Raw genomic sequence first — 56,369 nt, 5'->3', positions numbered from 1 at the left:
GGTCGCCGCGCATGAGCGGCACAGGCATTCATGCGCGGGATGCGAAATGACGCGCATCCCTAGGCGAAACAAAGACTTTCTTAACGTTTCTCCGCTTGCGCCCTAACTCGGCGCTGACTAGACTGACCTGCTTATTTCCCCATCACACGCAAGGGCGGCGTGCAGCGCAATGTTCAAATGGTTCAGTGGGTTCTTCTCCAACGACATCTCCATCGATCTGGGCACGGCCAACACGCTGATCTATGTGCGTGGCGAGGGCATCGTGCTGAACGAACCCTCGGTTGTCGCCATTCGTCATGAGCACGGCTCGGGCGCGCCTCGGCGTGTCGAGGCCGTCGGCAGCACGGCCAAGCGCATGCTCGGCCGCACGCCCGGTTCGATTACCACCATCCGCCCGATGAAGGACGGCGTGATCGCCGACTTCACCATGACCGAGGCGATGCTGCAGCACTTCATCAAGCAGGTGCACAAGTCGCGCATGCTGCGCCCCAGCCCGCGCGTGCTGGTGTGCGTCCCGTGCGGTTCGACCCAGGTCGAGCGCCGCGCGATCAAGGAATCGGCCGAGGGCGCCGGCGCCCGCGACGTGTTCCTGATCGAGGAGCCGATGGCCGCCGCGATCGGCGCCGGCATCCCAGTGCACGAGGCCCGCGGCTCGATGGTGCTCGACATCGGCGGCGGTACCTCGGAAGTGGCGGTGATGTCGCTCAACGGCGTCGTCTACTCGCAGTCGGTGCGCATCGGCGGCGACCGCTTCGACGAGTCCATCATCAACTACGTGCGCCGCAACCACGGCACCCTGATCGGCGACTCCACCGCCGAGCGCATCAAGCTCGAGATCGGCTGCGCCTATCCGCAGACCGAGGTCAAGGAAATCGAGATCTCCGGCCGCAATCTCGCCGAGGGCGTGCCGCGCATGTTCACCATCAACTCCAACGAAGTGCTGGAAGCGCTGCACGAGCCGATCTCCGGCATCGTCGCCGCGGTCAAGGCGGCGCTGGAGCAGACCCCGCCCGAACTGTGCTCGGACGTCGCCGAGCGCGGCATCGTGCTGACCGGCGGTGGCGCGCTGCTGCGCGATCTGGATCGCCTGATCACCGAGGAGACCGGCCTGTACGTGCAGGTGGCCGACGATCCGCTGACCTGCGTCGCCCGCGGCGGCGGCAAGGCGCTGGAGATGATCGACCAGCACGGCAGCGACTTCTTCACCGGCGAGTAATGGCAGGTCAACGGCGGATGCGTCAGCATGCGCCTATCACGCCGACGGGAAGGGCATGACGCTGACACGTGACGGGGGCTCGCTGTTTTCCGCCAACATGGCGGGAACGTTGCGGCTGATCGTCTATCTCGCGCTGGCCTCCGTGTTGATGGTGCTCGATCACCGCGGTCACTGGATGGGCAAGGTGCGCTACGGCGCAGCCATCGTGATCGAGCCGATCTATCACCTGGCCGGCTTGCCGGCGTCGGGCTTCCGCGCCGCCCGCGTGGCCTTCGCCGACCGCAAAAAGCTGACCGAAGAGAACAAGCAGCTGCGCGTGGACCTGCTGCTGGCCAACGCGCGGCTCAATCACATGGCCGCCGTGTCACGCCAGAACAAGCGTCTGAAGAAACTGCTCGACACGCGTCGCCAGCTCGGCATGAACGTGCAGCTGGCGCGGGTGATCGACATCGATCTGGGCGCGTTCAGCCATCGCCTGACGCTGGATATCGGCGCGCATCAGGGCGTGAAGATCGGCCAGGTCGTGATCGATTCGCACGGCATCATGGGGCAGGTGATCCAGGCGCTGCCCAACACGTGCACCGTGATGCTGATCACCGATCCCGACCACGCCATTCCGGTTACCGACACGCGCACCGGCATGCGCACCGTCGCCTACGGTTCGCACGAGGCCGGGCAGCTGTCGCTGCCGACGATTCCGGTGTCCGCGGATGTGAAAGTGGGCGATACGCTGGTCAGTTCCGGTCTCGGCGGCCGCTTCCCGCCCGGCTTCCCGGTCGCGACCGTCACGCATGTCGAACCGCAACTGTCGGGCATGTTCCTGACCGCCCGCGCCGAACCCAGCGCGGACATGCAGCGCGCCGATGAAGTCCTGCTGCTGCGTGATCTTGCGCCGCCGGTCGGTCCGCCCGCGCCGGTCAGCGAGGAAGGTCCGCCCGCGGATCTGGCGCCGCAAACCGACGTCAAGGCCACGGCCTCGTCGCGGAGCACGCGATGAATCGTCAACGTGTCCGCGCGATCGTGTTCTGGAGCACGGTGGTGTTGTCCCTGCTGCTGATGCTGCTGCCCTTGCCGCAGGCGCTGATCGCGTTCAAGCCCTATTGGCCGGCGCTGATCCTGCTGTACTGGGCGCTGGAATCCAGCGACGTGGTCGGCCTGGGCGTGGCGTTCGCGATCGGTCTGGGTGCGGATGTGGTGAACGGATTCCTGCTCGGCGAACAGGCGTTGCGGCTGACCGTGCTGGTGTTCATCGTGCTGCGCTTCCGGGCGCGGCTGCGCTTCTTCCCGATGTGGCAGCAGGCGCTGGCCGTGCTCGCGCTGCTGATCAACGACCGCATCATCGAGCTGATCCTGCGCAGCTTTGCTGGGTATCCGCTGCCGCCGGTGAGTTTCGCCATCGCGCCGTTGATCGGTGCGCTGATCTGGCCGTTCGTGTTCCTGCTGCTCGACGACGTGCGTGCCCGGTTGCGCGCCCACGAGGCATGAGTACGCTGTCTGTCGTGTCTGAGCCTGGCGTGACGGAGCCTCGGTCATGGCGCTGAAGTCGACGCGCATCAAGAACGAACAGCTCGAAGCGCATCTGTTCCGCGTGCGGGCCCTGACCGGCTTTGTGCTGGTGGCCTTCGCGCTGCTGGTGCTGGCGGGGCGCTTCTTCTGGCTGCAGATCGTGCAGCACGACGAATACGCGACGCGCTCGACGCAGAACCGCGTGCACCTGCGCCGCCTGCCGCCGCCGCGCGGATTGATCTACGACCGCAATGGCGTGCTGCTGGCCGACAACGTGCCCGCGTTCCGGCTCGACGTGGTGCCCGAGCGCGTGGAGAACATGGACGAGATGCTCGATCAGCTGGGCATGATCATCCCGTTGAGCGACCAGGACATCAAGGACTTCCGCCGCAGCCTGAAGCAGCATCGCGCGTTCCAGAGCGTGCCGTTGAAGCTGCGCCTGAACGAAGACGAGATCGACCGCTTCGCCATCAACCGCTGGCGCTTTCCCGGCGTCGACGTGGTGCCGTACCTGAGCCGCAACTACCCGCAGGGCGCGTTGTTCGCGCACGTGGTCGGGCACGTCGGGCGCATCAGTGCGGAAGAACTCAAGCATGTCGATCCGGATCGCTACGACGGCACCACGCACATCGGCAAGACCGGCATCGAGCGTTACTACGAGAGCCAGTTGCACGGCGAGCCCGGCTACGAGGTGGTCGAGGTGAACGCCGATCAGCGCGTGCAGCGCGTGCTGCAGACCCATCCGCCGGTGCCGGGCGAGAGTCTCTATCTGAGCATCGATGCGCGTCTGCAGAAGGCGGCGTACCAGGCCTTCCAGGGACAGGCCGGTTCAGCCGTGGCGATCGATCCGCGCAACGGTCAGGTGCTGGCGATGGTCAGCGTGCCGAGCTTCGATCCGAATCTTTTCGTGGGCGGCATCAGCAGCACCGACTACACGCAGTTGCTCAAGGACCCCGAGAAGCCGCTGCTGGACCGCGCCATCCGCGGCGGCTATCCGCCGGGCTCGACGGTGAAGCCGTTCATCGGTCTGGGCGGTCTGGAGCTGGATTTCCGCAAGCCTTCCGACACGGTCATGTCGACCGGCGTGTTCTACATCCCGGGACAGGTGCGCGGTTATCGCGACGATCAGCGCAACGGTGCGGGACGCGTGGACTTGGTGCAGGCCATCGAGCAGTCGGTGAACACGTACTTCTACAAGCTCGTGTACGACATGGGCATCGACAAGCTCAGCACCTGGATGGCCCAGTTCGGATTCGGCAAGCCCACCGGCATCGATCTGCCCGGCGAGGCTGCGGGCGTGCTGCCCTCGCGCGAGTGGAAGCGCATCCACCGCAACCAGCCGTGGTTCATCGGCGAAACGGTCATTTCCGGCATCGGTCAGGGCTACTGGGTGGTCACGCCGGTGCAGCTCGCCAGCGCACTGGCGACGCTGGCCGACGGCGGCGTGCCGCATCGACCGCATCTGCTGATCGCGACGCGCAAGGGCATCGATGGCAAGCGCACGCCGGTCAAGCCGCCCGCGCCGGGCAAGCCGATCGCGCACGACCCGAAGGATTGGCAGGTGGTGCGGCAGGGCATGATCGCCGTGGTCAACGGCGACAAGGGCACGGCGCGCGGCCTGGGCGACGGCTTTCCCTACGTGATCGCCGGCAAGACGGGTACCGCCGAGCGTTATTCGCGCACGACCAACGCGTACGAGGATCGCACCAACCTCGAAGCGCTGGCGCGACGGCATCGCGCGTTGTTCGAGGGTTATACGCCGGCCAGCGATCCACGCATCGCCGTGGCGGTGGTGGTCGAGCACGGCGCCTGGGGCGGCAGCGTGGCGGCGCCGATCGCGCGCAAGATTTTCGATGCCTGGCTGGCCGAACAGCCACCCGGAAGCCTGCCGCCGCCTACCGTACCGAAGAAACCCGACGCGGCCAGCGGAGGTACGCCATGATGCAGCCACTCGTCATGCGGCTGCGCCGTTTCGCGGTGCGACTGTGGGAGCACAAGCGTCTGGACTGGCCGCTGATGAGCGCGCTGATGCTGCTGGCCGGTGTCGGCCTGATCACGCTCTACAGCGCCGGCGACGAAAGCATGCGCCTGGTCGTCAATCAGGCGTTGCGGTTCCTGCTGGGCGGCGCGTTGCTGCTGCTGATCTCGCGCATCTCGCCGCGCGATCTGCGTACCTGGACGCCTTGGCTGTATAGCTTTTCGGTGCTGCTGCTGGTCATCGTCGCCATCGTCGGCGAGGGCCGCGGCGCCTACCGCTGGTTGGACCTGGGCGTGGTGCGCTTCCAGCCGTCGGAACTGCTGAAGCTGACCACACCCATGATGGTGGCGTGGTACCTGCATCCGCGTCATCTGCCGCCGTCGTGGAAGCACATCCTCGGCGCGGCCGTGCTGATCGGCGTACCCGCCGGCCTGATCGCCGAGCAGCCCGATCTGGGCACGGCGCTGCTGGTCGGCGCGGCCGGCACCTTCGTGCTGTTCCTGTCCGGCATGGGCTGGCGACGCATCCTGTTCCTGCTGGGGCTGGTGCTGCTGGCGGCGCCGGCGGCGTGGCCATTCCTGCACGATTACCAGCGCCAGCGCGTGCTGACGATGCTGAACCCGGAATCCGACCCGCTCGGTGCTGGCTGGCACATCATCCAGTCGAAGATCGCCGTCGGTTCCGGCGGCTTCTTCGGCAAGGGCTGGCAGCATGGCACCCAGTCGCATCTGGAATTCCTGCCCGAGCACACCACTGACTTCGTGTTCGCGGTGTTCGGCGAGGAGTTCGGCCTGTTCGGCGTGCTGCTGCTGCTGGGACTCTACCTATTCATCGTCGGCCGCAGCCTGTGGATTGCCGCCCAGGCGCGCGAGACCTACGCGCGTCTGCTGGCCGGTTCCATCGGCCTGAGCTTCTTCGTCTACGTGGTCGTCAACGGCGGCATGATCACCGGCCTGCTGCCGGTCGTGGGCGTGCCGCTGCCGCTGATCAGCTACGGCGGCACCTCGGCGGTCTCGCTGCTGGCCGGCTTCGGCGTGCTGATGTCGATCCACGCGCATCGCAAGATGCTGAAGTAATCGCCGTTCCTCGGCGGCGCTTTCATGCCGATGGGTGTTCAGTCGGATATTGCAATGAACGCATGGGATAAAAGTTCATAGGACTCTGTGCCAGAGGCGGCAGGCAGACGGAGTCGAAACCGAGTGCAGGGTTTGGCTTGTTTGCCGAGATCGCGTTATCTAGCTCGCGATGGCAGGGTCTCAATCATGGATTCTTGACATATCCTCAGCATGAGGGTGGATAATGATTGAGTCTGCGCCACTCGTGTCAATACGATGTCAGTGAGAGTGAAATAGCGACCTGCGTAGACAGCGTTAGGACACCAAGACCTCAAAGGAGAATGAGATGATCCGTAGAATGTTGATCAATGGTCTAGCAGTCGTCGTGATCGTGGCAGGAACGGCACTCGGTGGAATGGCCCATGCTCGTGCCGAGCGCCCGGGTGTGACCCCATCTGCAATTGATGTTTGCAGGAGCCTGGGTGAGGCCACCTGCTGCGATGGTACGTGTGACGAGGGTTCCAATAACTGCGCTCTCCACGGCGGGATCTGTGGTTATTGATCGTTTCCATTGAACGCCTGTGAACCTTGCAGGTAGGCGGGAACCCCAAAGTGGGTTCCCGTCGGATTCGGGGCGGTCCTCGTTCAGGAACGCTTTTCTCCGAGCATGTGTTTAGAACAGTCAAGGACCGATAATGAAAAACGTATTTCCCAATATCGTGACCGGAGTGCTCGTGATTTGCGCCATTGTGGTCACGGTTGCGGTCGCTAAACAGACATTCTTCCATCCGTCTGCAAGTCACGCCGTCAAGAATATCGCCGACTGGAAGTCTCTCGTGGCCGGCAAGACGCCAGCCATGGGGCAGACTGGCGCCCCTGTTGTGGTCGTCGAATTTTCGGATTATCAGTGTCCATTCTGTCGTGCATTGGAACCGAATCTGCAAAAGGTCTACGACAAGCACCGTGACGATATGGTGGTGTATCGGTACGATTTTCCCTTGACCAAGATTCACGATCACGCCTATGAAGCAGCGCTGGCTTCACGGTGCGCGGGCGAGCAGGGTGCGTATCGTGCGTTCTCGAGTCAGCTCTTCAAGATCGATTTCAGCAAGGGTGTGGATTGGTCCTCGCTGGCACAGACTTCGGGCGTGAAGGATGTGCAACGTTTTGCGTCCTGTCTGGACAACAGGCAGACGGCTAAGATCGTGGATCAGGAGAAATCCAAAGCCGTCGATCTGGGTATCCAGGGAACGCCGACGCTGGTGATCAACGGTCGAGTGGTTGCTGGTATGGAGTCGGTCGAGCAACTCGAAAAGGCGGTGCTCGATGCGAAATCGAACAAGACATCAGCATGATGCGGCGCCATCGAGCCATGGAAATTTCGTCCAGCTGACTATGTGCATGTTTCGTCATCGGACACGGCGGGAAGGCGCCTGCACAGCAGGGCACCGCAGCCGCCCATCAAGGTCAGCAGGGTCAATGCGGCGGTGATGGACCAGGCCGAGAGCGCGGCGACTGTGCCGCCGACGATCAACAGCAGGATGCCGATGACCGAATTGCTGACCGCCACATAATCGGTGCGCGTGTCGTCGTCGGCCATGTCGACGACGTAGGTCTTGCGGCCGATGCGTACCGCCTGATGGGCCAGCGACAGCAGGAAATACATCAGCGGCATGAACCAGAACAGACCGAGCATGCCGGTATCCAGCGTCACCAGGACGGCCAGCGTCGCGCCGAGCGCGGCGGCGGAGAGACCGCCGATCAGCATGACGTGACGACTGGAACGGTCCGCCAGCTTGCCCCACAGCGGTCCGCCCAGCATCGCCGCCACGCCTTCGACGGCGATGAATACCGCCAGCAGTCGCGGCGTCTCGCCGCCATGCCGCTGCGCAAGCATCACGTAGTACGGCGCCGACAGCGCCGTGCACATCAGCAGCGCGCGGGCGACCACGAAGCGCCGCAGGCGGCGGTCGCGGAACAGCATGCGCAGGCGTGTGTCGGTATCCGTGGCGCCATGCTTCGCACCGGGTTCGCGCACCAAGGCGAACAGGCCCGCGCCGATGATCCACAGCAGTCCCGCGCCCGCAAGCACCGCCGCGTAGCCGTCGGAAGACAGAGTGCCCGGACCGAAGCCCACCACTACGGCGCCGATGCACAACGTGGCGATGCCGGCGGCGCTGGCCGACCAGCCGTTGGCGCGGCCGCGGCGCGACTTCGGCAGGGTGCGGCCGAGGACATCCTTGGAGGCGACCGACGACAGGCTGCGTGACAGCGCGAACACCGTCAGCAGCGCCAGCAGCGCGATGCCCGCGGCGTAGCCGCGCAGCCACAGCGCGACGGCCGCCATGCCGAACATGCTGGCCGCCTGCAGCAGGGCCCCCAGCGACCACACCCATTTGCGATGACGGAAGCGTTCGACGACACCGGCCAGGCCGATCTGCACCAGCATGCTGCCGGATTCGCGCAGCGGCACCAGCAAGGCGGTCATCCAGCCGGCGACGCCGAGGCTTCCGGCAAGCCAGGTCAGGGTCGTCTTCGGGTTGCTCAGCGCGTCGCCGAGTTTGGTCAGGAAGTGGCTGCCGACGAACAGAAAGAAGTTGCGCGGCTCGTCCTGCTTCAACACGGAGTCGTCGCGCTGCGCGCTACTCGGATCGGCGACCAGCGTGCGATACGCGCGCTCGAGATTCGACATGGCGATGCGTTCCTGTGCGCCGCCGTTGGCGGCCGACCCTGGATGATAGCGAACCGGCTGCTGCGCTTGCCGAGGACGTCAGCGCGCGGCGTTCCATCCGTCGACCGCCATGCGTCCCGCGGCGGGGTCGTCGGTGAAGAAGGCGTCGATGCCGAGGTCGAGAAAGCGGTGGATCTGCCGCGCCAGCCCTTCCTGCGAGGCATGGTTCGGAGCGTCGCCGTCCTGGAATTCACGCGCCAGGAAACGGTTTTCGGGGCGGAAGGTGTAGGGATGCACGCGCAGTCCGGCGTCATGCGCGTCCTGCACCAGCGAGGTCGGCGCGCCGAGGCGGTTGTCCGTCGTGCGCGGCAGGATGGCGTCGGCGTCGGGACCGATGGCGTCGGCGTACAGGGCGACGGCGCGCAGGCCGGCCGGCGTCGTCATGTCCGCGTAGGTCGCCGCGTCGCCGCTGGCCTGCATGTCGTAGGGCTGACGGTCCGGCGCGCCGAGCAGTTGCAGCAGGCGGATGTGCGATGCGGAGCGGTGCGGTCCGTCGCCGATCCGTTCGCGCAGGTAGATCAGGTTGCCGACTTCAAACGACTGGATCTCGATCGGCGCCTTGCGCGTGTAGTCGTGCGCGGCCAGTGTGGCGAGCAGACGGTCTTCCATCGGCAGGCCTAGTTCGCGGAAGTAGGTGCCGTGCTTGATCTCCGGCACCAGACCGATCGCGCGTCCGCGGCGGTCCGATTCGACGGCGGCCAGTTCGATGATCTCGTCCAGCGTGAGGATCGGATAGCGGCCGTCGTGCGCGGTGCCGCGCAGTTCGGGGAGACGCTCGCGGGCGTGCAGCGTCTTCAGCTCGGCCAGCGAGAAGTCCTCGGTGAACCAGCCATCGATGTCTTCGCCGTCGATGCGTTTGCGGGTCCGCCGGTCGGCGAATTCGGGATGCTCCGCGACGTCGGTGGTGCCGCCGATTTCATTCTCGTGGCGCGAAACCAGCACGCCGTCGCGGGTCATCACCAGATCGGGTTCGATGAAGTCTGCGCCATCGGCGATGGCGCGCAGATAGGACGCGCGGGTGTGTTCGGGGAAGTGCGCCGGCGCGCCGCGATGGCCGTAGACCTGCGCGCGCACAGCGGCGGAAGCGTGGTTCGAGTCGCGTGAGGACATGGGTGCGTGCGTCAGAGCGTCGGTGCAAGCATAGAACCGACGAGCGCCGCGATGGAAATGTCCGATGTGCCGCGCTGCGTCGTTACGCGTCGACGTCCGGTCGGCGCCACTCGTGGTGCAGCAGGCCATAGAGGTCGGTATCGGTCACCTGACCGCCGACGCACCAGCGTTCGCGCAGCCGCCCTTCGTGCACGAAGCCCTGGCGTTCGAGCACGCGGCGCGAGGCGGCGTTGGCCGGATCGATGTCCGCTTCGATGCGGCGCAGCTTCATGGCCTCGAAGGCGTGGCCGATGAAGGCGGTGAGCGCTTCGTGCATGAGTCCGCGGCCCCAGTGCTCGCGGTGCAGGGTATAGCCGATCTCGGCGCGGCGGGATTCGGCATGCAGGCTGAACAGCACGCAAGTGCCGATCACATGCTGCGTGGCGCGGTCTTCGAGCACCAGGGTCAGCGCGCTGGCGCTGGTGTGCCCGCTCTCGGCGCGTTCCAGCCAGGCACGCGCCTCGTCGAGATCGGTCCAGGGGGCGTGAGTGCCGTAACGGGCGATGTCGGGGTGCGCGTAGATCGACAGCAGATCGTCGAGATCCTCTACGTCCGGCGTGCGTACACACAGGCGCGGCGTATCCAGCCGCACCTGCGCGAACGTTTCGGGCGCCAGCGTGTCCGGCGACGGACTCATTTCGAGGCGCTGGCCTGACGGATCTGCGAAAGACGCTGCTCGAAGAAGTCGTACACGCCCTGATCGCTCATGTGACGCGCGTTGGCCAGTTCGCCGGCGCGGGTGGCGTACAGCACCTTGCCCTGCGGCGAGACGATGACCGCGGCGGGAATGCCCTTCTTGATCGGGTTGCCGAAGCGGTGGTCGATGTCGAGGTTGTGGTCGAAGTTGCCTACGTCCACCTTCACGATGTTGAAGTTGGCGTGCATCAGCGCGGCGTTCTTGCCGGTCTTGATCGACTTGGCCAGCGCGCGGCAGTCCGGACACCAGTTGGCGCCGAAGAACACCAGCACCGGCTTGTCGTTCTTCTTCGCGATCTGCAGCGCGTGCTGCACTTGGGCCTTGGCGTCGGCCTTGGGGTTGTAGGGCATCGCGGTGGCGGCCATCGCGCCGGTCGCGACCAGGGCCGCGAGCGCGACCAGGGACAGCAGGCGTTTCATCGGGTTCTCCAGCGGAAAGACGAAAAAGGGCCGGCGCGACGGCCGGCCCGGTTCGATCCTAGCGCGTCGGGCGCCTCGGTGCAGGTGCCGCAGGTCCCGGTTCAGTAGCGCGGGACGCTGTCGTCGATCTCCTGCGACCAGGCGTCGATGCCGCCGGTCACGTTGTGCACCTGGGTGAAACCATGTGCGGCGAAGTGCTCGGCGACGCCGCGGCTGGACACGCCGTGGTGGCACAGGAACGCCAGCGGCGTGTCCTTGGGCAGGTTGGCGAAGGCGGCTTCGCCCTCGTCCTGCAGCGAGCGCGCGCCCGGGAACGGCGCCAGCGCGCGCTGGTCGGCCGGACGCACGTCGACGACGGTGATGTCACCGGCGTCCAGACGCGCCTTCAGTTCGGCCACGCTCAGGTCGTGCACTTCGGCAGCGCCGGGGAAGCGCAGGCTCAGGCCCGCGCCCTGCATGGTCTCGACCCAGTCGATGACGATGCCGCGCGCGCGCTGCGCGCTGCCCGGATCGAGATGGATCTCGATGCCGTTGGCGACGCTGACGATGTCGTGATCGCCGGCCGGCGCCAGCTGGAAGCCGGCGCTGTGGTCGGCGCCGATGTTCAGGTGCAACGCCATGCCCTGGGCGTTGCCCATGCCTTCGCGGATGGCGTCGGCGGCCTTGTCGGTCACGGTAATCTCGGGCGGCGTGCGGTCCGGCACCTCGGCGCCGAACAGCTCGTGCAGCTGACCCGAGGCGTACATCTGGCGCACGATGTCGGAACCGCCGACCAGCTCACCCTCGACGTACAACTGCGGAATCGTCGGCCAGTCGCCGAACACCTTGATGCCTTCGCGAATCTCCGGGTCTTCCAGCACGTTGACGGTGTGGTATTCGTCCAGCACGTCGTTCAACGCGCTGATCGCGGCGGCGGAGAAACCGCACATCGGCTGATGACGGTCGCCCTTCATGAACAGCACCACACGGTGCGTGTCGAGCAGCGACTGGATGCGTTCGCGGGTGGCGGTATCGAGGGACATGGCGAATTCCGTGATCGATGATGCGGGGATCGGCCATGATACCGCGGAATGCGGTGTCCGCCGATGCGCCCGAAGGTCTCGACTGCCTTGAATCGGGGGCGTCCGCGCCGATTTCAACCCCGCTGTTGGCGCAGCAGCGTGCGCGCCAGCGGCAGCAGGCGCTGATTCCACACGGCGTACTGGGCGGCGGAAGGGTGCAGGCCGTCGCTGGCCAGCATGTCGTCGTCGTCGCCGCAGGCGCGCGACAGGCCGGTGATGTCGGCCCAGTGCGCGCCGGCGCGCAGGGTCTCGTCGCGGCCGACGGCGTTGTAGACGTCGATCTGCCGCGCGATGGCCGTCCGGTCGCGTTCCTGCTCGCGGGCGAAGCGGGTCACGCCCCAGTCCGGGATCGACACGACCATGACCTGACGCGGACGCTCGCCGGCCAGATGCACCGCGCGTTCCAGCAGCGCGGCGAATTCCTCGCGGTAACCGCCGACGTCGCGGCCGCGGTACTGGTTGTTCACGCCGATACACAGGCTGACCAGATCGTAGGGCGGTTTCAGGCACACCGCGCGCATGCCGGCGGCCAGTTCGTCGGTGGTCCAGCCGGTGACGGCGATGATCTGCGGGTCGTCCACGCGCAGGCCCTCGCGGCGCAGGGCGTGAACGATCTTCTGCGGCCAGCGGTCATGCGCGTTCACGCCTTCGCCGATGGTGTAGGAATCGCCGAGGGCGAGAAAGCGGCAGGCATCGGGAGCGGACGTCATGCACTCAGCCTACGCGATTCGCGTGCGCGATGCGCGTCGCTCCGGTTCAGGCGGAGCGGCGCGTGCAGTGCGATGCGGTTTCGCTCATGCGGTCCAGCACGCGCTCGATGCGCGCGAACACATCGCGCAGCGTGTCCGGTTCCGGCAGCAGGGTCAGGCGCAGGTGCCGGCTGGCCTCGACGTTGAAGCTCGAGCCGGGTGCCAGCAGCACGCCTTCCTCTTCAAGCAGGCGCAGGGCGAATTCGCTGTCGTCGAACGTCGGCAGCGTGTCGGCGCGCACGGCGGGAAAGGCGTACAGCGCCCCCCGCGGCGCCACCAGTTGCAGATGCCGGCTGGCCGCCACGCCGTTGAGCACGGCCTGACGCGCCGCATGCAGGCGGCCGCCCGGACGCAACAGCGGGCCGATGGTGTCGGGGCCTTCCAGCGCCGCGCGCACGGCCCACTGCGCCGGCACGTTGGCGCACAGGCGCAGGGCCGACAGCAACTGCAGCGCGTCGCGCAGTTGCGCCGTGCGTCGGCGGTCGCCGGACAGACTCATCCAGCCGATGCGGAAACCGCAGGCGCGGTGCACCTTGGACAGGCCGGAGAAGCTCAGGCACGGTACCTCGCCAGCCAGCGGCGCCAGTGGCTCGAAGCGCGCGTCGTCGTAGACGATCTCGTCGTAGATCTCGTCGCTGAGCAACAGCAGGTCGTGGCGCGCGGCCAGGGTGACGATGCGTTCGAGCAGCGCACGCGGGTAGACCGCGCCGGTCGGGTTGTTGGGGTTGATCAGCACGATGGCGCGGGTGCGCGGCGTGATCAGGCGCTCCATCTCCTCCGGATCGGGCAGATGGTCGTTGGCCGCCGCGCAGTGGTAGTACCGGGGACGGCCGCCGTTGAGCACGGTCGAGGCGCTCCACAGCGGATAATCCGGACTGGGCAGCAGCACTTCGTCGCCGGGGCCGAGCAGGGCGCGCAGGCTGATGTCGATCAGTTCGCTGACGCCGTTGCCGATGAATACGCGGTCGACATCGACGTCCGCCACGCCGCGCGCATGCTGACGCGCGACGATGGCTTCACGCGCTTCGTCGATGCCTTGTTCCTGGCAGTAGCCGTCGCTGTGCGTCAGGTGCGCGGGGATGGCGTCGACCAGATGCGCGGGTGCGCGGAAGCCGAAGCGTCCCGGGTTGCCGATGTTCAGATGCACGATGGGCGTGCCGGCCGCTTCCATGTCGCGTGCGCGGCGGGCCAGGGCGCCGCGGATTTCGTAGCGGACTTCGGCGAGGCGGGCGCTGGGTGCGATCGGCTTCACGGAGGGGCTTCACGAATGGATTTGCCCGCATGCTAACAGCGCTTCGCACGCAAGTGGGGCCGCGATGCGGCGCTGCGCAGGGCATAATCGTGGCATGAGTTCCGGTTCCGACATCGAAGCGCTGCGCCGCATTGGCTGGCGCGACGCCGATCCCGCTGCGCGCGTCGCCCGTGTGGTGGCGCAGCATCGCGCCGGCTACGAGGTGCACGACGGGCACGCGGTGATTCCCGCGCAGCCGGACGGGCGTTTCCTGAAGCGCCGCATCGACCCCGCGGAACGGCCGGCCGTCGGCGATTTCGTGGTGCTGGACGACGCCGAGCCGCCGACCATCGAGCGCATTCTTCCGCGCCGTTCGACGCTGACTCGCGCCGCCGCCGGCGAGCGCTACGCGCGTCAGATCATCGCCGCCAACATCGACTACGTGCTGGTGCTGACGGGTCTGGATGGCGACTTCAACCCGCGTCGCATCGAGCGCTACCTGTTGCTGATCGAAGGCTCCGGCGCGCAGCCGGTGGTGCTGCTGACCAAGGCGGATCGGACCGAGGATGCGGAGGCCAAGTGCGCCGCGCTGCGCGAGCGGCTGCCCGAATCCACGCCGGTGCACGCCATCAACGCACGCGATCCGGCCAGCGTCGAACATCTGGCCGGCTATCTGAAGCCGGGCGACACTGTGGTCCTGGTCGGTTCCTCCGGCGCCGGCAAGTCGACCCTGACCAACACGCTGATGGGCGAGACGCGCATGGCCACCGGCGCCGTGCGCGCCAGCGACAGCCGCGGCCGCCACACCACCACGCATCGCGCGCTGCTGCCGCTGGCGGGCGGCGCGTGCCTGATCGACACGCCGGGCATGCGCGAACTCAAGCTCACCGGCGAGGAATCGCTGGACCTATTCGCCGACATCGAGGAACTGGCGCTGCGCTGCCGTTTTGCCGACTGCGCGCACGAAAGCGAACCGGGCTGCGCGGTGCAGGCCGCCATCGCCGCCGGCGAGCTCGATGCCGAACGCTGGCGCAACTACGTCAAGCTCAAGGGCGAGCGCGAGGAACAGGCGGCAACGCTGGAGGCGCGACTCAAGCAGCAGGGACGGGCGAAGACGCCCGGTCGCCGCTCGGGCCAGCGCGGTCGCGGTCGGGACGAGGTCTGATCGTCGGGCGGCCATCTAGGCTTTCGCAACGGCGCATCGCTCCCCGTTTTCCCGCTCGCCTGATATCGGCAAGGCGTGCGGAACATCAGCGCACGCGTGCGTAGCGCTGGATCATCGGGTCGGCGATGCCGGGGAAGCGCTTGCGGGTGACCAGCGTGTCGCCGCGGCAGGTGTAGCGCATGTGCATCGCGCCGGAAGCAGGGGTCGGCATCGGGCGCGTGAGCCGGTGTCCGGACTGCGTGACGTAGTCGATGGCGCCTCGTGCCCGTTGTGATTGCGGCTGCAGGGTCAGCTGATCCTCTTGCGCGCGCCAGCGTCCGCGCGAGCGGACCGACATCAGGCCGTGGGTGGCCGCGCTTTCGCCACTGTCCATGGACGCCTTCGCGTCGAGCCGGACCCGCGATTCGTAACGGCCGTCGGCCAGCAGGTGCAGTTCGCCCTCGCGCATTCCCATGTCGAAACGCATGCCGTGCATGTGGCGAGCCATCCATGTGGCCGTGCCGTTGCCCTGCGCTTTCCAGGTGCCGACAAGGCAGGTGTCTGCAGCGCGTGTGCTGCAGGAAGCCAGCAGGCAGCTGGTCAGGATCCATGAAAGGGCGAGGTGTTTCATCGGCGTCTCTCCGTGCGCAGGTGTCTGTACCGGAAAACGTCGAACCGCGACGGATCGTGCCACCCCATCGCGGGAAAACAAGTGTGGGAGGGCGCATGCCGGTGGCGCGGTTTGTTCGTCGATTGCGTTTATCCGGTCGGGGGCGTGCTGAGCACGCACGAATTCGACGGTGATCCAACCGGATCAAGCGAGGAGACGAACATGAAGGATGTATCGACCATTCGGCGGGCGCTGGCCGGCATGACGTTGCTGGCGTGCGTGGGGGCAGGGCCGGCGTGGGCCGGGCAGGTCTGCCAGCTCACGGATGCGACGGGAGGCGGCAGCACCGCGGGCGGTACCTATGCGGTGGCGTGCGGACGCAACAACACGGCCGGCGGCAATGTGGCCACGGCTGCGGGCGACGAGAACACGGCGTCGGGTTCCTATTCGACGGCGCTGGGCAATCAGAATTCGACGTCGAGCGACTACGCCGTCGCCGTCGGCAAGGGCAACACGGCCTCGGGCAATTCCAGCATCGCTCTGGGTCGCGAGAACTACGCCACCGGGCTGCACAGCATGGCGATCGGATCGGGTGGTTCAGCTACCGGTGCGTCGAGCATGGCGGTGGGCAACTGGATCGATTTCAATGGCGACGGCTACCTCGATACCAACGAAACCACGCTCGCCAACAAGAACTATGCCACCGCCATCGGCGCCGCTTCGCATGCGACCGGCGTCAGCAGTACGGCGCTGGGTACCCTGAGCGTCTCCTCCGGCGCCAACAGCGTGGCCGTGGGCGGCTGGTACGACGCCAACGGCAACGGTCAGGTCGACGTGGGTGAGCAGACGATCGCCAGCGGTGATCATGCCGTGGCCATGGGACCCGTCGCGGTGGCGCAGGGATACAACAGCACGTCGATCGGTTTCGTCAGCGGCGCCACCGGCAGCAGCAGCACCGCGATCGGCGCGTTCAGCAGCGCGCAGGGCGACGTCAGTTTCGCCGGCGGCTTCGACAGCAGCGCCTACGGGAACGCCAGCACTGCGGTCGGCACCGGCGCGCATGCCGACGCCATCGAGACCAGCGCCTACGGTCACGCCGCCCTGGCCAGCGACACCGGCGATGTAGCGGTGGGCTCGCACAGCATCGCGCAGAATGCCGGCAGCGTCGCCATCGGCGGCTGGTTCGACGCCAACGGCAACGGTACCTATGACGCCGGCGAGGGCGTCCAGGCGACTCAGCTGGGCGCGACCGCGATCGGCATGCAGGCCGATGCCGAAGGCCAGCACAGCACCTCGATGGGCAGTCAGAGCCGGGCGACCGCGGGCATGAGCACGGCGCTCGGCCATCGCAGTGCCGCGACCGGCGCAGGGGCCGTGGCGGCAGGCGCGATCAGCAGCGCCAGCGGCGACTACAGCGCGGCGTTGGGTGCCAACAGCCGCGCTGAGTCCGACGGTAGCGTGGCGGTGGGTCACAACAGCCACGCGATCGGGGTCAATGCGGTGGCGCTGGGTTCAATGTCGGTCGCCGATCGCGACAACACGGTCTCGGTCGGCGCGGCCGGCAGCGAACGGCAGGTCACCAACGTGGCCGACGGCACCGCACCGACGGATGCCGTGAACGTGCGTCAGACGCAACAGATCGCCGACCATGGCGATGCCAACACGCTGGCTGCGGCCCAGGCCTATACCGATTCGCAGATCGCCACGCTGGCCACCGGCGGCGATCCGGCCGTGTTCGATCGCTTCCGCAGCCAGGTCGATGATCGTTTCCACCAGGTCGATCGGCGCATGGCACGCATCAGCGCAATGAGCGCGGCGTCCACGCAGATGGCGATCAACGCGGCCGGGGCCGGCCACCACGGTCGTCTGGCGGCGGGCGTCGGTTTCTCCGGCGGCAAGGCTGCCTTGTCCGTGGGCTACGGCACATCCGTGGGCAAGCGCGTGCATTTCAGTTTCGGCGCCACGGCTAGCGGCTCCGAGAGTTCCGCGGGCGTCGGCTTCGGCGTGGATCTGTAGACGTCTCGTGCAGACCGGTCCGTCGACCGCCGTTGCAGGACGGCGGACCGGCGGCGACGGCATGGCCACGAGCGATTCGTGGTGGCGGCATCCCGGTTGTAGACTTGCTGGCGGGGTTGGAGGTGTTCCCGTCGTCAAGGGGGAGGGCATGGCCGACATCACACAGTTGCTGGTGCGCGCGCGGGAGGGTGAGCCGCACTGTCTTTCCGATGTGTTCGCAGCGCTGTATCCGGAACTGCTGCGCATGGCCCGGGGGCGCATGCACGGATCGTCGGCCACGCTGACGCCGACGGTGCTGGTGCACGAAGCCTATCTGCGACTGACCGGAGGCAACACGTTGTCGCTCAACGACCGGCGTCATTTCTTCGCCTGCGCGGCGCGCGCGATGCGCAGCATCATGGTCGACGCGGCTCGCCGGCGCAATGCGCTCAAGCGCGGCGGTCCGCAGCGCGAGATCACGCTGACCGAGCGTCTGGCGCCGAGCACCGATGCGGACGTGGAAGTGCTGTCGCTGGACCAGGCACTGGAGCACATGCGGGTGCGCCGGCCGCGTCAGGTGGAGATCGTCGAACTGCACTATTTCGCGGGCTTCGGGTTCGCCGAGATCGGCGAACTGCTGGAATGCTCCGAACGCACCGCCAAGCGGGAATGGGAGCGGGCGCGGGCTTTCCTGCACGCGCGGTTGTCCGCGGAGTCCTGATCCGGATCAGGAGGGATCGCGATGGAACGCCCGGAAGACGAACTCTGGGAGCAGGCCGATGCCATGCTGGATCGATTACTCGATCTGTCCGAGGCGGAACGCGACGAGGCGCTGAAGGCCATGCATCTGGCCACGGATCTCGAGGCCTGCGTGCGTCGCCTGCTGCGCGCGCATGCCGCGGCCGGCGTGCTGGACCGTCCGAGCGCGGATGCGCATGCGTGGCAGCCGGTGTGTCTGGCCGGACGACGGGTCGGCGACTGGACGTTGGAGCGCGAGCTGGGACGCGGCGGTATGTCGGTGGTCTGGCTGGCGCGGCGCGGCGAAGACGCGACTCTGCAGCGTGCGGCGATCAAGCTTCTTCCAGTCGGTGCGCTGACGCACCCGGCGTTGGTGCGCTTCCGGCGCGAGCAGGCGATCCTGGCGCGGCTGAATCATCCGCATATCGCACATCTGTACGAGGCCGGCGCAGCGGACGACGGCACGCCCTATTTGGCGATGGAGCAGGTCGAGGGTGAGCGCATCGACCATTGGTGCGACCGCCGCGAATTCGACCTGCGCGCCCGCGTGCAGTTGATGCTGGATGTGTGCGCCGCCATCGCCTACGCGCACCGCAATCTGGTCGTGCATGCGGACCTGAAGCCCTCCAACGTGCTGGTCGATGCGGAGGGGCATGTGCGTGTGCTGGATTTCGGTATCGGTCGCCTGCTCGACGATCGCCTCTCCGAAGCGACGCGCACGGTCTGGCGTGCGGTTACGCCGGAGTATGCCGCGCCTGAGCAATTGGCCGGTGAGCCGGTCAACACGGCCGCCGACGTGTTCGGCCTGGGCGCGCTGCTGTATCGGCTGCTGACCGGTCAGGGGCCGCGCGAGCACGATTGCGGGGCCGAATGCCTGGCGCCGTCGCGCGCCGTGCGAAATGCGCAGGGCAGTCGCGATGCGCGGACACGATTGCTGCGCGGCGATCTCGACACGATCGTGCTCCGGGCGCTGTGCAGCGAACCCGAGCGGCGTTATGCCTCGATCGAGGCGTTGAGTGTCGACCTGCGTGCCTGGCTCGACGAGCGTCCGATCGCTGCGCGTGCGCCGAGCCGGCGCTATCGTGCGCGCAAGTTCATACGTCGTAATCGTCTGGCGGTTGTGGCGTCCCTGGCTGTGGCCGCTGCGCTGCTGATCGGTTTCGCGACCACGATCTGGCAGGCGCGCCGCGCGCATGTGCAGGCGGTCGCTGCCAAGCAGCAGGCGCAGCGCGCGGTGGCGGTGAAAGAGGTGCTCGTCACATTGCTGGAACGCACCGATCCGGGGCGTGTTGCCGGTGATCCGCCCGCCTCGGTGCTGCTGCGCATGGGATCGAGGAGCATTCGCGACGATCGCAGTCTGGCGCCGGCGACCCGGGCCGAGTTGTTGCGCGTCATCGGCTTCAGCCAACGCGCGCGCGGCAAGTACGAGGATGCGCAGGAGACCCTGGATGCCGCCCTGCGGCTGTACGCGCGTGGCGCCGTGCACGATCCGGTTGGTTATGCCGATACCCTGGATGTAAGGAGTTGGGTGGCGTACGAGAGGGACCACTCCCGACAGGCCCTCGAAATGCTCCGGCATGCCGATGCGCTGCTGGGCGGCATCCGCGGGCCGCTCACGCCCTTGCATGCACACATCCGCACGGGTCTGGCAGAACAGCTCGCGGAGTCCGGCCATCCCGCCGAGGCGAGTGTCATGGCACGGGACGTCGTGCAGCGGTTGCGCGTGCACTGGCGGCAGCACCGGCATGCCTACGGGTACGCACTGCGTGTGCTCGGCACGGCGGCCGACATCGACCACCGGCCTCTGGACGCCGTTCGCTGGCTGGAGCAGGCCCGGCGGGCCTATGAACCGGTCAAGGACGCACCGGATCTGGCCAACACCGACAACGAACTGGGGCTGGCCCGGTGGGATGCCGGACAGTTCGAGGGAGCCGAGCACGACTTCGAGGCGGCGGTACGCGCCTACACGGCGATCTTCGGCGCGACGAACCCGACCACGCTCACGGTGCGCAGCAATGCGGCGGAGGTGCTGGTGGAGCAAGGGCGCGCCCGGCAGGCTATCGGCGCGTTGCAGGACATTCTGCGCGAGACCAAGCGCGCGTACGGCGACAAGCCCGGCCATAACGTGGCCTTGACCGACTACTGGCTGGCTCTGGCCTACTACCGCAGTGGGCAGACGCGACAGGCGCTGGCTCCCGCGCGCGAGGCGCGGCGCATCGGCATGGATATCGGCAATGGCTTCCTGGGCCGGCACGACACGATGTCGCCATTCGTGGGGTTGCTCCAGTTCGAGTTGCTCCAGGGCGACGCGGACGCGGCCCTGCTGCAGCAGGGCGTGGTCGACTGCAACGCGCCGGACGCGCCCACGGCGCTGCGCCGCTGGATCTGCATTGCCCGGGCGTTGCGCGCCAGCGACCGGGGACGCTGCCGGGTCCCCGACATCGAGTCGATGCAGCGGCCGCCGGTCGATGACGTCGATCGACGCTGGTGGTTGGCCTACCAACTGCTGCGCGCGCGATGCGGCGCAGCGGACGTGCGCGCCGATGCGCGGCGCGCCGTGGTGTCGCTGGAGCACGGATCGAGTGCGCCGCTTCCGGCTTGGCTCAGGACGCGCCTGGTCGCGTTGAAACGGCATCGTTAGCCACGCTTCCGCTACAAGCCGCCCGACGCAGGTGCAGGACGCGAAAACGCGTCTCGCCTACGGGTATCCGCGCGAACACGCGGGACGGCATTCGTTGCCCGCCCTGGTCCATCGCCACGCATCCATGCAGTCATGCGTTGCCGCGTGGCAGGCAGGTGGCTAGCATGGGCGCTTCCGGTCCTCCATGGCCATGGCTCCCGCCGTCAGAGTCCACTCTTAATGTCCAGCATTTCCAAGGAACTCGCGCAGGCCGCGCTCGAGTATCACCGCAAGCCCACTCCCGGAAAGATCAAGGTCACGCCGACCACGTCGCTGATCAATCAGCGCGATCTGGCGCTGGCCTATTCGCCTGGCGTGGCGGCGGCCTGCGAGGCCATCGTCGACGATCCGGGCCAGGCCGCCGAGCTGACCGCGCGCTCCAATCTGGTGGCGGTGATCTCCAACGGCACCGCGGTGCTGGGGCTGGGCAACATCGGCCCGCTGGCCGGCAAGCCGGTGATGGAAGGCAAGGGCGTGCTGTTCCAGAAATTCGCCGGCATCGACGTGTTCGACATCGAGCTGGACGAGACCGACCCGGACAAGCTGGTCGACATCATCGCCTCGATGGAGCCGACCTTCGGCGGCATCAACCTGGAAGACATCAAGGCGCCCGAGTGCTTCATCGTCGAGAAGAAGCTGCGCGAGCGCATGAACATTCCGGTGTTCCACGACGACCAGCACGGCACCGCGATCATCGTCGGCGCGGCGGTCATCAATGCGCTGCACGTGACCGGCAAGAAGATCGAGGGCGTAACCCTGGCCACCGCCGGCGTCGGCGCGGCCGGTATCGCCTGTCTGGACATGCTGGTGTCGCTGGGTCTGAAGCCGGAGAACATCCTGGCGGTCGACCGCGACGGCGTGCTGTACACCGGTCGCGACAACATGGACCCGGACAAGCAGCGCTACGCCCGCGACACCGACAAGCGTTCGCTGGGCGAGATCGTCGAGGGCGCGGACATCTTCCTCGGCCTGTCCGCCGGCGGCGTGCTGAAGCCGGCGATGGTCGAGAGCATGGCCGACAAGCCGATCATCCTGGCGCTGGCCAACCCGTCACCCGAGATTCTTCCGGAAGACGCCCGCGCGATCCGGCCGGATTGCATCATCGCCACCGGCCGCTCGGACTATCCGAACCAGGTCAACAACGCGCTGTGCTTCCCGTACATCTTCCGCGGCGCGCTGGACGTCGGCGCCACGGTCATCAACGAAGCCATGAAGGTGGCCTGCGTGCACGCCATCGCCGAACTGGCGCGGCGCGAGGCGTCGGATGTCTCGGCGCGCGCCTACGGCGGCCAGGTGCCGCATTTCGGCCCGGACTACCTGATTCCGCAGCCGTTCGATCCGCGCCTGCTGGTGCAACTGCCGCCGGCGGTGGCGAAGGCGGCGATGGAATCCGGCGTGGCCGCGCGTCCGATCGAAGACATGGCGGCCTACTGCGACAAGCTGTCGAACGTGGTCTTCCGCACCGGTCTGACCATGAAGCCGGTGTTCGACCGCGCCAAGGCCGACCTCAAGCGCGTGGCCTTCGCCGAAGGCGAGGAAGACACCATCCTGCGCGCGACGCAGACCATCGTCGACGAAGGCCTGGCGTGGCCGATCCTGATCGGTCGTCCCGACGTCATCGAGCAGCGCATCGAGCGCGCCGGTCTGCGTCTGAAGGAAGGACGCGATTTCGAGCTGTGCAACATCCACTCCGATCCGCGCTTTGACGACTACTGGCAGCACTACCATCGCCTGATGGAGCGTCGCGGCGTCACCCCGGCGCACGCCAAGGCCGTAGTGCGTTCGCGCGGCATCGCCATCGCCTCGCTGATGGTCGAGCGCGGCGACGCCGATGCCATGATCGGCGGACTGGTCGGCCATTTTCATCGCAAACTGCGCTACATCACCGACATCATCGGCCTGGACGACGGCGCGCAGGGCGCGTCGGCGATGTCGGCGGTATCCACCGACAAGGGCGTGTTCTTCTTCCTCGACACCTACGTCGAGGAGAATCCCAGCGCCGAGCAGATCGCCGAATCCACGCTGATGGCGGCGATGCGCCTGAAGATGTTCGGCATCACGCCGCGCATCGCGCTGCTGTCGCATTCCAACTTCGGCAGCCGGCAGACCGCCGGCACCTGCAAGATGCGCGACGCGCTGGAGCTGATCCGCGCGCGCGCGCCGCGTATGGAGGTCGAAGGCGAGATGCAGGCGGACGTGGCGCTGGAGCCGGAGATCCGCAACCGCCTGTTCCCGAACTCGAACCTGACCGACAAGGCCAACATGTTCGTGTTCCCGAACCTGGATGCGGCCAACATCGCCTACAACATGACCCGGCACATGTCCGACGGCGTGACCATCGGCCCGATCCTGATGGGCGTGGCCAAGCCGGCGCACCTGCTGACGCCGCAGGCGACGGTGCGGCGCGTGGTCAACATGACGGCCATTGCTTGCGTCGAGGCGCAGATCCGCGCCGACATGGCCCGCGGCGAGGGCTGAAACAGCGCCGAACGTCGTTCAAACGGTCGTTACGTTGGCGCATTTGGTCGCGAGCGGTAAACTTGATGAGTTCGCCGTGCACATCGTGTGCGCGGCCGTCCCCGTATGACAGCAGCGGGCGCCCGATCCCCACGGACGCACCGCGGAGGAAATTCGATGGATCAGATGCAGGACATCCTCGACCAGGATCTCGACCCCACCGAGACCCGGGAATGGATCGATTCGCTCAACGCGGTCATCACCGCCGACGGCCCGCAGCGCGCGCATTTCCTGCTCGACCGCATGGTCGACGCCACCCGTCGCGCCGGTGGCTACCTGCCGTTCGACCCGACTACCGAATACGTCAACACCATTCCGCCGCACATGGAGGCCAAGAGCCCCGGTGACGCCGCGCTGGAATGGCGCATCCGCTCGCTGATCCGCTGGAACGCGATGGCGATGGTGGTGCGCGCCAACCGCAAGCCGGGCAGCCTGGGCGGGCACATCGCCAGCTTCGCCTCCTCGGCGACGCTGTACGACGTCGGTTTCAACCACTTCTGGCGCGCGCCGAGCGAGGATCACCCGGGCGACCTGGTGTTCTATCAGGGTCACTCCAGCCCGGGCATCTACGCGCGCTCGTTCATGGAAGGCCGCTTCAGCGCCGAGCAGATGGACCTGTTCCGCATGGAAGTGGTCGGCAAGGGTCAGGGCCTGTCCTCGTACCCGCATCCGTGGCTGATGCCGGACTACTGGCAGGTGCCGACGGTGTCGATGGGCCTGGGCCCGATCCAGGCCATCTACCAGGCGCAGTTCTGGAAGTACCTGGAACACCGCGGCCTGATGCCCAAGACCGACCGCAAGATCTGGTGCTTCATGGGCGACGGCGAGTGCGACGAGCCGGAATCCCTGGGCGCGATCTCGCTGGCTGGCCGCGAGAAGCTCGACAACCTGGTGTTCGTCATCAACTGCAACCTGCAGCGCCTGGACGGCCCGGTGCGCGGTAACGGCAAGATCATTCAGGAACTGGAGGGCGTGTTCCGCGGCGCCGGCTGGAACGTGCTGAAGCTGGTCTGGGGCAGCTACTGGGATCCGCTTCTGGCGCGCGACGACAAGGGCGTGCTGCGCAAGCTGATGATGGAAACGCTGGACGGCGAGTACCAGGCCTGCAAGGCCTTCGGCGGCGCCTACACGCGTGAGCACTTCTTCAACAAGTACCCCGAGACCAAGGCCATGGTCGCCAACCTCTCGGACGACGACATCTGGCGCCTGAATCGCGGCGGCCACGATCCGCACAAGGTCTACGCGGCCTACCACGCGGCCTCGCACACCGGGGGCATGCCGACCGTGATCCTGGCCAAGACGGTCAAGGGCTACGGCATGGGCGAAGCCGGCGAGTCGCAGAACCCGACGCACCAGCAGAAGAAGCTGGATCTCGACGCGGTGCGCCATTTCCGCGACCGCTTCAACATTCCGGTGCCGGACGACAAGCTGGAAGAAGTGCCGTACTACCACCCGGGCAAGGACTCGGAGGAAGTGCAGTACATGCTCGAGCGCCGCAAGGCGCTGGGCGGCGCGCTGCCGCAGCGCCGCGGCGCGTCCAGCAAGACCTTCAAGGCGCCGGACCTGGAGTTCTACAAGCAGATCACCAAGGGCAGCGGCGACCGCGAAATCTCCACCACCATGTCGCTGGTGCGCGGCATGAACCTGCTGCTGCGCGACAAGGAGATCGGCCAGCGCGTGGTGCCGATCGTCTCCGACGAGGCACGCACGTTCGGCATGGAAGGCATGTTCCGGCAGATCGGCATCTACGCGCCGTTCGGCCAGAAGTACCGTCCGCAGGACGCCGACCAGCTGCTGTACTACCGTGAGGACACCAAGGGCCAGGTGCTGCAGGAAGGCATCTCCGAGGCCGGCGGCATGAGCGCGTGGATGGCGGCGGCGACCAGCTATTCCATCAGCGACCAGCCGATGCTGCCGTTCTTCATCTACTACTCGATGTTCGGCTTCCAGCGCATCGGCGATCTGGCCTGGGCCGCGGGCGACATGCGTTCGCGCGGCTTCCTGATCGGCGGCACCGCCGGCCGCACCACGCTGAACGGCGAGGGTTTGCAGCATGAGGACGGCCATTCGCATCTGTTGGCTGGCACCATTCCCAACTGCAAGGCCTACGACCCGACTTTCTCCTACGAGGTGGCGATCATCCTGCAGGACGGCGTGCGTCGCATGCTGGCCGAGCAGGAGGACGTGTACTACTACCTCACGGTGATGAACGAGAACTACGCGCATCCGGACATGCCCGAGGGCTGCGAGGATGGCGTGCTCAAGGGCATGTACCTGCTGCAGGACGTCGGCAAGACCAAGAAAAACACCCCGCGCGTGCAGCTGCTGGGGTCGGGCACGATTCTGCGTGAGGCCATCGCCGCGGCCGAGCTGCTGAAGAACGATTTTGGCGTCGAGGCGGATATCTGGTCGTGCACCAGCTTCGTCGAGCTGCGCCGCGACGGTTTCGATGCCGAGCGCTGGAACCGCCTGCATCCGGAAGCCAAGCAGTCGCGCGAGGCCTACGTCACGCAGTGCCTGAAGGATCGCGAAGGCCCGGTCGTCGCCGCCACCGACTACGTGCGCGAATTCGCCGACCAGATCCGCGCCTTCATGCCGGACGGCAAGCGCTACACAGTGCTGGGTACCGACGGCTACGGTCGCAGCGACACCCGCGAGCACCTGCGCAGCTTCTTCGAGGTCGACCGCTACTGGATCGCCCACGCGGCCCTGGCCGCGCTGGCGCGCGACGGCGCGGTCAACGCCAAGGACGTGACGCGGGCCATCAAGCAGTACAAGCTCGACGTCGACAAGCCGAATCCGTTATCGGTGTAACAGTCCCGAAAAAAGGCAAAATCTATACTGACCCGGCAAGCCACTGGCGCGCCGGGTCTTTTTTTGTTTGCTTGCCGGCCGTGTGAGGCTTCGCCTACACGCGAGGGCGTGGTCGTCCGGCAGACACGCGCCGCGTGGATCGAGACACTGAACCCGTTCCGGCGCTCCTGGCTTGGATGAGCTGACCGTAGGTCCACCCACAGGATGTTTGGGAGAGCGGCGGAACACGGCAAAACGGCGAGCCGGCGGCACGGAAGCCCGCCGGCCCACCCATGCATGGAACAGTGCACGCCATGATGCAACGAGTCGTCTACACGATCGCCTGCCAGGACGGAGTCTGGTCCGTCCGCCATCACGACGAGTTCGTGGGCGCCTTCATGCAGTGCGAAAGCGCGGTGAAGTTCGCCAACATGATCGCGCAGCGCAATTTCGAGGCCGACGGCAAGCCGGCGGCGGTGCGTCTGCTGGATGGCGACGAGGCCGTCGACATCATCCTCCACGGCGAACAGGACCCGGCCGCGCACGCGCTGGCCTGGCTACGCCGTGTCAGCGCCCTGCGCAAGCGCAAGGACGGATTGTCCGGCGAGAACGCGCAGGGCGATCGCGGGCACATCAAGCGCAGCGCCTGAGTCCACGCGTTACTGCTTCTTCCCGGTCTTATTTGCGCCGTCTGTGGTGATCCGTTCCCCATGGACGATGATGCGCCGCCGCATGCAACTAGGCGATGCGGCGGCGTGTCTTCGGGGTGCGCGGATGGTCGGTCAGTAGCGCCAGCTGCGCAGGTCGGCGTCCTTCGGAGCGTGCGTGTCGACGTAACGCGTGATGTCCTGGATCAGCTCGCCACCCTTCGGTCCCCAGCAATGCGGCGCCATCGGCTGGTAGGTGACGCTGCCGCCGAACGCCGGATCGCGCGCTGTCTTCAGGAAATCCTCCATCATGTGCACACCCATGTTCAGATAGAACGTGTCCGCGGCGCCGACGTAGATGTGCAGCTTGTCGGCCAGCAGCGGGCCGAGCGTCGACCACTGCGACTGCAGGATGTGGCGCAGGTCGTAGTGCTGCTTCCAGTACGCGGCGACCTGGTGATCGATCACGCCGGTGCGCTTGTTCCAGATGCGCTGCGGGTAGCCGTCCTTGCCGACCGGGCCGAAGGTGGCCTCCCAGATGTCCCACTGGCCGCCCGAGCGCGAATGGTCGCCGACTGCCAGCTCGAAATGGTTCTCGTCCTTCATCATCGACATGATGTTGCCGTCCGGCTTGCGCGAGGCCGGGCGCTCCACGCGCATGAAGCCGTCGTCGATGTAGTAGGCGTTGGGGTCCTTGTAGATGTTGACGATCTGGAAGTAGCGGAAGTCCAGCGGGTCCGGACACAGCGCGAAGCTGCCGCCGTAGAAGCGCGGGTGGAAGACCTGCATCGCCGCGGCGATCCAGCCGCCGGTCGAGCCGCCAGTGAGGATGCGCGCCCAGGGCTGCTCGATGGTGCGGAAGCGCTGCGCGATGGCCGGCAGCAGTTCCTTCTGGATGGCATCGCCGTAGGGGCCGTTGTTGGCCGAATTCACGCCGTACGAATCGTCGTAGTAGGGCGAGGGATGCTGCAGCGTGACGACGATGTAGCGCGGCGTGCCATCCGCCAACCAGTAGTCGTGGAAACCGTACTTCGGATAGTCGAAACCCATCGGCGCACGCAGCGAGAAGTGGCCCTGGTCGTAGATCACCGGGTAGCGCACGTTCGGGTGACTGGCGTAGCCGCGCGGCAGCAGCACGGTCGCGCCGAGATAGATCGGGTGCCCCCACCACTTGCTCAGAATCGCGCTCTTGATGCGGAAGCGCTTCACGTATTCGGTATCGGCGGGCACCTTGATCGGCGGGATGACCTGGTCGGCGACCAGACGGATCGGCGTGCTGGAGCGCGGATCGAAATGCACCTTCACCGGCTCGCCATAGAGGTTGCCCGGCGAGCGCCGCCAGTCCTGTCCTTCCCATTGGTCCATGTGCAGCCATACCGTGTGGCCGTCGGCGCGCGGGAAGCGTGTGTAGACGTTGACGAAAGCCTGCATCCAGTAGTCGCCGGCCGGCAGCTTGGCGAGGCTAGCGACGGGCGCACCGAAGTCGCTGGCGTCGATCACGGCGGTCTGGCCGGGTTTGAGGTTGTTCACGTCGTGCCCGAACAGCGGCGTGCCGGTGATCTCGACCTGACGGATCGGCGGCTGCTTGTCGTTGCGGCTGATCGCCACGTAGACGCGACCGGTGATCGGCGCGGCGTGCGCCTTGGCGGTGAACTGGATTTCGACGCGCGGGCCGTGCGCGGACGGTGTCTGCGCATATGCGGGCGCGGCCAGCACCCATGCAGGAAGCAACAGGAGAAGGAATCGAAGATTCATGGGAGTCTCGCCGGGGTGGAGGAGCCGGCACGCCTCGCAGACGGCCGGATCGGTCGATAGTGCACACGCAGACGGCGATCCGGCAAGAACCCGCCGTCATCGGATGGCCGGCGCGGCTCAGCGCGCCGCGTCGGCGACGTTTTCCTCGTCCGGCGTCTCCAGCGTCTGCCGCTTGCGCAGTACCGGGAACATCCACATCCACAGGCCGACCACGACCAGGGTGCCGAGGCCGCCGATCAGCGCCGAACCGACCGCGCCGAGCCAGGCTGCCAGCATGCCCGACTCGAATTCGCCGAGCTGGTTGGAGGTGTTGATGAAGATCGAGTTGACCGCGCTGACGCGGCCGCGCATCGCATCCGGCGTGTCCAGCTGCACCAGCGCGCCGCGGATCACCATGCTGACCATGTCGAACGCGCCCAGCGCGGCCAGCGCCAGCAGCGACAGCCACAGCATCTGCGACAGGGCGAACACCAATGTGGCCACGCCGAAGCCGGCCACCGAGGCGAACATGATCATGCCGACGCGGCGCTGCAGCGCGTGCCGCGCCAGCCACACCGACATCAGCAGTGCGCCGACCGCCGGCGCCGCGCGCAGCAGGCCCAGGCCCCACGGGCCGGTGTGCAGGATGTCGCGCGCGAAGATCGGCAGCAGTGCCGTCGCGCCGCCCAGCAGCACCGCGAACAGGTCCAGCGAGATCACGCCGAGGATGGCCGGCCGCGCGCGGATGAAACCGACGCCCGCGAACACGGTCTTCAGCGTCGCCGGCTCGCGGCGCGGCGGACGATGGTCGTAGCGCAGGCGCGCCAGCAGCACGATCGAGATCAGGTACAGCAGGGCGGCCGTGGCGTACACGGCATCCGGTCCGGCGACGTAGAGAAAGCCGCCGGCGGCCGGTCCGGCGATCATCGCCACCTGCATGGCCGAGGCGTTCATCGCCATCGCTCGCGGCAGCACGGGCGCGGGCACCAGGCCGGGCACCATGGCCTGCCGGGTCGGGAATTCCACCGCCCGCGCCAGGCCGATGACGAACAGCAGCGTCAGGATGCCGGTCTCGTTGAGCCAGCCCTGCCAGCTGCCCAGCGCCAGCGCGGCGATCGCGATCCATTCCAGGCTCTGGCACGTCACCACGATGCGCCGGCGGTTGAACTGGTCGGCGATGTGTCCGGCCGGCAGCGCCAGCAGCAGCGAGGGCACGAACTGCACCAGGCCGACCAGGCCCAGGTCGAAAGCGTTGCCGGTGAGGGCGTAGATCTGCCAGCCGACGGCCACCGACAGCATCTGGAAGCCGAAACCGGAGGCGATGCGCGCGATCCAGAAATGCACGAAGGCGGGATACGCGCGAAGCGGCGCGGCGTTCGCGGGGGCGTCGTGGGTCATGTGTTGGGCTTGGGTACAGAGAGCGGGGCGGTGGTCGTGATAGGCTGGACCGCTCGGTATATTAATTCAAAAGCTGTTTCGACATACAGGAGCCGATCCATGCTGAAGACTCCCGCCTGGGCCGCACCGTCCGCCACCGAACCGCTGGCGCCGTTCGCCATCCAGCGCCGCGAACCCGGCGCGCATGAGGTGCTCATCGACATCCGTTACTGCGGCGTCTGTCATTCCGATATCCATCAGGCGCGCGACGACTGGGGCGGCAGCATCTTTCCGATGGTGCCGGGCCACGAGATCGTCGGCACCGTGGCCAAAGTCGGTGACCAGGTCGAACGCTGGAAGGTCGGCGACGTGGTCGGCGTGGGCTGCTTCGTCGATTCCTGTCGTCACTGCGAAGCCTGCCTGGAAGGCGAGGAACAGTTCTGCAGCGAAGGCATGAGCGTCACCTACAACGGTTACGAGCGCACCGACGGCAAGCTGGACAAGAGCCGGCCAACCTGGGGCGGCTACTCGACCCGCATCACCGTGGACGAGAACTACGTGCTGCGCGTGCCCGAAGGCATTCCGCTGGACCGCGCCGCGCCGCTGCTGTGCGCCGGCATCACCACCTATTCGCCGCTGCGCCGCTACGACGTCGGCAAGGGCGACAAGGTGGCCGTGGTCGGCCTGGGCGGACTCGGCCACATGGGCGTGAAGCTGGCCAAGGCGATGGGTGCGCACGTCACCGTGCTGAGCCATTCGCCGAGCAAGCGCGACAGCGCGCTGGCGCTGGGCGCGGACGATTTCCTGTCGACGCGCGACGACAGCATGTTCAAGGAGCATGCCGGCCGTTTCGACTTCATCCTCGACACGGTGTCGGCGGCGCACGACTACAACGCTTATCTGGGGCTGCTGCGGCGCGACGGTACGATGGTGCTGGTCGGCCTGCCGGAGCCGCAGGCGCTCAGCGCCGGTTCGCTGATCCGCGGACGCAAGCGCCTGACCGGCTCGTTGATCGGCGGCATCCGCGAGACCCAGGAAATGCTGGATTTCTGCGCCGAGCACGGTGTGGCGGCGGACGTCGAGGTGATCGACATCGCGCAGATCAACGAAGCCTATGAGCGTATGATGCGAGGCGATGTACGCTATCGCTTCGTGATCGACAACGACAGCCTGCGTACCGAGGACGTCGCCTGAACTTGCGATTGCGGCGGCGGTCAAATGATGGCATCGGGTGGATGGGTTTCGAGGGCACGTTCATGAAAGCGCGACTTCTGATTTCAGCGGCGATTCTGGTTTCCCTTGCGGCCTGCGCGAATGTGCCGAGGGTGAAGAACGATCCCGCGCGCGTGGCTCGGTTCGAGGCCGCGGCCGGTGCTCCGGTGTCGACCTTCCAGTTCAACTCGCTCAACGGGTTCTACGCGTGGGATCCAATCAGCGACCATCAGGTCGTGACCTACGTGACGCCGAAGCGGGCCTACCTGCTCGAACTGCCGCCTTGCCCGGATCTGCAATACGCGCCGGCCATCTCCATCACTTCGCGGATGGAGCAGGTCAGCACGAACTTCGACTCGGTCATTCCGCTCGGGAATCTCGGTGGCGTTCCCTGCCAGATTCGCAGCATCCGCCCGTTGAATCTCGACATGCTCAAGGACGCCGAGGAGCATCGCGGCGATGTCGAAGTCCGCGCGCGCCCGGCGGCGCCGTCCGCGACGGGTGGGAAAAGCGCCTGAGTCGCTGAAGAACGGCCAGTCAGTCGATACACTGGTGCGCGACTGACGGCATGGCCGTCGATGTGGAGCGCATGCGATGAAGTACGGGACAAGCCGCCGCATGGCGGCGCTGGTGGTCATGCTGGCGGCGCTGGGCGCCTGTTCGAGGGGGCCGACGCCCGAACAGCAGGCGGCGGCGCGCAAGGCGGCGATGGAGGCAAGCGCGCAGGATGCGCTGACCACGTACCGGAAGATGGTGGACATGAAGAGCTACAGCCTGGCCGTGCCGCTGGGCGAGGAGATCGTGTCCAAGTATCCCGGCACCAAGGCCGCGGCCGAGGTGAAACCGCAGCTCGACGATCTGCGCGCCAAGGCCAAGGCCAAGGCGACCAAGGAACGTCTGCAGCGTCTGTGGGTGTATCAGGTCGCGCCGATGGCCGGCGGTACCCAGAGCACGGCAGCCATCAGCGTCAGCCGTCCGGCGGCGCTGGATCTGCGCCTGATCCTGCGTCGGCACAGCGACTGGGGGCTGAGCGTGTTCCTGTACGCCGACGGCAGCCAGGGTTTCGTCTGCAAGGGCGACTGCACGGTGCCGGTGACGTTCGACGACACCACGGTCAAGCTCAAGGCCTACGTGCCGCAGGGCGGCCGTCCCGCGCTGATGTTCCGTGACGAGAAGGCTTTCATCGCGAAGATGGAAAAAGCCTCCATCGTGCACATCAAGGTCGACATGAAGGGCACCGGCGAGCGCGACCTCGAATTCGAGGTCGGCGGTTTCGATCCGTCGAGTTGGAAGCCGTTGCCGAAGAAGAAATGATCGGTCCGGTCGCGACGGCGAGGGCAGGCCATGTCCTCGCTGTGCCGCGGCGGTTCAGTGCAGCACGAACCGCTCGGTCAGCCTGGTCAGCGGCGTCTGTAGCGAGGCGTTGAGCCTGGGCGGAAGATTCAACGGCTTCAGCAGCATCTTCACCGTCATCTCGGCGGGCAGGTGCTTGCGTACCAATCCGTAGACACGCTCGCTGGCGGCCTTGAAGGCGGCCGGGTCGTCATTCACTTCCGGGCGGCGGTAGGCGAACACGTGGCGCAGGGCGATGTCGCCATCCTCGTTGCGGATTTCCATCAGACGCCGATACAGCGCGCGCATCACCCGCCAGCGGCCGTTGCGCTCGCGCGCCTCGTACTCGCGGAAGTACTTGTAGAAGTGGCTGTAGTGACGCACTTCGTCGCTCTTGATGTACTCGGTAAGCTGCTTGAGCACCGGCTCCTCGGTCTGCGTGTGGATGGCGCGATACAAACTCGCGGTGCCGGTTTCCACCACGCAGCGGGCGGCCAGTTCCAGGCCGCGTCGCGATTCCAGTTCCTCGCTGGTGCACACCGCGCCGTATTCGGCGAAGAAGTCGGCGAAGGCGCTGTCCCAGTCGAAGTCCGGCCAGGCGTGGCGTACGTATGTGGCGAGCGCGCGGCCGTGCTGCAGTTCCTCGTGTTCCCAGTGATCGCGCAGCCAGGTCTGCACGGCTTCGTCGCCTTGATAGTGTTCGACGAGGTTCTTGGTGTAGAGGTCCGAGCCGCTCTCGATGAACGAGGAGGCACAGATCAGGTAGATCAGGTCTTCGTCGGCGCGCGCCTTTTCGGCGTCGAAGCGCGTGAAGTCGATGTCCTCGAGTTTCCAGGGCAGCGAATAGGCGTCTTGCATCGGGCAGATCTCCATGCGCGCACTTCCCGCGCCCGAGTGTTCACCGGGGACGGTGTGACATTCTTGTTACATCTAGCATAGCCACGCATGGCCGCTGAAGACCAGAGCCGGTATCGCGGTCAGCGCACGACCGTGACCGGCACGCGTGCCCGCGCCAGGATGTCGTCCGAGACCGAGCCGATCAGCCAGCGTGCCAGCACGCCACGACCGGTGTGGCCGACGATGATGTGATCGATACCGTGGGCGGCGACCTGCGCCAGCAGCACGTCGCCGGGACTGCCGTAGACCACTTCAGTGTCGATGCGGCCGCCGAGATCGGCGGCGCGGGATTTCAGCGCGTCCAGCAGTTCGTGCGCTTTGCGCGCGCCCTGGTCGGTCATCATCATCGCGCAGGTGTCGGAACCGCCGTCGGTCATCTGCAGGGCGGCGACGACGCGGATGCGACCGCCGTCGTGACGCGCCTGCTCCGCGACAAAGTCGAAAGCGCGGTCCGCCGAGACGGAACCGTCGTAACCCACGAGGTAGTGCTTGCTCATGACGCCTCCAATACTTGTCATGACAGGTATTATGCGTTCATGGGCGCCCGAACGCACGCTGCGAGCGCCGCAAAATGCCGGCTGAACACGATCATACGGGCTTTTGCCGCGATTCATCGAGGCCCGCAGAGACTGGTTCGCGTTCCACGTTGAACCAACGCAAGGAGGTACACGATGAATATTCGACGTTCGATGCTGATGGGTGCGGTGCTGGTGGGTTGCGCGGCGCTGACCGTGCCGGCGATGGCCGCCAAGCCGACGCTGGACTGCAAGCTGAGCTATTCGATGACCGGCTGGTCGATCATCTACAAGCATGCCGAAGGCAAGGGTGTGGTCACCTGCGCCAACGGCACCAGCATGCCGGTGAAGATCGCCGTCAAGGGCGGCGGTCTGACGGCCGGCAAGTGGCACATCGACAACGGCAAGGGCAAGTTCACCGACGTGCACACGATCAACGACGTGCTCGGCCGCTACGCCCAGGCCCAGGCGCATGCCGGCGTGGTCAAGTCCGGCTCGGCGCAGGTGTTGACCAAGGGCACCGTGTCGCTGGCGCTGGCCGGCACCGGCGAGGGCGTGGATCTGGGCGTCGACGTCGGCGCTTTCACGATCTCGCGTCGCTGATGTCCGTTCGGCGGGGTGCGTGTGCGCACGCTCGCCGGGACGTTGCAAAGAAGCCGGCAGGCCGCAGGGTCTGCCGGCTTTTTCGTGGGCATCCGGAGGCGTGCGCCGCGAGCAGGTAGACTGACAGGCCCTTGGTCGTCCGTCCCCGCGATTCCATGAATCATCGTTCCCTGTTTCTTCTGCGCATCGTCGTCTGGCTGGTGCTTCTGCTGACGGCCTGGGGCGTACTGCAGTACGCGATGCATGCCTGGCGGCTGATGCACCTGATGGGTCAAGCACCGGCCGAGCAGGCGTCGCGGATGCGCTGGATGCTGGCGTGGGATGCGGTGTACGTGCTGGCCGCGGGGCTGACTCTGAGCGCGGCGGCCGGTGTGCTGCTGTGGCGTGCCCGCGCGCGACCGGTGCTGCGTTGGCTGGCCTTCGTGCTGGCGGCGTACTCGCTGGCCAGCGGGGTGCATCTGTTCGCGCAGTGGCAGAGCTTCCAACATGCGAGCGTTGACCTGCTGGCGCAGTCGCCGTACCCGGATCTGGCGCGTGCGCTGATCGACAAGGTCAACCGCACCACGCTGATCAGCCTGGGTCTGAAGGCGATCTCGGTGCCGGTGCTGGCCTGGCTGGGTTGGCGATTGGGCGCGACGGACGTGGTGCAGCGCTTCGCTTCCGCCAAGCGCGCCTGAGGCGCGACCTCAGCGCTGCGCGTTGCGCCGCGGTGGCGGGGTCGGCGTGCCGTGCTGGCGCGCGTATTCGTACAGCGCGACCGAAGCGGCGACGGCGACGTTGAGACTGTCCACCGCGCCCCACTGTGGAATGCGCACGAAGCGCGCGCCACTCTGCGCCCGCGCCTCGTCGCTCAGGCCGTGCAGCTCGTGACCGAGCACGAAGGCGCAACGCGGCGGCAGTTCAATCTCGTGCAGCACTTCGTCGGCGAACGGTTCCAGCGCGACCAGCGTGAAGTCGTCCGCTTCCAGCGCAGCGGCGCAATCCGCGAAGCGAGCGTGGAACTTCGCCGGCACGTGCCTGAAGCCGCCCTTGGCCGGTGCGGGGTCGAACGGCCCCACGTCGACCAAGTGCACCGCGTGCGCGCCGAAGGCCTCGGCGCTGCGGAAAATCTTGGGCACGTTGAAGTCGGCCTTCAGCCGGTCCAACACCAGCGCCACCGCATGCGGCCCCGGCGTGGCCTGCAGGTTCTGGCGGCGGTGCTTCTCGTAGCGCCATAGCGCGTTGGCGTCGCCGGACTGTCCCTTGGCGGCGACGGTGCCGGGAGCGATGACGCGATCGGGGTCGACGGGTGCGCGGGGTTTGCCCATGGTCGTGCGGTCGTGGAAATGAACCGTCAATGTACCGGAAGCGCGCCTTGCGACCGAATGCGCGGCGGATTCGCCGGGGCGCAAACGCCGCGATGGTAACCTGACGCTTTATTTCACTGCGCAAGAGGGTGAAGTGATGCAGGACTTCTTCAATCGCTTCGGTCTGCCGGATCATCTGGCCGCCGACATCAAGACCTACGGTTTCAAGCTGGTGGTCGCGCTGCTGGTGCTGGTGATCGGCATCTGGATCGCCGGCCGGCTGGCTAACATGGGTCGGCGCGCGATGAATCACGCCAAGGTCGACATCACCCTGGTGTCGTTCCTGCGCAACGTGCTGTTCGGGTTGCTGCTGGTGATGGTGATCATCGCCGCGCTGAGCACGGCCGGCATTCCCTCGGCCTCCTTTGTCGCGGTGCTGGGCGCCGCCGGCTTGGCGGTCGGTCTGGCGCTGCAGGGTTCGCTGTCGAACCTGGCGTGGGGTGTGCTGCTGATCATGTTCCGGCCGTTCAAGGTCGGCGACTTCGTGCAGGTGGGTTCGTACATGGGCACGGTCGATCGCATCGACCTGATGCAGACCTGGCTGATCGCGCCGGACGGTCGCGACGTGGTGATTCCCAACGCCAAGGTCGGCGGCGATGCCGTGATCAACTTCAACGCTCGCGGCACGCGCCGGTTCGAGGTCGCGGTCGGCATCGGTTACGAAGCCGATATCGGCAAGGCGATGGACGCGGTGCGCGATCTGCTGAAGGCCGACAAGCGCGTGCTGGACGATCCCGCGCCGGGCGTGTGGACCACCGAACTGGGCGACAGCAGCGTGAACCTGGTGATCCGTGGCTGGACCGTGGCCGCCGATTTCTGGGCCACGCAGACCGATTTCGTGCGCGCCGTGAAGGAGCGCTTCGATGCCGAAGGCATCTCGATCCCGTTCCCGCAGCGTGACCTCAACGTACGCAAACTGGATGCCGACAAGCTCTGAAGTCGTCGATTTTCGTCGTTCGGGAGCGCCTTTTTTGCCCGGAATCGACGTGCGAGGTGAAACAAGCGCGCCGATTCGTCATATCATGGCTGTTCCCCCCACGTTCGCCGGCGTTATCACCGGTTTAGCTCAACCCCGCCAGGAGGACCCATGGCCCAAGTCCAGGAAATTCGCGTACCGGATATCGGTGATTTCGATGGCGTGCCCGTCATTGAAGTGCTGGTGAAGCCGGGTGATTCGGTGCAGAAGGACCAGGGGCTGGTCACGCTGGAATCGGACAAGGCCACCATGGAGGTGCCGTCGCCCGGCGCCGGCGTCATCAAGGAGGTCAAGGTCAGCGAGGGTGACGAAGTCGCCGAAGGCAGCGTGATCGCGACCTACGAGCCGGCCGACGACAGCGCTTCGAGCGGCGGTGAAGAGAAGGCTGAGGCGCCCGCGCCTGCACCTTCGCCCGCACCGGCTCCGACGCCTGCGCCGGCCAAGGCCGAAGCGCCCGCGCCGGCGCCTGCCGCCGAAAGCGCCCGCGACGCGGCCCCGGCCGACGCCGGCGAGACCCGCACGCCGCCGGTACCGTTCGACGCCAGCGTGGTGATGCCGGGCGATGCGCCCTACGCCAGTCCGGCGGTGCGCGCCTTCGCGCGAGAGCTGGGCGTGGATCTGGGGCAGGTGAAGGGCAGCGGGCGCAAGGGCCGCATCCAGCGCGAGGATGTGCAGGCGTGGGTCAAGCATGCGCTGGCTTCCGGCGCGCGCCCGAGCAGCGGCGCCGGTGGCGGCAACGGGCTGGACCTGCTGCCGTGGCCCAAGGTCGATTTCGCCAAGTTCGGTGAGATCGAGGAAAAGAAGCTCTCGCGCATCAAGAAGATTTCCGGCGCCAACCTGGCGCGCAACTGGGCCATGATTCCGCATGTAACCCAGCACGATCAGGCCGACATCACCGAGATGGAAGCCTTCCGCAAGCGCCTGGCCAAGGAGAACGACAGCCTCAAGGTCACGCCGCTGGTGTTCATGATCAAGGCGGTGGTCGCGGCGCTGAAGGAATTCCCGCAGTTCAACGCCTCGCTGGACGCTTCCGGCGAGACGCTGATCCTGAAGAAGTACTTCCACATCGGCATCGCCGTGGACACGCCGGACGGCCTGGTCGTGCCGGTGATCCGCGACTGCGACCAGAAGGGTCTGCTGGACCTGGCGCGCGAGCTGGGCGAGATTTCCAAGAAGGCGCGCGACAAGAAGCTGGGTCCGGCCGAGATGTCCGGCGGCTGCTTCTCGATCTCGTCGCTGGGCGGCATCGGTGGTACCGCGTTCACGCCGATCGTGAATGCGCCGGAAGTGGCCATCCTCGGCGTGTCGCGTTCGTCGATGCAGCCGGTGTGGGACGGCGAGGCCTTCCAGCCGCGCCTGATGCTGCCGCTGTCGCTGTCCTACGACCATCGCGTCATCGACGGCGCCGACGCCGCGCGTTTCGCCGCGTTCCTGGCCCGCACGCTGGGCGACATCCGTCGCATGCTGCTGTGATGTGATCGAGATGCTCGCCTGGCTCGGCCAACCCAAATCGATGATTCCCGATGCGCCCAAGGCGGTGCAGCACGGCGTAGATCAGCTTGGCGACTGGCTGAATCAGAAGCACGAAATTGCCGGCATTCATTTCACGGCCGGCAAATTGCTGATCGCGTTGTTGCTGCTCTTGCTGTTCATCGTGGGCTCCTGGGTGATCCGGTTTGTCCTGCGTCGTTACGGAAGCCGTCACCAGAACGTCAATCAGTCCTCGATCTACACCATCGAGCGGGTCGTGCACTACCTGCTGATGGTGATCGGCATCCTGGTGGCGCTGACCGCGGCCGGCGTGCCGATGGCGAAGATGACCGTGTTCGCCGGCGCGCTGGGCGTGGGCCTCGGCTTCGGTCTGCAGGCGATCTTCAACAACTTCGTCTCCGGCCTGATCCTGCTGTTCGAGCGCACGTTGAAGGTCGGCGACTTCGTCGAGCTGGCCTCGGGCGTGCACGGCCACGTGCGCGATATCCACATCCGCGCCACCCGCATCACCACCAACGACGACATCGACATCCTGGTGCCGAACTCGGAGTTCGTGAACGGCCGCGTGGTCAACTGGACGCTGCGCGAGGTCTCGCGGCGCATCAAGGTGGGCTTCGGCGTCGCCTACGGCACCGACAAGGAATTGGTGAAGAAAGCCGCACTGGAGGCCGCCGCGGACGTGCCGTTCACGTTGACCAACGAGGGTCCGCGCGCGCCGCAGGTCTGGCTGACCGGCTTCGGCGATTCCTCGCTGGACTTCAAGCTGGTGGTCTGGCTCAACGCCGAGGCCACGCGTCGGCCGGGCGCGGTGACGGCGGCCTACTACTGGGCGCTGCACACGGCGCTGGAAAAATACGAGATCGAGATTCCCTTCCCGCAGCGCGACCTGCACGTGCGCACCTGGCGTCGTCCGCCCGAGGACGAGGACGCCGAGCGCGCGCGCGAAGACCGCGATGCGAACGAACCCGGACATCGCCACGGCAACGACGCCGTGCGCGATGTCGAACGCGATATCGCCGAGGCGTCGCCCGCCCCGTCGAGCGCAGACGATCCCCACGCCGCCCGCGGCGGCAACGCGAAAAAGTAAGGATTCCAGGCATGGCAAAGACCATCGAGATCAAGGTTCCCGACATCGGCGACTTCGACCAGGTGCCCGTCATCGAGGTGCTGGTGGCGCCCGGCGACCGGGTGGAGAAGGAGCAGGGCCTGATCACGCTGGAATCGGACAAGGCGACGATGGAAGTGCCTGCGTCGGCGGCCGGCAAGGTGGTCGAGCTGAAAGTGAAGGAAGGCGACGAGGTTGCCGAGGGTTCGGTGATCCTGACCCTGGAGGTCGAGGAAGGCGCATCGTCCGATGCGCAGGACGCTCCGCCTGCATCGAGTTCCGCACCTTCGCCCGCACCCGCACCCGCACCGGCGAAGACCGCCGACAAGCCGGCGTCGACGCCGGTCGCTTCGGCCGCTTCCGAGACCGGTCGCAAGGCCGACATCACCTGCCAGGTGCTGGTGCTCGGTTCCGGCCCCGGCGGCTACACTGCCGCGTTCCGCGCGGCCGATCTGGATCAGGACACGGTGCTGGTCGAGCGGTACGGTTCGCTGGGCGGCGTCTGTCTGAATGTCGGTTGCATACCCTCCAAGGCGCTGCTGCACGCGGCCGCCGTGATCGAGGAAGCCGAGGCCATCGCCGCGCACGGCATCAGCTTCGGCAAGCCGAAGATCGACCTCGACAAGCTGCGCGACTTCAAGGACAAGGTGGTCGGCAAGCTGACCGGCGGCCTGTCCGGCATGGCCAAGCAGCGCAAGGTGCGCACGGTGCAGGGCACCGGCACCTTCGTGTCGCCGCACGAACTGGAAGTCGAGGGCGCCGATGGCAAGAAACTGATCCGCTTCGAGAAGGCGATCATCGCCGCCGGCAGCCAGTCGGTGAAGCTGCCGATGTTCCCGTGGGACGACGAGCGCATTCTGGATTCCACGCGCGCGCTGGAGCTGGCCGACGTGCCGAAGAAGCTGCTGGTCGTCGGCGGCGGCATCATCGGTCTGGAAATGGCCACCGTGTATGCCGCGCTGGGCAGCGAGGTGACCGTGGTCGAACTGATGGACCAGCTGATGCCGGGCGCGGACAAAGATCTGGTCAAGCCGCTGCAGCAGCGCATCTCCAAGCGCTACAAGGGCATTCACCTGAAGACCAAGGTGGTCGAGGCCAAGGCGCAGAAGAACGGCATCAAGGTGACGTTCGAGGGCGACGATCAGCCGGAAGGCAGCATCTTCGACCGCGTGCTGGTATCGATCGGTCGCAGCCCGAACGGCAACAAGATCGGCGCCGACAAGGCCGGCGTCGAGGTGACCGAGCGCGGTTTCATTGCCGTCGATCGGCAGATGCGCACCAACGTGGCGCACATCTTCGCCATCGGCGATCTGGTCGGCCAGCCGATGCTGGCGCACAAGGCCACGCACGAGGGCAAGGTCGCGGCCGAAGTCTGCGCCGGCATGAAGAGCCAGTTCGACGCGCGCGTGATCCCGTCCGTGGCCTACACCGACCCGGAGATCGCCTGGGTCGGCGTGACCGAGCGCGAAGCCAAGGAAAAGGGCTTGAAGGTCGGCGTCGGCAAGTTCCCTTGGGCGGCGTCGGGCCGCGCCATCGGCATCGACCGTACCGAAGGCTTCACCAAGCTGATCTTCGACGAGGACACCCACCGCATCATCGGTGCCGGCATCGTCGGCCCGCACGCGGGCGATCTGATCAGCGAGCTGGCGTTGGCCATCGAGATGGGCTGCGAGGCGGCCGACATCGGTCTGACGGTGCACCCGCATCCGACGCTGAGCGAGTCGGTGGGCATGGCGGCCGAGGTCTACGAAGGCACCATCACCGACCTGTATATCCCGAAGAAGAAGAAATGACGTCGGCGCGCCGCACCCGCGGCGCGCGTCTCACGAGCCGGTCTTTTCGATGCTGCCGATGCTGTTGCGGCCATTGCGCTTGGCGTCAAGCAGCAACTGATCGGCCCGTTTGAAGGCCTGCATGATGGTCTCTTCGGGGTCGATGGCGACCACGCCGAAACTTGCCGTGAGGTGACGGTCGGTGCCGGGCACGGCGATATCGTGCAGCAGGCGGCGCAGGCGCTCGGCCATGCTTAGGGCGTGGCCCAGGTTGGTGCCCGGCAACAGCAGCATGAATTCGTCGCCGCCGAAGCGGCCGAACACGTCCGACTGGCGCAACTGCATTTTCACCGTCATTGCCAGCCGCACCAGCGCCTGGTCGCCCACGGCATGGCCGAAGCTGTCGTTGATGTCCTTGAAGCGATCGATGTCCAGCAGGATCAGCGAGGCCGGCAGTCCGTAGCGGCGCGTGTCGGTCAGGGTGTGCTCGCTGCGCTCGAAGAAGTGGTGCTTGCTGGCCACCTTGGTCAGGCTGTCGTTGAAGGCCATTTCGCTCAGTTGCTTGTTGCTGGCCACGAGCACCGGCACGGCCAGGCCGAAATAGGCGCTGGCGGCAATGACGCAGATGGCGAACTGGTACACCAGCGCCTGCTCGACCAGGTGCAGCGCCGCCATCCATATCGCCATTGCGGTGCTGAACATGGCCAGGCTCAGCGCACTGCGGAACGGACTCTCGGTGTAGACGATCCACATCTGCGGCACGATCAGGAAGAACACGCCGAAGGCGATTTCCTGACGCTTGAAATGGGCCGCGAGCAGCATCACCAGGCTGAGCAGGAACACGCTCAGCAGCAGTTTGCTGAGGTACGTGCCGACGGGATGCGCATGGCCTTGGAAGTCGAGTCCGCCCAGCCAGGAGGTGATCTCGGGATAGCCGCGGCTGAGCAGTCCCAGAAACAATGGTGCCAGCACCATCGTGCCGGCCATGTCGCCGATCCACCAGGGCAGCCACAATCCCGTTGCGCCCTGATCGTCGAGAATGCCTGCGACCTGGAGCGACTGCACGCCGCTCAGCGCCGCGCACAGCGACGACAGGCATACCACGACCAGAAAAGCGGTGATGATCGCCGGCAGCGAGGCCATCGTTCTGCGGCGCACGATGCGGCGCAGGATTCCCGCGCCCAGACCGTACGACAGGCAGTGCACGGCGCCGAACACCAGGCCGGTCAGCAGCAGGTCGTGGATCGAGGCATGCGACTGGTACATGCGGTCGACCCAGAATGTGACCGTCACGGCGCAGATCATCAGCACCGGGATCGCGCGCCAGCCGATGACCAGCAGCGCGGCGAAAGTCAGGCCGGCCGGCGGAAACCAGAGACTGGCGTGCGGGGCGTACTGCATCAGCGCCGACAATCGCCACAGCGCCAGCCAGGCCAGCGCCAGCAACGGATAGCGCAGCCACGCATGACTTTCGGACGCCTGCAGACGCTGCATCAGGCGGTGCCAGGCGTTCAACGGATACGGGCCGTGTCTGCGCGCATTCATGTGTCCGTTCGATCCGCTAGATCAGCATCCAGTAATAAGCCGAGCCGTCGTCGCTGCCGCCGAATACGGCGTGGCCGTCGGCGGCGATGGCCATCGGCCAATTCATCAGCGACGTAGTGTACTGCCAGGCCAGTCTGCCGCTGCCGGCTGCGAATAGATAGAAATTGCCCTTGCTTTCCGACGTGCCACCGTCGGGTTGCCCGTCGGTCGCGGTCACCCACTGCGCCTTGCGGTCCATGTTGATGCCGGGGTTGGGGTCGTGCGCGAGCGTGTGCTGCCACAGCGGTGTCGGAGTGTAGGACGGCGTATCGCCGGGCTCGCGCTGCGAGCGTACGGCATACAGGCAGCCGCGATCCTTGGCGGTGTCCTGCAGGTTCGCACCGCAGACCACGCGGACCTCGCCGTCCTCGGTCTCGGCCACGGCGATGCCGTAGGCCACGTCCAAGGCGATGCCTGCCGGCGCATAGATCCAGGCCGGTGTGCCGTCGGACAACGAGACGTCGGCCGTGAAGGCCATCGCCTGACCGTCGTGACGCGAGGCGACCCAGCAGCTGCCGTTCGGCAGCATGGCGACGTGCATGATGCCGGCGTCGGTCCGGCTGGTGGCATGCGCCTGCAGCTGCCGGTCATCGATATCGAACACATGCACGGCGCCGCCGGCATCGCTGCCGTCGGTGTCCCGGCTCCAGCGGAAGCAGGACTCGGCATCGTCGCTGTCGCTGTTGATCGAGGTGCCAACCACGATGCGCCGGCCGTCGGCGCTGATGGCGCAGGTGCGGCAGTATTCGCCGGCGAAGGATGGCTGGGCGAGCCTTGCGTAGCCGTCTCCGCGCAGGTCGTAGACGTACAGGCTGTCACCGGCGACGGCGACCAGCCGTTCGCCCGCATCGGACAGAGCGACCTGATTGACGCGCGAAGGCAGCGATTCGTCCAGCAGCCGCGTGCCGTTCTCCATGGCGTAGGCGCGCAGGAAGCCGGCGCTGCTCGCGGTCTGGCTCTGGGTGCCGCCGGCCGCGCCATAGCGCCCGTCCACGCTGACGGCGACCCAGAACACGCCCTGGTAGGTCGTGCTGGGAAGCGGATCGCTCCAGCGTTGCTGGCTGATGCGGTTGAAGCAGAACACGGCGAACTGCCCTGTGCCGTATTCCTGCGACGTACCCAAGAGGCAGATGCCCCCGTCTGCGCTGATGTCCGTGGAGTTGATCTGATTGCCGGGTTGCGGCGTGACCTTCCAACGGGGCGTTCCCTGCTGACTCACGTTTTCGGTCCCCTACATCGAATCGTGATGACTACAGCATAGGACAGATAGGCTCGCGTGGGGTTCAGAAATCGCAGGGGGCTGTGCGGGTGTCCGCACCCCGGCCCTGCGCCGGGGTGCGGAGGACGCCGAATCAGGCCGTGCGGCGCACGATACCGTAGTAGACCAGCTGGCTGATGCCGGTGCAGACGGCGATCACGGCGATGGCGCCGGGCGTGATGGAGGTCCAGCCGAACGCGGCGATGAGGGCGAAGGCGACGCCGATGGCGACCAGGAACAGGCCCCAGCGCAGCGAGCTGTAGCGGCGCTGTTCGCGGTCGGTCGCGATCATCGATTCCATGAGTTCGCCGGATACGCCCTCTTTGACGATGCGATAGCGCACGATGGCGTCGAAACCGGCCTTGATGGCGTAGGTGAGGCAGAGGAAGAACGTGATGGGAATCAGAAAGGTCATGCGGAACTCCGTGGGCAGGGCGGCGAGGCGCCGTTCCTGAAGCAGAGATACGTCGATGCGACGAACGGTTGCAGCGATTCGCTTGCAACCGTTTCGCCTGCGGGCGTATCCATGCATGCATGAGGGACAGGTCCACATGATGAGCGACCGCGAACTGGTCCAGGCCGTGACCGGGGGTCGCGCCGGGGCGTTCGAGCGACTGGTGCGCCTGCATCAGGGGTTGTGCTGGCATATCGTCCAGCGCATCGTGCGCGATCCCGACGAGACACGCGATCTGTGCCAGGAAACGTTTCTGCGCGTGCATCAATGCCTGCATCAGTACCGTTTCGAGAGCGCGTTGAAGACCTGGATCGGGCGCATCGCCTACAGCATCGCGCTGCGCCACATGGAGCGCCGGCGCAAGGCGCTTTCGAGCAACATCGGCGGCGAGGAAGGACAGGCCCTGCTGGACGGCATGAACAGCGGACATGACGTCGCGCAGGCCGCCGAGCAAGATGAAATGACGGCCTGGCTGCTCGAACAGATGGACACCCTGGCGCCGGTCCAGCGCACCGCGCTGACGCTCTATCATCTGGAAGAGATGACGATTCCGGAGATCGCGCGCATCGTGGGCGCGCCCGAGGGCACCGTCAAAAGTCACCTGTATCGCGCGCGCCAGCAGCTGCGCGCACGCATGGCCGAGTACATCGGAGAACCTGCATGAACACGCGCAAGCCAACGCACGAACCCGTGGATGCATCGGTCTGGGATGCCCAGGAGCGCGTCTGGCGCGCGGTGCGCGAGGGCCGCGCCGCGGATGGCGAGGATGTCGCTGATGTGGCCCTGTTCACCGCGCTGGCCGATCTGCCGCGCCCGACGCCGGACGCGGATTTTGCCGCGGACGTGGCCGCGTTGGCCGCGCGCCAGCAGGCGCGGCATGCGCAGGTGCGACGGTTCCGTCGGCGCGTGCTGGGCGGTTTGGCGCTGGGCTACGGTGTGGCGCTGGGCATCGGCGTAGGGCTGAGCGGGTTCGGCGCCTGGGCGCCGCTGTCGCGTCTGTTCCAGCACGGTTGGGTGCTGACGGCGGCGGTCTGTGTGGCCGCGTTCGCGGTGTTCGATCGTCTGGCGCGGCACACGCTGGGGCGTCCGCACGCCTGAAGCCGGTGCGCGGATTACTCGGCGCTGATCGGAAACCGCAGGGTCGCCACGAAGCCGCTGTCCGCGCCGTTCGTCAGCAGCAGTTGACCGTCGTGCAGTTCCGCGGCGCGGCGCGCGATGCTCAGGCCCAGCCCCATGCCGCCGCCGCCGCGCGCGGGATCGCCGCGCAGGAACGGTTGGCCGAGGCGCTCCAGCAGCGCCGCCGGCGCGCCGCGGCCGTGGTCGGTCACGCGTAGGTCCAGCAGCGCGCCATGGCGTTCGAGCGTCAGCGCGAACGGCGCCGCGCCGTGCCTTTCGGCGTTGTCCATCAGGTTGCCCAACGCACGTCGCAGCAGACTCGGGCGCACCCGCACGCTGAGGGCTTCCGGCGCCTGCAGTGTCCACTCCTCCGGCGCATCGCGCAGCGCCAGCAGCTGGCCGGCGAGCACGCTGAGGTCGATGACGCGCAGCGCTTCGTCCCGGCCGTCGCGCACGAAGGCCAGACATTGCTCCAGCGCGGTGTCGAGTTCGTCCAGGTCGTCGACCATCGCGTCGCGCCGCTGCGCATCCGCGCCGTCGCCCAGTTCCAGCGCCACGCGCAGTCGAGCCAGCGGCGTGCGCAGGTCGTGCGAGATGCCGGCCAGCATCAGCTCGCGTTCGCGCGAAGCCTCGCGCTGGCGCGCACCCGCGGCGCCGATGGCTGCGGCGAGGTCGCGCACTTCGCGCGGACTGCCGCGCAACTGCTCGGTCATCGGCGCGCCGCCGAGCAGCTTCGCCGCATGCGTGGACAGCCGCTCCAGCGGACGCGTCAGCAGGCGCGCGGCCAGCGCCGCCGCGATCAGCGCGAGCAGGCCGGACACCAGCATCACCAGCGCGGTCGAGCGCAGCGCGGCGGGGCGGTAGTTGATGGCGCGCAGTACGATCCAGCGCTGCGGGTCGTAGGCGCTGCGCACCCAGATCTCGGTGTCCGGCGCTTGCGTCACCACGACGCGCGACGGATCGCCGAGATCGCGCGCGGCGGCGCGTCCGATGGTGCGAAGCAGCGGCGCGACGCGCATGGTCGGCGCCGGTGGTGAGGCGTCGGAGAAACGCACGCCTTGCTGTCGCAACTTGCGCAGCAGCGCCTGCGAGGCGGCGTCGGAACGGTTGGCCAGATCGTCCGCGCTCATCGCCGTGGTCGCCACCAGGTGGCCGTAGGGCTGGCCGATGGCGCTCTGGCCGATGCGTCCGGACAGCAGTGCCGCCAGCGCCAGCGCGATGAAGATCGCCAGCGCCACCAGGCCGAGCACCAGCGAAAACGTGGTCGGCGCGCGTTTCATGCGTCGTCCTCGTCCGGCACGAACACGTAGCCTTCGCCCCACACGGTCTGCAGCCATCGCGGCTGGCGCGGGTCGTCTTCCAGACAGCGGCGCAGGCGCGACACCATCACGTCGATGCTGCGGTCGAAGGCGTCGTGCTCGCGGCCGCGCGCCAGGGCGATCAGGCGTTCGCGGGTCAGCGTCTCGAATGGATGCGCCACCAGCGCCGCGAGCACCGCGAATTCGCCGCTGGTCAGTCGCACCGGTTCGCCGTTCTCCAGCAACTGGCGCGTGGACGGCTCGAATACGAACCGGCCGAAGCGTACCGCGACCTGTTCGACCTGCGGTGCGCCGCTCGGCGTGCGCGGCCGGCGGCGCAGCACGGCGCGGATGCGCGCGGCCAGTTCGCGCGGATTGCACGGCTTGGCCAGATAGTCGTCGGCGCCGATTTCGAGACCGACGATACGGTCGATATCGTCGCCCTTGGCGGTGAGCATGATGATCGGCGTCTGCACGTTTTCCGCGCGCAGGCCGCGGCACAGTTCGAGACCGTCGGCGTCCGGCAGCATCAGGTCGAGCACGATCAGGTCGACGTGATGCTCGCCGAGGGCCTTGCGCATGCCGGCCGCGTGCGCCGCGCCGCGCACGCGGAAGCCCTGCTGGTCGAGATAGCGTTCGAGCAGGTCGCGCAGGCGCAGGTCGTCGTCGACGATCAGGATGTGGGGCGATTCCATGCCGCGACTATCTCCCGCCCGCGCAGGCGTAGCAAGGCGCGGCGGGCGGCATGTGTAAGCACATGTTTCTGTCGCGGCCGCGAGCAACAAACGCTCACATCCGGCGGCATTCGGACACACCTCGGCGCATGCCCGCGCCGAATACTGCGGACGTGCCGCAAGCCGACGCTCGCGTGCATGCAGGTTCCTTCACTCATCCGCAGGAGTTCCGATCATGTTCCAGATCACGCAACCTCTTCGCATCGCTTCGTTGGCCGCGCTGTGCATCGCCGCGTTCGGCCTGGCACAGCCGGCCTCCGCGCAGCGCTTCGGACGCGTGCACGTCGGCGCGACCGGCGGTAACGCTGCCGGCGGCATCACCCATGTGCGCGGCACCGCCGTATCGGGCGCTCGCGGCACGGCCGTGCGCGGCGGCTACACCGCGACCGGCGCCGACGGCAGCGTGCAACACCGTGGCGGCCGCTACGTGTCCGGCGCCAACGGCGGCAGTTACCGGGGCAGCAACAGCTACGTGCGTAACGCCGACGGATCGGCCGCGTCCTCGCACAACGCCTACGGCTCCACGGCCTCCGGCGGCACGTTCAGCAGCAACGGCAGCTATGCGCGTGGCGCCGACGGCAGCGTCAGCGGCCAGTCGCAGACCAACGCCAGCGGCGTGCGCGGCAGCTACCACGCGGACACCAGCACGGCCAACGGCGTGACCACGCGCAATACCGACGTGACCAACGCCAGTACCGGCAACAGCTACAGCGGCCAGACCACCTACACCCAGGGACAGGGCGTCACCTACACCGGCACCTGCACGGATGCCAGCGGTAACGCGATCGCATGCCGTTGAGTTGCCCGGCGGCGCGGTTCGGACGCCGCCGCGCGTCCGGACCGCCGCAACGGTGACGGCGACGGTGACGCGACACCACGTTCCCTTTCTCACACGGAGTCATGACATGCGAATCTCTTTCACTTTGATGCTGGCCGTCTTCGCGTGCGCCAGCGCGACCGCGGTGTCCGCCCAAGGCATGCAGCGCGATCCCGCCCGTCGTTTCGCGCAGACCGACGCCAACCACGACGGCCGCGTCAGCCTGCAGGAATTCCAGGCGTCGCGCGCTAGGCGCTTCGATCAGCTCGACCGCAACCACGACGGCTTCATCACCGACGCCGACCTGCCGCGCTTCGTGCGCAACAACAGCCGCTGGTCGCAGATGGCCAAGGCGATGGAGCAGATGGCCGACGTCAACCATGACGGACGCGTCAGTCGCGACGAGTTCATGGCGGCCGGGCAGGAGCTGTTCGTCACGGTCGACGTCAACCACGACGGTTTCGTCGATCAGGCCGAGATGCAGCAGGCGCGCGAACGCGTGCAGGCGCTGGCGAAGCACTAGGAGGTCCTCATGAACGTTCTCGCACGTTCGCCGACGCTGGCGCTGCTGATGCTGGCCCTGGTGCTGGCCGAGTGGTTGTGGCGTCGCCGCCGGCCGCAGTTCGGCTACGACGGCAAGGGTGCCTGGGCCTCGGTCGCGGTCGGCCTCGGGCATGTGTTCAGCACGGCGCTCAGCGCCGGCGTGCTGGGCGGCCTGTTCCTGGGCGCGTGGCGGCTGGCGCCGGTGCACTGGTCGATGCAGGATTGGCGCGTGTGGGTGATCGGTTTCTTCGCCGTGGAGTTGGCGTATTACTGGATGCACCGTTGCAGCCATACCGTGCGCTGGATCTGGGCCAACCACGCCGTGCATCACACGCCGGAGCAGATGACGCTGCTGTCGGCGATCCGGCTGGGCTGGACCAACCTGCTGTCGATGGCCTGGGTGTTCTACCTGCCGCTGGTGCTGGCCGGCTTCGATCCGCGCATGGTGTTCGTGCTGCTGGCGTTCAATCTGCAGTACCAGTTCTTCCTGCACACCGAGGTCGTGCGCACGCTCGGGCCGCTGGAGTGGATCTTCAACACGCCCGCGCACCATCGCGTGCATCATGCGTCCAATCCGTACTACCTGGATTGCAACTACGGCGGCGTGCTGATCGTCTACGACCGCCTGTTCGGCACGCTGCGCAAGGAGCGCGCGGACCAGCCGCTGCGCTACGGGCTGGCCCATCCGCTGGGCACGCAGAATCCGTTCGGACTGGCCTTCGGCGAATGGGGACGGCTGCTGGCCGACCTGCGTCGCGCGTCGGGTCCGCGCGAGGTCTGGCGGATGATCGCCGGGCGGCCGTGACGACCGTCATCGCTGTCGCTCATGCGCTGGGCGGGCGTTCCGCAGAGGGATGCCCGTCCGCTGTCTGCGATCACGCGCACATCGTCATGGCGCGTCGCCGAACAGGTCGTTCTGCACCAGATGGCTGTCGGCGTCGACGAAACCGGACAGGCCCACGCCGACCAGACGGTAGCGGGTCGTGTCCGGCAGTTCCACGCGACCGCGCAGCGCGCAGGCGATATCGGCCAGTTCGCGTTCGCTCTGCGGCGGCTGCTGTGGGGTCAGGCTGCGGGTGAGGGTGCGGAAGTCGGCGGTCTTCAGCTTCAGCACGATGGTGCGCGCCACGCGCGGGCGCTCCTCGTCGCTCTTGCGCTCGTACGCGGCCCAGGTCTTGCCGGCGAGACGGCGGATGTCGGCTTCCAGCGCCTCCAGCGACAGGTCTTCGGCGAAGGTGTCTTCCGAGGAAATCTGCTGCAGCTCGCGTTCGTTGCTGACCGCCCGTTCGTCGATGCCGCGGGCCAGTTCGTACAGGCGTCCGCCCCAGCGCCCGAAGCGCTGTTCCAGCGCCGCGCGCGGGTGCGTGCGCAGGTCGCCGACGGTGCGGATGCCGAGCTTGGCCAGGCGCTGCTGCATGACCTTGCCGACGCCGGGAATCTTGCCCACGTCGAGCGGCGTCAAAAACGCCTCGACCTGACTCGGCCGGATCACGAACTGGCCGTTGGGCTTATTCCAGTCCGAGGCGATCTTGGCCAGGAACTTGTTCGGCGCGATGCCGGCGGAGGCGGTGAGTTCGGTTTCCTCGAAAATCGTGGCGCGGATCGCCTCGGCGGTCGCGGTGGCCGAGGGCAGGCCGGACTTGGCGTCGGTGACGTCGAGGTAGGCTTCGTCCAGCGACAGCGGTTCGATCAGGTCGGTATGACGCGCGAAGATCGCGTGAATCTGCCGCGACACGGCCTTGTAGCGGGTGAAGTCCGGGGCCACGAAGATCGCCTGCGGGCACAGCCGCTCCGCGCGCAGCGCCGGCATCGCCGAGCGCACGCCGAACGGACGCGCCTCGTAACTGGCCGCGCACACCACCGAACGCGCGCCACGCCAGGCCACCACCACGGGCTTGCCGCGCAGGCGCGGGTCGTCGCGCTGCTCGACCGACGCGTAGAACGCGTCCATGTCGACGTGGATGATCTTGCGCGGCGAGGGCATGAGCGAGGCGAGGTTCGGGGACGTTCGATTGTACGCAGCGCATGGTACGTGGCGGCAAGCTTTGCCGCGAGGACACGGGGCGAGCCGAACGAGGGGCGTGCGAAACCTCCGGTATGCGCGCATCCGATTCGGGTCAGATGGGTCGGCAGGACGCTTTCATGCATGTGCGCGCAGTTCGCGCCGCCATGGGCGTGCAGGAAGCCGGTTCATCGCGCGACAGCACGCTTGCAGCGGTTCCGCACCCGACAGCAGCGTCGATGCGGGTGCCCTTTCCGACGCAGCGCCGGTCGCTCCTGCTATAACGTCCGGGTTCCGCAACGCTGGAGTGCGTACCGATGAAGAGCACATGGATACCGGTCGTCTGCTGGTTGGCCGCACTGGTGGTCTCGATGTCCGCGATGGCCGATGGCGGCGGTGGCGATACGTCGCTGGAAGCGGCGTGTCCGGCGTTCGCCGCGTGGGAACAGGCGCACCACAAGCCGCCGGAAAAGGCGCATGTCGCGGACACGGCGACGCCGACGGACCCGATTCTTCGCAAGCGTCTGCTGGCGATGTTCAAGGCCGATCAGGATGCACGCAACGCCTGGATTGCTGCCGGTCTGGCGATGGACGGCCCGTTGGCCAAGCGCATGCAGCAGGTCGATGCGGACCATCTGGTGCAGTTGCGCAAAATGCTTGCCGCACACGGATTTCCGACGCCCGCGATGGTCGGCAAAGATGGCGTGCAGGCCGCGTTCATCCTGGTGCAGCACGCCACGCGCGATCCGGCGCTGCAGGCGAGCGTGCTCCCGCAGCTGGCGAAGCTGCGCGCCGCGGGCGATGTGTCGGGTCAGGACTTCGCCCTGCTGACCGACCGGGTGCTGCGCGAGCAGGGCAAGCCGCAGCGCTACGGCACGCAATTCATCAGCGACAAGCGTACGCACGGCGTGATGATGCTGCAGCCGACCGAGGATCTGGCGCACGTCGATGCGCGCCGCGCCGAGGTCGGGCTACCGCCGCTGGCGGCGTATGTGTGCATCCTCTCGGCGAGCTATCACAAGCCGGTGTCGATGCAGGTGGTCAAGGACGCCCCCGCCGCGCTGCCGCACAAGTCCTGAGCGCGGATCAGCCCCGTCGTTCGCGTTCGCGGTGGCGGTGCTCGCCTTCGGCCAGCACCTTGGCCTGGTTCATCGACTTCAGCCACAGCGGATGCTGTTCGGCATCCTGCTCGGCCGCCTCGGGGATGTGGCTGAAGGGAATGCGCATCGGCGCGGCGTCGTGTTCGAGCGCAGTCTGCATGCTGCCGAAGTAGACCTTGTTGAGGCCGTACTTGGCGTTGATGCGGTCGACCACGGCGTCCAGCTTGCGCATCGATTCCAGCGGCGCGAACAGCGAGCCGCTGCTCTGCGTGCGCGCGACCAGCTTGTGCAGGGTCACGCTGACCGACAGCGGCATCGCGCGCGGCGGGCCGGGCAGGGCGCGACGATGGCGGCGCGGACCGTCGAGCATGCGGTTCATCAGATGCAGCAGGGCGCGGGTGTCGTCGGTGGGGTCGAAGCCCAGGTCCGCGCCCCAGCGTTCGTCGTGGCCGACGAAGCGGATGTGCACCGCCAGCGCGCCGCTCAGCAGATCGTCGCGGCGCAGCCGCATGGCGGCCTTGGCCAGCAGCTTGGCCAGCACCGCGCGCGCGCCTTCGGCCGAGCGCAGTTCCGGGTTCAGCACGTGCGAGTGACCGATCGAGCTGCGCGTGGTCTTGGTCGGCGGCAGCCACTGGCCGTGCAGCAGCCCCCACATGCGTTCGCCCTCGATGCCGCCCCAGGCGTGGCGCAGCAGGTGCGGCGGCGCGGCGGTCAGATCGGCGACGCTGTGGATGCCGTGTTCGAGCAGACGGCGATGCATGGACGGGCCGATGCCGCACAGGTCGCGCAGTTCCAGGGCGTGCAGGGCATGCGGCAGGTCGCTCTGCTCGATCACGGTCAGGCCGTCGGGTTTGCGCATGTCCGAGGCAGTCTTGGCCAGCCACGGATTGGGCGCGATGCCGATCGAGCAGCGGATCGCGCCGCCGGGCGCGATGGCGGCGATCTCGGCCTTGACCTGCTGCGCGATCTGCTCGGCGACGTCGCGCTGGCGCTGCCGGCCGACCAGTTCGCAGGCGACCTCGTCGATGGAGCTGGGCACGCCGACGGGAATGGCGCGGTCGATGGCTTGCATCAGCCGGTGGTGCCAGTGCACGTAGCGCTCGGGCCGCGCCTGCACGACGACGATGTCCGGACACAGGCGGCGCGCCTCGCGCACCTGCGTGCCGGTCTTCACGCCGAAGGCCTTGGCCTCGTAGCTGGCGGCGATGCAGCAGGTGGTTTCGGCGGCCACCGGCGCCACCGCCACCGGACGGCCGCGCAGCGCTTCGTCGTCGTGTTGCTCGACCGAGGCGAAGTAGCTGTTGAAGTCGACGAAGAGGCTGCGCAGAGTCATGGGCGGGCAGGGTGCCGCGCGCATGTCTCACGGGCGGCGACGAAGGGTCAGGGAATAATCTCGTGGGTGTCGTACAGGCGCACCAGCGGTTCCATGTCGAGCAGGAAGCGGTCCTCCTCGTCCAGGTACACGGCGCGCTCCGGATCGCCGCCGACCCAGGCCTGCATGGACTCGTGCGAATCCCACAGCGTGATGACCTGGAATTCGCTCTTGTCCCCCTGCTCGCGCTGGAGGATGTAGGAGTGCAACAGGCCTTTCGCACCTTCGAGGCGCGGTACGGCCTGTTCCTGCAGGTGGGCGAGATACTCGTCGGCCAGATCGCGCGACGTGATCCCGCGCCAGATTCGGGCGATCATGGAACTCTCCCGGCGGCGGTTCGAAGATGCAGCCTATCATCCGCGGGCGGCGCCACGGGTTAACTTCCCGTTTCCGCGCGCGGTGGGTCGCGCGGCGCGGTGTTCGCAATCAGTGAATTGATTTCAAAGGATTTTATCTGCATGCATGTGGTGGTCTTCGGTGCCAGCGGGTCCATCGGCCGATTCCTGCTTCCGCGGCTGCGCGAAGCGGGCGATGCGTTCGTGGCGGTCAGCCGTCGGCCTCGCGACGATGCATCGGGCGAATGGGTGCAGGGCGCGCTGCCGGACGACGTGCCGGCCTTGCCCGCCGTCGATGCGGTGGTGTGCGTGGGCCCGCTGGATCATTTCGTCGCCTGGCTGGAGCAGGCGTCCCTGATCGGAACGCCGCGCATCGTGGCGATGTCGTCGATGAGCGCCGAAAGCAAGCGCGAAGCGCCGCTGACCGCCGAGCGCGCGCTGGCTGCGCGGCTACGCGACGCCGAGGCGAGGCTGGCCGCGACCTGCGAACGACGCGGCCTGCACTGGGCGATCCTGCGCGCCACGCTGATCTACGGCGACGGTCGCGACCGCAGCCTGACGCCGCTGGCAAAACGCGCGATGCGTTGGCGGGTGTTTCCGCTGCCTGCCGGGCGCGGCCTGCGTCAGCCGGTGCACGCGCAGGATCTGGCCGCCGCCGTGTTCGCGGCCCTGCATATGGAGCACGCACCGGACCGCGTGCTGGAAGCCGGTGGTGGCGAGCGCCTCAGCGCCCGGCAGATGTTCGCGCGCGTGCGCGCCGGTCTGCCGCGCTGGACGCTGCCGCTGCCGGTGCCACGCTTGGCGTTGCGGCTGGCTGCGTTGCTCAGTCCGCGCGTGCGCGGCGCGATCGCGCGGCTGGACGAGAATCTGATTGCCGACAATCGCGAACTGGAGCGCCAGCTCGGCGTGAAGCCGCGCGATTTTCGCCCGTAAGACGCGACGCCGGTTCGAGGGTCGCGCACGACCCGCGCCGACATCGGGTTGCGTGTCGATCCAGCAAGCGCGTGACGTGCGTTCGCGACCGAACGGCGCTCAGCGCGAGAAGCCGGCCAACGGGATCAGCGCCAGCACGGCGATGACGCCCACGCACAGGCAGGCGTTGCCGAGCGTGATGCGGTGGCCGTCGCCGCGCGGCACCAGTCGCCACAGCAGCGCCACGCCCAGCAGCATGTCGAGCAGCACGGCGACGCGGATCCAGCCCGAGGCCAGTAGTTGGTGGCCGGGTCCGACCGCCTGCTTGCCGCCCAGCGAGATCAGGCCGAGGGTCACCGCGCTGGCGGCCAGCGCCCACAGCAGGCAGGCCAGATACACGCGGTTGAACGGCACCGGGCAGCGCGTGTTCCAGCGCAGCAGACCCCAGCAGATCAGGGCCAGCAGCAGCGCGACCACGCTGTCGGCGAGGATCAGGTAGACCAGCGAGGAGCTGATCGCCAGTAGTGAACTCATGGCGTTGACCGGTGCGGAAAGCCGCTATTGTGCCGCAGCCGGCGTCAGTACCGCAGGCCGACGCGGCGCATCAGCTTGCCCAGCAGCCAGGCGGGGCCGATCAGCAGGTAGGTCAGGTCGGTCAGGAACGACGGCTTGTGGCCCTCGATCTTGTGGCCGACGAACTGGCCGATCCACGCCAGCACGAACAGGATGCCGGCCAGCCACGCCAGTCGGACCGTGCCCAGTTGTAGGTAGACGAAGTGCGCGATCAGCCCGAATACCGCGAACACCACCGCCATGCCCAGGCCGATGGCGCGCGAGGTGCGGTAGTAGAACAGGAACGACAGGAACATGATGCCGACCGCCCACAGCCCCTGACGGCCCAGCATCGGCGGCACCGGAATCAACCACAGCGCGGCGATCACGCACCACAGGATCACCGGCACGCAGACCCAGTGAATGGCGCGGTTGGTGGCGTTCTGGTGGTCCTGACTGTAGGCGTCGAACCACTGCTGTGCGTCGCGCATGGTGTGTATCGCCTGAGTGAAGCGGCACGCGCCGCGTGTCTGCCTGGATGAATGGTCCGGTTCGTATGGTGCATTCAGGCCGTCCGGCCCGCAAGCAAAGAACGCTGATCTTTCAGCTCAAAGCAGCCCGGAGAGCGGCTGCCCACTCGATGCGCTCCTCGTTCGTGTAGGGCGCCTTCGGTCCCGCATACAAGTCGTCACTTGCGTAGCGAGGAAATACATGAAGATGGTAGTGCCACACATCTTGATTGCCGGCAGGCCCGTTGTGTTGGCGAGTGGAGATGCCCTCACACCCGAAGGCATGCCGCATGGCATCCGCCAGGCGACGCGTGGCACGGAAGAAGTCGTTGCCGAGGTTGTCCGGGATGTCCCATACGTTCTCGTAATGGCGCCGGGGCACCACGAGGCAGTTGCCTTTGATTCCGGCGTAGTGGTGCGTCGGGACCAAAGCGAACACGTTGGCATCCACCAAGACAACGGCGGACGCTGGAGCAGGCGATGGAAGCGTCTCGGCGATGCCGCAGA

The 56,369-nt window shown here is 67.1% G+C and carries 53 protein-coding genes; 29 read left to right on the top strand and 24 right to left on the bottom strand.

Annotation, left to right across the window (positions count from 1 at the left end; genetic code table 11):
* Positions 1–169 precede the first annotated feature (169 nt).
* The 6 genes from LF63_RS13740 to LF63_RS13715 all read left to right on the top strand — a co-directional run bounded on the left by LF63_RS13740 (position 170) and on the right by LF63_RS13715 (position 7,110).
* On the top strand, positions 170–1,216 hold the full coding sequence (locus LF63_RS13740) for a rod shape-determining protein (RefSeq protein ID WP_043102693.1): 1,047 nt from the start codon (positions 170–172) through the stop codon (positions 1,214–1,216).
* A gap of 55 nt (positions 1,217–1,271) precedes the next feature.
* Positions 1,272–2,213 carry a rod shape-determining protein MreC gene (gene mreC / locus LF63_RS13735; RefSeq protein ID WP_043102691.1) on the top strand — a complete coding sequence of 314 codons (942 nt, stop codon included), beginning with the start codon at positions 1,272–1,274 and terminating at the stop codon, positions 2,211–2,213.
* Complete coding sequence (gene mreD / locus LF63_RS13730; RefSeq protein WP_043102688.1) at positions 2,210–2,701, top strand: rod shape-determining protein MreD; 492 nt, start codon at positions 2,210–2,212, stop codon at positions 2,699–2,701. Before mreC ends, mreD begins: the two co-directional genes overlap by 4 nt.
* A 46-nt stretch (positions 2,702–2,747) precedes the next feature.
* Entirely contained in the window at positions 2,748–4,664 is a 1,917-nt protein-coding gene (gene mrdA / locus LF63_RS13725) for a penicillin-binding protein 2 (protein ID WP_052395123.1), read from the top strand.
* Positions 4,661–5,776 carry a rod shape-determining protein RodA gene (rodA, locus tag LF63_RS13720; RefSeq protein ID WP_043102685.1) on the top strand — a complete coding sequence of 372 codons (1,116 nt, stop codon included), beginning with the start codon at positions 4,661–4,663 and terminating at the stop codon, positions 5,774–5,776. The genes mrdA and rodA overlap by 4 nt, the downstream gene beginning before the upstream one ends.
* Before the next feature lie 674 nt (positions 5,777–6,450).
* On the top strand, positions 6,451–7,110 hold the full coding sequence (locus LF63_RS13715) for a DsbA family protein (RefSeq protein WP_043102683.1): 660 nt from the start codon (positions 6,451–6,453) through the stop codon (positions 7,108–7,110).
* 38 nt (positions 7,111–7,148) lie between these two features.
* Here LF63_RS13715 and LF63_RS13710 read toward each other — a convergent pair whose 3' ends face one another.
* The 7 genes from LF63_RS13710 to LF63_RS13680 all read right to left on the bottom strand — a co-directional run bounded on the left by LF63_RS13710 (position 7,149) and on the right by LF63_RS13680 (position 13,813).
* Entirely contained in the window at positions 7,149–8,447 is a 1,299-nt protein-coding gene (locus LF63_RS13710) for an MFS transporter (protein WP_043102681.1), read from the bottom strand.
* 78 nt (positions 8,448–8,525) lie between these two features.
* Entirely contained in the window at positions 8,526–9,596 is a 1,071-nt protein-coding gene (locus tag LF63_RS13705; protein ID WP_043102678.1) for a glycerophosphodiester phosphodiesterase, read from the bottom strand.
* A gap of 82 nt (positions 9,597–9,678) precedes the next feature.
* On the bottom strand, positions 9,679–10,272 hold the full coding sequence (locus LF63_RS13700) for a GNAT family N-acetyltransferase (RefSeq protein ID WP_052395121.1): 594 nt from the start codon (positions 10,270–10,272) through the stop codon (positions 9,679–9,681).
* Positions 10,269–10,751: a thioredoxin family protein gene (locus LF63_RS13695; RefSeq protein ID WP_043102676.1), complete on the bottom strand. Its 483-nt coding sequence runs from the start codon at positions 10,749–10,751 to the stop codon at positions 10,269–10,271. The genes LF63_RS13700 and LF63_RS13695 overlap by 4 nt, the downstream gene beginning before the upstream one ends.
* 101 nt (positions 10,752–10,852) lie before the next feature.
* Positions 10,853–11,773: a Grx4 family monothiol glutaredoxin gene (gene grxD / locus LF63_RS13690; protein WP_043102675.1), complete on the bottom strand. Its 921-nt coding sequence runs from the start codon at positions 11,771–11,773 to the stop codon at positions 10,853–10,855.
* Between the two features lie 113 nt (positions 11,774–11,886).
* A complete protein-coding gene (locus LF63_RS13685; RefSeq protein WP_043102674.1) occupies positions 11,887–12,522 on the bottom strand; it encodes an SGNH/GDSL hydrolase family protein in 636 nt (211 codons plus the stop codon).
* A 46-nt stretch (positions 12,523–12,568) separates the two neighbouring features.
* Entirely contained in the window at positions 12,569–13,813 is a 1,245-nt protein-coding gene (locus LF63_RS13680) for an aminotransferase class I/II-fold pyridoxal phosphate-dependent enzyme (RefSeq protein WP_043102673.1), read from the bottom strand.
* Positions 13,814–13,907: 94 nt separating this feature from the next.
* On the opposite strand from LF63_RS13680, the gene rsgA reads away from it, so the two are divergent.
* The gene (rsgA, locus tag LF63_RS13675) at positions 13,908–14,957 is read left to right on the top strand and encodes a ribosome small subunit-dependent GTPase A (RefSeq protein WP_043102672.1); all 1,050 of its coding nucleotides are present in this window, start codon (positions 13,908–13,910) and stop codon (positions 14,955–14,957) included.
* 85 nt (positions 14,958–15,042) lie between these two features.
* Here the strand turns inward: rsgA and LF63_RS13670 are convergent, their stop codons facing one another.
* The gene (locus LF63_RS13670; RefSeq protein ID WP_043102670.1) at positions 15,043–15,567 is read right to left on the bottom strand and encodes a hypothetical protein; all 525 of its coding nucleotides are present in this window, start codon (positions 15,565–15,567) and stop codon (positions 15,043–15,045) included.
* Positions 15,568–15,768: 201 nt separating this feature from the next.
* Here LF63_RS13670 and LF63_RS13665 point away from each other — a divergent pair, with 201 nt between their 5' ends.
* The 6 genes from LF63_RS13665 (at position 15,769) to LF63_RS13640 (ending at position 26,919) form a co-directional block, all read left to right on the top strand.
* Positions 15,769–17,562 (top strand): hypothetical protein, encoded by a 1,794-nt coding sequence (locus tag LF63_RS13665; protein WP_052395119.1) that lies wholly within the window; start codon positions 15,769–15,771, stop codon positions 17,560–17,562.
* Between the two features lie 7 nt (positions 17,563–17,569).
* Positions 17,570–18,262 carry an ECF-type sigma factor gene (locus LF63_RS13660; protein ID WP_235205336.1) on the top strand — a complete coding sequence of 231 codons (693 nt, stop codon included), beginning with the start codon at positions 17,570–17,572 and terminating at the stop codon, positions 18,260–18,262.
* A gap of 186 nt (positions 18,263–18,448) precedes the next feature.
* A complete protein-coding gene (locus LF63_RS15350; RefSeq protein WP_235205335.1) occupies positions 18,449–20,920 on the top strand; it encodes a serine/threonine-protein kinase in 2,472 nt (823 codons plus the stop codon).
* 219 nt (positions 20,921–21,139) lie between these two features.
* Positions 21,140–23,437: an NADP-dependent malic enzyme gene (locus LF63_RS13650; RefSeq protein WP_043102666.1), complete on the top strand. Its 2,298-nt coding sequence runs from the start codon at positions 21,140–21,142 to the stop codon at positions 23,435–23,437.
* Between the two features lie 156 nt (positions 23,438–23,593).
* Positions 23,594–26,290 carry a pyruvate dehydrogenase (acetyl-transferring), homodimeric type gene (gene aceE, locus LF63_RS13645; RefSeq protein WP_043102665.1) on the top strand — a complete coding sequence of 899 codons (2,697 nt, stop codon included), beginning with the start codon at positions 23,594–23,596 and terminating at the stop codon, positions 26,288–26,290.
* Between the two features lie 293 nt (positions 26,291–26,583).
* Positions 26,584–26,919 (top strand): hypothetical protein, encoded by a 336-nt coding sequence (locus LF63_RS13640; protein WP_043102663.1) that lies wholly within the window; start codon positions 26,584–26,586, stop codon positions 26,917–26,919.
* A 132-nt stretch (positions 26,920–27,051) separates the two neighbouring features.
* Here LF63_RS13640 and LF63_RS13635 read toward each other — a convergent pair whose 3' ends face one another.
* On the bottom strand, positions 27,052–28,671 hold the full coding sequence (locus LF63_RS13635) for an alpha/beta hydrolase-fold protein (protein ID WP_043102661.1): 1,620 nt from the start codon (positions 28,669–28,671) through the stop codon (positions 27,052–27,054).
* A 117-nt stretch (positions 28,672–28,788) separates the two neighbouring features.
* A complete protein-coding gene (locus tag LF63_RS13630; protein ID WP_043102660.1) occupies positions 28,789–30,048 on the bottom strand; it encodes an MFS transporter in 1,260 nt (419 codons plus the stop codon).
* Between the two features lie 99 nt (positions 30,049–30,147).
* On the opposite strand from LF63_RS13630, the gene LF63_RS13625 reads away from it, so the two are divergent.
* The 3 genes from LF63_RS13625 (at position 30,148) to LF63_RS13615 (ending at position 32,553) form a co-directional block, all read left to right on the top strand.
* On the top strand, positions 30,148–31,221 hold the full coding sequence (locus LF63_RS13625; RefSeq protein WP_043102659.1) for an NAD(P)-dependent alcohol dehydrogenase: 1,074 nt from the start codon (positions 30,148–30,150) through the stop codon (positions 31,219–31,221).
* Between the two features lie 62 nt (positions 31,222–31,283).
* Positions 31,284–31,757, top strand: coding sequence for a DUF6491 family protein (locus LF63_RS13620; RefSeq protein ID WP_043103947.1), 474 nt, complete (start codon positions 31,284–31,286; stop codon positions 31,755–31,757).
* A 76-nt stretch (positions 31,758–31,833) separates the two neighbouring features.
* The gene (locus LF63_RS13615; protein WP_043102658.1) at positions 31,834–32,553 is read left to right on the top strand and encodes a pepsin/retropepsin-like aspartic protease family protein; all 720 of its coding nucleotides are present in this window, start codon (positions 31,834–31,836) and stop codon (positions 32,551–32,553) included.
* Between the two features lie 54 nt (positions 32,554–32,607).
* Here the strand turns inward: LF63_RS13615 and LF63_RS13610 are convergent, their stop codons facing one another.
* Complete coding sequence (locus LF63_RS13610; protein ID WP_043103945.1) at positions 32,608–33,429, bottom strand: ferritin-like domain-containing protein; 822 nt, start codon at positions 33,427–33,429, stop codon at positions 32,608–32,610.
* 119 nt (positions 33,430–33,548) lie between these two features.
* Positions 33,549–33,965, bottom strand: a complete 417-nt coding sequence (locus tag LF63_RS13605) for a universal stress protein (RefSeq protein ID WP_043103943.1) — start codon at positions 33,963–33,965, stop codon at positions 33,549–33,551.
* 174 nt (positions 33,966–34,139) lie between these two features.
* Here LF63_RS13605 and LF63_RS13600 point away from each other — a divergent pair, with 174 nt between their 5' ends.
* Both LF63_RS13600 and LF63_RS13595 read left to right on the top strand, forming a co-directional pair.
* Complete coding sequence (locus LF63_RS13600; protein ID WP_043102655.1) at positions 34,140–34,586, top strand: hypothetical protein; 447 nt, start codon at positions 34,140–34,142, stop codon at positions 34,584–34,586.
* A 155-nt stretch (positions 34,587–34,741) separates the two neighbouring features.
* The gene (locus LF63_RS13595; RefSeq protein ID WP_043102653.1) at positions 34,742–35,263 is read left to right on the top strand and encodes a hypothetical protein; all 522 of its coding nucleotides are present in this window, start codon (positions 34,742–34,744) and stop codon (positions 35,261–35,263) included.
* 9 nt (positions 35,264–35,272) lie between these two features.
* On the opposite strand, the gene LF63_RS13590 is transcribed toward LF63_RS13595, so the two are convergent.
* Positions 35,273–35,893 (bottom strand): TrmH family RNA methyltransferase, encoded by a 621-nt coding sequence (locus tag LF63_RS13590; protein ID WP_081945231.1) that lies wholly within the window; start codon positions 35,891–35,893, stop codon positions 35,273–35,275.
* A 136-nt stretch (positions 35,894–36,029) separates the two neighbouring features.
* On the opposite strand from LF63_RS13590, the gene LF63_RS13585 reads away from it, so the two are divergent.
* The 4 genes from LF63_RS13585 (at position 36,030) to lpdA (ending at position 41,297) form a co-directional block, all read left to right on the top strand.
* A complete protein-coding gene (locus LF63_RS13585; RefSeq protein WP_043102650.1) occupies positions 36,030–36,869 on the top strand; it encodes a mechanosensitive ion channel family protein in 840 nt (279 codons plus the stop codon).
* A gap of 150 nt (positions 36,870–37,019) precedes the next feature.
* Positions 37,020–38,381 carry a dihydrolipoyllysine-residue acetyltransferase gene (locus LF63_RS13580; protein ID WP_043102649.1) on the top strand — a complete coding sequence of 454 codons (1,362 nt, stop codon included), beginning with the start codon at positions 37,020–37,022 and terminating at the stop codon, positions 38,379–38,381.
* 10 nt (positions 38,382–38,391) lie between these two features.
* The gene (locus LF63_RS13575) at positions 38,392–39,486 is read left to right on the top strand and encodes a mechanosensitive ion channel family protein (RefSeq protein WP_043103939.1); all 1,095 of its coding nucleotides are present in this window, start codon (positions 38,392–38,394) and stop codon (positions 39,484–39,486) included.
* Positions 39,487–39,497: 11 nt separating this feature from the next.
* Complete coding sequence (lpdA, locus tag LF63_RS13570; protein ID WP_043102647.1) at positions 39,498–41,297, top strand: dihydrolipoyl dehydrogenase; 1,800 nt, start codon at positions 39,498–39,500, stop codon at positions 41,295–41,297.
* 30 nt (positions 41,298–41,327) lie between these two features.
* On the opposite strand, the gene LF63_RS13565 is transcribed toward lpdA, so the two are convergent.
* The 3 genes from LF63_RS13565 to LF63_RS13555 all read right to left on the bottom strand — a co-directional run bounded on the left by LF63_RS13565 (position 41,328) and on the right by LF63_RS13555 (position 44,533).
* Positions 41,328–42,821: a sensor domain-containing diguanylate cyclase gene (locus LF63_RS13565; RefSeq protein WP_235205334.1), complete on the bottom strand. Its 1,494-nt coding sequence runs from the start codon at positions 42,819–42,821 to the stop codon at positions 41,328–41,330.
* Between the two features lie 16 nt (positions 42,822–42,837).
* A complete protein-coding gene (locus tag LF63_RS13560) occupies positions 42,838–44,079 on the bottom strand; it encodes a WD40 repeat domain-containing protein (RefSeq protein ID WP_152569340.1) in 1,242 nt (413 codons plus the stop codon).
* 133 nt (positions 44,080–44,212) lie between these two features.
* Complete coding sequence (locus LF63_RS13555) at positions 44,213–44,533, bottom strand: DUF6249 domain-containing protein (RefSeq protein ID WP_043102642.1); 321 nt, start codon at positions 44,531–44,533, stop codon at positions 44,213–44,215.
* A gap of 136 nt (positions 44,534–44,669) precedes the next feature.
* Between LF63_RS13555 and LF63_RS13550 the strand changes: the two genes are divergently transcribed.
* Together LF63_RS13550 and LF63_RS13545 are read left to right on the top strand one after the other, a co-directional pair.
* Positions 44,670–45,236: an RNA polymerase sigma factor gene (locus LF63_RS13550; protein WP_043102639.1), complete on the top strand. Its 567-nt coding sequence runs from the start codon at positions 44,670–44,672 to the stop codon at positions 45,234–45,236.
* The gene (locus LF63_RS13545) at positions 45,233–45,670 is read left to right on the top strand and encodes a hypothetical protein (RefSeq protein WP_043102638.1); all 438 of its coding nucleotides are present in this window, start codon (positions 45,233–45,235) and stop codon (positions 45,668–45,670) included. Before LF63_RS13550 ends, LF63_RS13545 begins: the two co-directional genes overlap by 4 nt.
* A gap of 14 nt (positions 45,671–45,684) precedes the next feature.
* On the opposite strand, the gene LF63_RS13540 is transcribed toward LF63_RS13545, so the two are convergent.
* Positions 45,685–46,968, bottom strand: coding sequence for an ATP-binding protein (locus tag LF63_RS13540; RefSeq protein WP_043102636.1), 1,284 nt, complete (start codon positions 46,966–46,968; stop codon positions 45,685–45,687).
* A complete protein-coding gene (ompR, locus tag LF63_RS13535) occupies positions 46,965–47,681 on the bottom strand; it encodes an osmolarity response regulator transcription factor OmpR (RefSeq protein ID WP_043102634.1) in 717 nt (238 codons plus the stop codon). The genes LF63_RS13540 and ompR overlap by 4 nt, the downstream gene beginning before the upstream one ends.
* A 214-nt stretch (positions 47,682–47,895) precedes the next feature.
* Between ompR and LF63_RS15345 the strand changes: the two genes are divergently transcribed.
* The 3 genes from LF63_RS15345 (at position 47,896) to LF63_RS13520 (ending at position 49,885) form a co-directional block, all read left to right on the top strand.
* Positions 47,896–48,519, top strand: coding sequence for a hypothetical protein (locus tag LF63_RS15345; RefSeq protein WP_052395113.1), 624 nt, complete (start codon positions 47,896–47,898; stop codon positions 48,517–48,519).
* Positions 48,520–48,625: 106 nt separating this feature from the next.
* A complete protein-coding gene (locus LF63_RS13525; protein ID WP_161782351.1) occupies positions 48,626–49,060 on the top strand; it encodes an EF-hand domain-containing protein in 435 nt (144 codons plus the stop codon).
* Positions 49,061–49,069: 9 nt separating this feature from the next.
* Positions 49,070–49,885, top strand: a complete 816-nt coding sequence (locus LF63_RS13520; RefSeq protein ID WP_043102633.1) for a sterol desaturase family protein — start codon at positions 49,070–49,072, stop codon at positions 49,883–49,885.
* An 84-nt stretch (positions 49,886–49,969) separates the two neighbouring features.
* Here the strand turns inward: LF63_RS13520 and dinB are convergent, their stop codons facing one another.
* On the bottom strand, positions 49,970–51,064 hold the full coding sequence (gene dinB, locus LF63_RS13515; protein ID WP_043102630.1) for a DNA polymerase IV: 1,095 nt from the start codon (positions 51,062–51,064) through the stop codon (positions 49,970–49,972).
* A gap of 335 nt (positions 51,065–51,399) precedes the next feature.
* Between dinB and LF63_RS13510 the strand changes: the two genes are divergently transcribed.
* Positions 51,400–52,161, top strand: a complete 762-nt coding sequence (locus tag LF63_RS13510) for a DUF6624 domain-containing protein (RefSeq protein WP_052395108.1) — start codon at positions 51,400–51,402, stop codon at positions 52,159–52,161.
* Between the two features lie 7 nt (positions 52,162–52,168).
* Here LF63_RS13510 and LF63_RS13505 read toward each other — a convergent pair whose 3' ends face one another.
* Together LF63_RS13505 and LF63_RS13500 are read right to left on the bottom strand one after the other, a co-directional pair.
* Entirely contained in the window at positions 52,169–53,515 is a 1,347-nt protein-coding gene (locus tag LF63_RS13505) for a DNA polymerase Y family protein (protein ID WP_052395106.1), read from the bottom strand.
* Positions 53,516–53,562: 47 nt separating this feature from the next.
* Entirely contained in the window at positions 53,563–53,871 is a 309-nt protein-coding gene (locus LF63_RS13500) for an antibiotic biosynthesis monooxygenase family protein (RefSeq protein WP_043102629.1), read from the bottom strand.
* Between the two features lie 141 nt (positions 53,872–54,012).
* On the opposite strand from LF63_RS13500, the gene LF63_RS13495 reads away from it, so the two are divergent.
* Complete coding sequence (locus tag LF63_RS13495) at positions 54,013–54,822, top strand: SDR family oxidoreductase (protein WP_043102626.1); 810 nt, start codon at positions 54,013–54,015, stop codon at positions 54,820–54,822.
* A gap of 99 nt (positions 54,823–54,921) precedes the next feature.
* Here LF63_RS13495 and LF63_RS13490 read toward each other — a convergent pair whose 3' ends face one another.
* The 3 genes from LF63_RS13490 to LF63_RS13480 form a co-directional block, all read right to left on the bottom strand.
* On the bottom strand, positions 54,922–55,335 hold the full coding sequence (locus LF63_RS13490; protein WP_043102625.1) for a hypothetical protein: 414 nt from the start codon (positions 55,333–55,335) through the stop codon (positions 54,922–54,924).
* A gap of 44 nt (positions 55,336–55,379) precedes the next feature.
* Positions 55,380–55,844, bottom strand: a complete 465-nt coding sequence (locus tag LF63_RS13485) for an Mpo1 family 2-hydroxy fatty acid dioxygenase (RefSeq protein WP_043102623.1) — start codon at positions 55,842–55,844, stop codon at positions 55,380–55,382.
* 112 nt (positions 55,845–55,956) lie between these two features.
* Positions 55,957–56,313 (bottom strand): HIT family protein, encoded by a 357-nt coding sequence (locus LF63_RS13480; RefSeq protein ID WP_043103925.1) that lies wholly within the window; start codon positions 56,311–56,313, stop codon positions 55,957–55,959.
* Between the last annotated feature and the right edge of the window lie 56 nt (positions 56,314–56,369).

The organism is Oleiagrimonas soli, from assembly GCF_000761445.1.
GTDB classification, from domain to species: domain Bacteria; phylum Pseudomonadota; class Gammaproteobacteria; order Xanthomonadales; family Rhodanobacteraceae; genus Oleiagrimonas; species Oleiagrimonas soli.
This window is presented reverse-complemented; position numbering and strand designations above follow the sequence as displayed.

Bases quoted from the DNA above. Each gene is read 5' to 3' on its own strand.
- LF63_RS13615 (WP_043102658.1), top strand. From the start codon at position 31,834: ATGAAGTACGGGACAAGCCGCCGCATGGCGGCGCTGGTGGTCATGCTG.
- LF63_RS13705 (WP_043102678.1), bottom strand. From the start codon at position 9,596: ATGTCCTCACGCGACTCGAACCACGCTTCCGCCGCTGTGCGCGCGCAG.
- mreC (WP_043102691.1), top strand. From the start codon at position 1,272: ATGACGCTGACACGTGACGGGGGCTCGCTGTTTTCCGCCAACATGGCG.
- LF63_RS13605 (WP_043103943.1), bottom strand. From the start codon at position 33,965: ATGAGCAAGCACTACCTCGTGGGTTACGACGGTTCCGTCTCGGCGGAC.
- mrdA (WP_052395123.1), top strand. From the start codon at position 2,748: ATGGCGCTGAAGTCGACGCGCATCAAGAACGAACAGCTCGAAGCGCAT.
- LF63_RS13610 (WP_043103945.1), bottom strand. From the start codon at position 33,429: ATGCAAGACGCCTATTCGCTGCCCTGGAAACTCGAGGACATCGACTTC.
- LF63_RS13520 (WP_043102633.1), top strand. From the start codon at position 49,070: ATGAACGTTCTCGCACGTTCGCCGACGCTGGCGCTGCTGATGCTGGCC.
- LF63_RS13650 (WP_043102666.1), top strand. From the start codon at position 21,140: ATGTCCAGCATTTCCAAGGAACTCGCGCAGGCCGCGCTCGAGTATCAC.
- LF63_RS13670 (WP_043102670.1), bottom strand. From the start codon at position 15,567: ATGAAACACCTCGCCCTTTCATGGATCCTGACCAGCTGCCTGCTGGCT.
- LF63_RS13590 (WP_081945231.1), bottom strand. From the start codon at position 35,893: ATGGGCAAACCCCGCGCACCCGTCGACCCCGATCGCGTCATCGCTCCC.
- ompR (WP_043102634.1), bottom strand. From the start codon at position 47,681: ATGGAATCGCCCCACATCCTGATCGTCGACGACGACCTGCGCCTGCGC.
- LF63_RS13525 (WP_161782351.1), top strand. From the start codon at position 48,626: ATGCGAATCTCTTTCACTTTGATGCTGGCCGTCTTCGCGTGCGCCAGC.
- grxD (WP_043102675.1), bottom strand. From the start codon at position 11,773: ATGTCCCTCGATACCGCCACCCGCGAACGCATCCAGTCGCTGCTCGAC.
- LF63_RS13595 (WP_043102653.1), top strand. From the start codon at position 34,742: ATGAATCATCGTTCCCTGTTTCTTCTGCGCATCGTCGTCTGGCTGGTG.
- LF63_RS13565 (WP_235205334.1), bottom strand. From the start codon at position 42,821: ATGAATGCGCGCAGACACGGCCCGTATCCGTTGAACGCCTGGCACCGC.
- LF63_RS13545 (WP_043102638.1), top strand. From the start codon at position 45,233: ATGAACACGCGCAAGCCAACGCACGAACCCGTGGATGCATCGGTCTGG.
- LF63_RS13540 (WP_043102636.1), bottom strand. From the start codon at position 46,968: ATGAAACGCGCGCCGACCACGTTTTCGCTGGTGCTCGGCCTGGTGGCG.
- LF63_RS13685 (WP_043102674.1), bottom strand. From the start codon at position 12,522: ATGACGTCCGCTCCCGATGCCTGCCGCTTTCTCGCCCTCGGCGATTCC.
- LF63_RS13580 (WP_043102649.1), top strand. From the start codon at position 37,020: ATGGCCCAAGTCCAGGAAATTCGCGTACCGGATATCGGTGATTTCGAT.
- rsgA (WP_043102672.1), top strand. From the start codon at position 13,908: ATGAGTTCCGGTTCCGACATCGAAGCGCTGCGCCGCATTGGCTGGCGC.
- dinB (WP_043102630.1), bottom strand. From the start codon at position 51,064: ATGCCCTCGCCGCGCAAGATCATCCACGTCGACATGGACGCGTTCTAC.
- LF63_RS13505 (WP_052395106.1), bottom strand. From the start codon at position 53,515: ATGACTCTGCGCAGCCTCTTCGTCGACTTCAACAGCTACTTCGCCTCG.
- LF63_RS13485 (WP_043102623.1), bottom strand. From the start codon at position 55,844: ATGCGCGACGCACAGCAGTGGTTCGACGCCTACAGTCAGGACCACCAG.
- LF63_RS13740 (WP_043102693.1), top strand. From the start codon at position 170: ATGTTCAAATGGTTCAGTGGGTTCTTCTCCAACGACATCTCCATCGAT.
- LF63_RS13620 (WP_043103947.1), top strand. From the start codon at position 31,284: ATGAAAGCGCGACTTCTGATTTCAGCGGCGATTCTGGTTTCCCTTGCG.
- LF63_RS13635 (WP_043102661.1), bottom strand. From the start codon at position 28,671: ATGAATCTTCGATTCCTTCTCCTGTTGCTTCCTGCATGGGTGCTGGCC.
- LF63_RS13710 (WP_043102681.1), bottom strand. From the start codon at position 8,447: ATGTCGAATCTCGAGCGCGCGTATCGCACGCTGGTCGCCGATCCGAGT.
- LF63_RS13695 (WP_043102676.1), bottom strand. From the start codon at position 10,751: ATGAAACGCCTGCTGTCCCTGGTCGCGCTCGCGGCCCTGGTCGCGACC.
- lpdA (WP_043102647.1), top strand. From the start codon at position 39,498: ATGGCAAAGACCATCGAGATCAAGGTTCCCGACATCGGCGACTTCGAC.
- LF63_RS13490 (WP_043102625.1), bottom strand. From the start codon at position 55,335: ATGAGTTCACTACTGGCGATCAGCTCCTCGCTGGTCTACCTGATCCTC.
- LF63_RS13555 (WP_043102642.1), bottom strand. From the start codon at position 44,533: ATGACCTTTCTGATTCCCATCACGTTCTTCCTCTGCCTCACCTACGCC.
- LF63_RS13600 (WP_043102655.1), top strand. From the start codon at position 34,140: ATGAATATTCGACGTTCGATGCTGATGGGTGCGGTGCTGGTGGGTTGC.
- aceE (WP_043102665.1), top strand. From the start codon at position 23,594: ATGGATCAGATGCAGGACATCCTCGACCAGGATCTCGACCCCACCGAG.
- LF63_RS13640 (WP_043102663.1), top strand. From the start codon at position 26,584: ATGATGCAACGAGTCGTCTACACGATCGCCTGCCAGGACGGAGTCTGG.
- LF63_RS13715 (WP_043102683.1), top strand. From the start codon at position 6,451: ATGAAAAACGTATTTCCCAATATCGTGACCGGAGTGCTCGTGATTTGC.
- LF63_RS13575 (WP_043103939.1), top strand. From the start codon at position 38,392: ATGCTCGCCTGGCTCGGCCAACCCAAATCGATGATTCCCGATGCGCCC.
- LF63_RS13630 (WP_043102660.1), bottom strand. From the start codon at position 30,048: ATGACCCACGACGCCCCCGCGAACGCCGCGCCGCTTCGCGCGTATCCC.
- LF63_RS15345 (WP_052395113.1), top strand. From the start codon at position 47,896: ATGTTCCAGATCACGCAACCTCTTCGCATCGCTTCGTTGGCCGCGCTG.
- LF63_RS13665 (WP_052395119.1), top strand. From the start codon at position 15,769: ATGAAGGATGTATCGACCATTCGGCGGGCGCTGGCCGGCATGACGTTG.
- LF63_RS13510 (WP_052395108.1), top strand. From the start codon at position 51,400: ATGAAGAGCACATGGATACCGGTCGTCTGCTGGTTGGCCGCACTGGTG.
- LF63_RS13585 (WP_043102650.1), top strand. From the start codon at position 36,030: ATGCAGGACTTCTTCAATCGCTTCGGTCTGCCGGATCATCTGGCCGCC.
- LF63_RS13550 (WP_043102639.1), top strand. From the start codon at position 44,670: ATGATGAGCGACCGCGAACTGGTCCAGGCCGTGACCGGGGGTCGCGCC.
- mreD (WP_043102688.1), top strand. From the start codon at position 2,210: ATGAATCGTCAACGTGTCCGCGCGATCGTGTTCTGGAGCACGGTGGTG.
- rodA (WP_043102685.1), top strand. From the start codon at position 4,661: ATGATGCAGCCACTCGTCATGCGGCTGCGCCGTTTCGCGGTGCGACTG.
- LF63_RS13625 (WP_043102659.1), top strand. From the start codon at position 30,148: ATGCTGAAGACTCCCGCCTGGGCCGCACCGTCCGCCACCGAACCGCTG.
- LF63_RS13500 (WP_043102629.1), bottom strand. From the start codon at position 53,871: ATGATCGCCCGAATCTGGCGCGGGATCACGTCGCGCGATCTGGCCGAC.
- LF63_RS13495 (WP_043102626.1), top strand. From the start codon at position 54,013: ATGCATGTGGTGGTCTTCGGTGCCAGCGGGTCCATCGGCCGATTCCTG.
- LF63_RS13700 (WP_052395121.1), bottom strand. From the start codon at position 10,272: ATGAGTCCGTCGCCGGACACGCTGGCGCCCGAAACGTTCGCGCAGGTG.